Annotated in this window: 47 protein-coding genes and 1 pseudogene (1 of these 48 running past the window's edge); 27 read left to right on the forward strand and 21 right to left on the reverse strand. The window is 72.4% G+C overall.

The window, feature by feature from the left end:
* A protein-coding gene (locus D0D28_RS13705) for a glycoside hydrolase family 172 protein (RefSeq protein ID WP_116110826.1) crosses the window boundary here: on the forward strand, window positions 1-1,202 show its final stretch. Its footprint begins 1,297 nt before the window's first position; the window shows 1,202 of its 2,499 coding nt (coding positions 1,298-2,499); its start codon lies off the left edge, out of view; the stop codon is at window positions 1,200-1,202.
* 84 nt (window positions 1,203-1,286) lie between these two features.
* Here the strand turns inward: D0D28_RS13705 and D0D28_RS13710 are convergent, their stop codons facing one another.
* Genes D0D28_RS13710 through D0D28_RS13720 form a run of 3 tightly spaced genes read right to left on the reverse strand, consistent with a single transcriptional unit; the run spans window position 1,287 to window position 4,581 of the window.
* A complete protein-coding gene (locus D0D28_RS13710) occupies window positions 1,287-1,886 on the reverse strand; it encodes a maleylpyruvate isomerase N-terminal domain-containing protein (RefSeq protein ID WP_116110827.1) in 600 nt (199 codons plus the stop codon).
* Window positions 1,887-3,416: a sodium:solute symporter gene (locus D0D28_RS13715; RefSeq protein ID WP_094007817.1), complete on the reverse strand. Its 1,530-nt coding sequence runs from the start codon at window positions 3,414-3,416 to the stop codon at window positions 1,887-1,889.
* Entirely contained in the window at window positions 3,403-4,581 is a 1,179-nt protein-coding gene (locus tag D0D28_RS13720) for an anhydro-N-acetylmuramic acid kinase (protein WP_116110828.1), read from the reverse strand. The genes D0D28_RS13715 and D0D28_RS13720 overlap by 14 nt, the downstream gene beginning before the upstream one ends.
* A gap of 106 nt (window positions 4,582-4,687) precedes the next feature.
* Here D0D28_RS13720 and ftsY point away from each other — a divergent pair, with 106 nt between their 5' ends.
* From ftsY to D0D28_RS37350, 7 genes are all read left to right on the forward strand, one after another.
* Window positions 4,688-6,061, forward strand: coding sequence for a signal recognition particle-docking protein FtsY (ftsY, locus tag D0D28_RS13725; protein WP_116110829.1), 1,374 nt, complete (start codon window positions 4,688-4,690; stop codon window positions 6,059-6,061).
* 122 nt (window positions 6,062-6,183) lie between these two features.
* The gene (locus D0D28_RS13730; protein WP_116110830.1) at window positions 6,184-6,579 is read left to right on the forward strand and encodes a type VII secretion target; all 396 of its coding nucleotides are present in this window, start codon (window positions 6,184-6,186) and stop codon (window positions 6,577-6,579) included.
* Window positions 6,579-7,889: a putative T7SS-secreted protein gene (locus tag D0D28_RS13735; RefSeq protein ID WP_116110831.1), complete on the forward strand. Its 1,311-nt coding sequence runs from the start codon at window positions 6,579-6,581 to the stop codon at window positions 7,887-7,889. The genes D0D28_RS13730 and D0D28_RS13735 overlap by 1 nt, the downstream gene beginning before the upstream one ends.
* 18 nt (window positions 7,890-7,907) lie before the next feature.
* Window positions 7,908-8,399: a hypothetical protein gene (locus tag D0D28_RS13740; protein ID WP_116110832.1), complete on the forward strand. Its 492-nt coding sequence runs from the start codon at window positions 7,908-7,910 to the stop codon at window positions 8,397-8,399.
* A 20-nt stretch (window positions 8,400-8,419) separates the two neighbouring features.
* The gene (locus D0D28_RS37345; RefSeq protein ID WP_430732387.1) at window positions 8,420-8,992 is read left to right on the forward strand and encodes a YbaB/EbfC family nucleoid-associated protein; all 573 of its coding nucleotides are present in this window, start codon (window positions 8,420-8,422) and stop codon (window positions 8,990-8,992) included.
* Window positions 8,989-9,777, forward strand: a complete 789-nt coding sequence (locus tag D0D28_RS13750; RefSeq protein WP_094007824.1) for a hypothetical protein — start codon at window positions 8,989-8,991, stop codon at window positions 9,775-9,777. The genes D0D28_RS37345 and D0D28_RS13750 overlap by 4 nt, the downstream gene beginning before the upstream one ends.
* 54 nt (window positions 9,778-9,831) lie before the next feature.
* On the forward strand, window positions 9,832-9,954 hold the full coding sequence (locus D0D28_RS37350) for a hypothetical protein (RefSeq protein WP_116110834.1): 123 nt from the start codon (window positions 9,832-9,834) through the stop codon (window positions 9,952-9,954).
* On the opposite strand, the gene D0D28_RS13760 is transcribed toward D0D28_RS37350, so the two are convergent.
* Window positions 9,955-10,722 (reverse strand): IclR family transcriptional regulator, encoded by a 768-nt coding sequence (locus D0D28_RS13760; protein WP_094007825.1) that lies wholly within the window; start codon window positions 10,720-10,722, stop codon window positions 9,955-9,957.
* Window positions 10,723-10,812: 90 nt separating this feature from the next.
* Here D0D28_RS13760 and aceB point away from each other — a divergent pair, with 90 nt between their 5' ends.
* Together aceB and D0D28_RS13770 are read left to right on the forward strand one after the other, a co-directional pair.
* Entirely contained in the window at window positions 10,813-12,387 is a 1,575-nt protein-coding gene (aceB, locus tag D0D28_RS13765; RefSeq protein WP_116110853.1) for a malate synthase A, read from the forward strand.
* A 2-nt stretch (window positions 12,388-12,389) separates the two neighbouring features.
* On the forward strand, window positions 12,390-13,595 hold the full coding sequence (locus D0D28_RS13770; RefSeq protein WP_116110835.1) for a DUF6986 family protein: 1,206 nt from the start codon (window positions 12,390-12,392) through the stop codon (window positions 13,593-13,595).
* Between the two features lie 203 nt (window positions 13,596-13,798).
* Here D0D28_RS13770 and D0D28_RS13775 read toward each other — a convergent pair whose 3' ends face one another.
* Together D0D28_RS13775 and D0D28_RS13780 are read right to left on the reverse strand one after the other, a co-directional pair.
* The gene (locus tag D0D28_RS13775) at window positions 13,799-14,599 is read right to left on the reverse strand and encodes an alpha/beta fold hydrolase (protein WP_094007827.1); all 801 of its coding nucleotides are present in this window, start codon (window positions 14,597-14,599) and stop codon (window positions 13,799-13,801) included.
* A gap of 26 nt (window positions 14,600-14,625) precedes the next feature.
* Complete coding sequence (locus D0D28_RS13780; protein WP_116110836.1) at window positions 14,626-16,080, reverse strand: PucR family transcriptional regulator; 1,455 nt, start codon at window positions 16,078-16,080, stop codon at window positions 14,626-14,628.
* A gap of 100 nt (window positions 16,081-16,180) precedes the next feature.
* Between D0D28_RS13780 and D0D28_RS13785 the strand changes: the two genes are divergently transcribed.
* From D0D28_RS13785 to pucD, 4 genes are read left to right on the forward strand one after another with little or no spacing between them, the layout of a single operon-like run.
* The gene (locus D0D28_RS13785; RefSeq protein WP_116110837.1) at window positions 16,181-17,050 is read left to right on the forward strand and encodes an FAD binding domain-containing protein; all 870 of its coding nucleotides are present in this window, start codon (window positions 16,181-16,183) and stop codon (window positions 17,048-17,050) included.
* A complete protein-coding gene (locus D0D28_RS13790) occupies window positions 17,041-17,496 on the forward strand; it encodes a (2Fe-2S)-binding protein (protein WP_094007830.1) in 456 nt (151 codons plus the stop codon). Before D0D28_RS13785 ends, D0D28_RS13790 begins: the two co-directional genes overlap by 10 nt.
* Window positions 17,493-18,827, forward strand: a complete 1,335-nt coding sequence (locus tag D0D28_RS13795; protein ID WP_094007831.1) for an 8-oxoguanine deaminase — start codon at window positions 17,493-17,495, stop codon at window positions 18,825-18,827. The genes D0D28_RS13790 and D0D28_RS13795 overlap by 4 nt, the downstream gene beginning before the upstream one ends.
* Window positions 18,824-21,088, forward strand: coding sequence for a xanthine dehydrogenase subunit D (gene pucD, locus D0D28_RS13800; RefSeq protein WP_116110838.1), 2,265 nt, complete (start codon window positions 18,824-18,826; stop codon window positions 21,086-21,088). Before D0D28_RS13795 ends, pucD begins: the two co-directional genes overlap by 4 nt.
* 19 nt (window positions 21,089-21,107) lie before the next feature.
* Here pucD and D0D28_RS13805 read toward each other — a convergent pair whose 3' ends face one another.
* Together D0D28_RS13805 and D0D28_RS13810 are read right to left on the reverse strand one after the other, a co-directional pair.
* Complete coding sequence (locus tag D0D28_RS13805; RefSeq protein ID WP_116110839.1) at window positions 21,108-21,527, reverse strand: nitroreductase family deazaflavin-dependent oxidoreductase; 420 nt, start codon at window positions 21,525-21,527, stop codon at window positions 21,108-21,110.
* 10 nt (window positions 21,528-21,537) lie between these two features.
* A complete protein-coding gene (locus D0D28_RS13810) occupies window positions 21,538-22,122 on the reverse strand; it encodes a TetR/AcrR family transcriptional regulator (RefSeq protein WP_094007834.1) in 585 nt (194 codons plus the stop codon).
* 58 nt (window positions 22,123-22,180) lie between these two features.
* On the opposite strand from D0D28_RS13810, the gene D0D28_RS13815 reads away from it, so the two are divergent.
* Window positions 22,181-23,029 (forward strand): alpha/beta fold hydrolase, encoded by an 849-nt coding sequence (locus D0D28_RS13815; RefSeq protein WP_094007868.1) that lies wholly within the window; start codon window positions 22,181-22,183, stop codon window positions 23,027-23,029.
* Here the strand turns inward: D0D28_RS13815 and D0D28_RS13820 are convergent.
* From D0D28_RS13820 to D0D28_RS13840, 5 genes are all read right to left on the reverse strand, one after another.
* Window positions 22,977-24,311: a nucleobase:cation symporter-2 family protein gene (locus tag D0D28_RS13820; RefSeq protein ID WP_116110840.1), complete on the reverse strand. Its 1,335-nt coding sequence runs from the start codon at window positions 24,309-24,311 to the stop codon at window positions 22,977-22,979. The two genes, D0D28_RS13815 and D0D28_RS13820, sit on opposite strands and share 53 nt — an antisense overlap.
* 25 nt (window positions 24,312-24,336) lie before the next feature.
* Window positions 24,337-25,212 (reverse strand): factor-independent urate hydroxylase, encoded by an 876-nt coding sequence (pucL, locus tag D0D28_RS13825; RefSeq protein ID WP_094007836.1) that lies wholly within the window; start codon window positions 25,210-25,212, stop codon window positions 24,337-24,339.
* A gap of 2 nt (window positions 25,213-25,214) precedes the next feature.
* Window positions 25,215-25,532, reverse strand: coding sequence for a hydroxyisourate hydrolase (uraH, locus tag D0D28_RS13830; RefSeq protein ID WP_094007837.1), 318 nt, complete (start codon window positions 25,530-25,532; stop codon window positions 25,215-25,217).
* Entirely contained in the window at window positions 25,529-25,999 is a 471-nt protein-coding gene (gene uraD, locus D0D28_RS13835; RefSeq protein ID WP_094007838.1) for a 2-oxo-4-hydroxy-4-carboxy-5-ureidoimidazoline decarboxylase, read from the reverse strand. The genes uraH and uraD overlap by 4 nt, the downstream gene beginning before the upstream one ends.
* 83 nt (window positions 26,000-26,082) lie before the next feature.
* On the reverse strand, window positions 26,083-26,553 hold the full coding sequence (locus tag D0D28_RS13840; protein WP_116110841.1) for a helix-turn-helix domain-containing protein: 471 nt from the start codon (window positions 26,551-26,553) through the stop codon (window positions 26,083-26,085).
* Window positions 26,554-26,608: 55 nt separating this feature from the next.
* On the opposite strand from D0D28_RS13840, the gene allB reads away from it, so the two are divergent.
* The gene (gene allB / locus D0D28_RS13845) at window positions 26,609-27,934 is read left to right on the forward strand and encodes an allantoinase AllB (protein ID WP_116110842.1); all 1,326 of its coding nucleotides are present in this window, start codon (window positions 26,609-26,611) and stop codon (window positions 27,932-27,934) included.
* Window positions 27,928-28,932 (forward strand): allantoicase, encoded by a 1,005-nt coding sequence (gene alc / locus D0D28_RS13850; RefSeq protein ID WP_116110843.1) that lies wholly within the window; start codon window positions 27,928-27,930, stop codon window positions 28,930-28,932. Before allB ends, alc begins: the two co-directional genes overlap by 7 nt.
* A 90-nt stretch (window positions 28,933-29,022) precedes the next feature.
* On the opposite strand, the gene D0D28_RS13855 is transcribed toward alc, so the two are convergent.
* From D0D28_RS13855 to D0D28_RS35620, 5 genes are all read right to left on the reverse strand, one after another.
* The gene (locus D0D28_RS13855) at window positions 29,023-29,796 is read right to left on the reverse strand and encodes an SDR family NAD(P)-dependent oxidoreductase (protein ID WP_094007842.1); all 774 of its coding nucleotides are present in this window, start codon (window positions 29,794-29,796) and stop codon (window positions 29,023-29,025) included.
* 10 nt (window positions 29,797-29,806) lie between these two features.
* A complete protein-coding gene (locus D0D28_RS13860; RefSeq protein WP_205413256.1) occupies window positions 29,807-30,580 on the reverse strand; it encodes an MBL fold metallo-hydrolase in 774 nt (257 codons plus the stop codon).
* A 106-nt stretch (window positions 30,581-30,686) separates the two neighbouring features.
* On the reverse strand, window positions 30,687-31,217 hold the full coding sequence (locus D0D28_RS13865; RefSeq protein ID WP_162830634.1) for a CoA-binding protein: 531 nt from the start codon (window positions 31,215-31,217) through the stop codon (window positions 30,687-30,689).
* Window positions 31,214-32,506 (reverse strand): O-acetylhomoserine aminocarboxypropyltransferase/cysteine synthase family protein, encoded by a 1,293-nt coding sequence (locus tag D0D28_RS13870; protein WP_094007843.1) that lies wholly within the window; start codon window positions 32,504-32,506, stop codon window positions 31,214-31,216. The genes D0D28_RS13865 and D0D28_RS13870 overlap by 4 nt, the downstream gene beginning before the upstream one ends.
* Before the next feature lie 67 nt (window positions 32,507-32,573).
* Window positions 32,574-32,795 (reverse strand): hypothetical protein, encoded by a 222-nt coding sequence (locus D0D28_RS35620; protein ID WP_162831056.1) that lies wholly within the window; start codon window positions 32,793-32,795, stop codon window positions 32,574-32,576.
* A 118-nt stretch (window positions 32,796-32,913) separates the two neighbouring features.
* On the opposite strand from D0D28_RS35620, the gene D0D28_RS13875 reads away from it, so the two are divergent.
* Window positions 32,914-33,393 carry an MFS transporter gene (locus D0D28_RS13875; protein ID WP_162831057.1) on the forward strand — a complete coding sequence of 160 codons (480 nt, stop codon included), beginning with the start codon at window positions 32,914-32,916 and terminating at the stop codon, window positions 33,391-33,393.
* Here D0D28_RS13875 and D0D28_RS13880 read toward each other — a convergent pair.
* Both D0D28_RS13880 and D0D28_RS13885 read right to left on the reverse strand, forming a co-directional pair.
* Entirely contained in the window at window positions 33,332-33,967 is a 636-nt protein-coding gene (locus tag D0D28_RS13880) for a (2Fe-2S)-binding protein (protein WP_094007845.1), read from the reverse strand. The genes D0D28_RS13875 and D0D28_RS13880 overlap by 62 nt on opposite strands.
* Window positions 33,964-34,809 (reverse strand): putative RNA methyltransferase, encoded by an 846-nt coding sequence (locus D0D28_RS13885; RefSeq protein ID WP_116110845.1) that lies wholly within the window; start codon window positions 34,807-34,809, stop codon window positions 33,964-33,966. Before D0D28_RS13885 ends, D0D28_RS13880 begins: the two co-directional genes overlap by 4 nt.
* A 219-nt stretch (window positions 34,810-35,028) precedes the next feature.
* Here D0D28_RS13885 and D0D28_RS13890 point away from each other — a divergent pair, with 219 nt between their 5' ends.
* The 9 genes from D0D28_RS13890 to D0D28_RS13930 all read left to right on the forward strand — a co-directional run bounded on the left by D0D28_RS13890 (window position 35,029) and on the right by D0D28_RS13930 (window position 44,521).
* Window positions 35,029-36,417 carry an ammonium transporter gene (locus D0D28_RS13890; protein ID WP_167481532.1) on the forward strand — a complete coding sequence of 463 codons (1,389 nt, stop codon included), beginning with the start codon at window positions 35,029-35,031 and terminating at the stop codon, window positions 36,415-36,417.
* Window positions 36,414-36,752: a P-II family nitrogen regulator gene (locus tag D0D28_RS13895; RefSeq protein ID WP_017987570.1), complete on the forward strand. Its 339-nt coding sequence runs from the start codon at window positions 36,414-36,416 to the stop codon at window positions 36,750-36,752. Before D0D28_RS13890 ends, D0D28_RS13895 begins: the two co-directional genes overlap by 4 nt.
* A gap of 11 nt (window positions 36,753-36,763) precedes the next feature.
* Window positions 36,764-39,076 (forward strand): [protein-PII] uridylyltransferase, encoded by a 2,313-nt coding sequence (locus D0D28_RS13900; protein WP_116110846.1) that lies wholly within the window; start codon window positions 36,764-36,766, stop codon window positions 39,074-39,076.
* A 46-nt stretch (window positions 39,077-39,122) separates the two neighbouring features.
* Entirely contained in the window at window positions 39,123-39,482 is a 360-nt protein-coding gene (locus tag D0D28_RS13905; RefSeq protein WP_094007848.1) for a hypothetical protein, read from the forward strand.
* A 38-nt stretch (window positions 39,483-39,520) separates the two neighbouring features.
* Window positions 39,521-40,402: a Ku protein gene (locus D0D28_RS13910; protein WP_116110847.1), complete on the forward strand. Its 882-nt coding sequence runs from the start codon at window positions 39,521-39,523 to the stop codon at window positions 40,400-40,402.
* 288 nt (window positions 40,403-40,690) lie between these two features.
* Entirely contained in the window at window positions 40,691-40,990 is a 300-nt protein-coding gene (locus D0D28_RS13915; protein ID WP_205413257.1) for a YciI family protein, read from the forward strand.
* Window positions 40,987-41,850, forward strand: coding sequence for a hypothetical protein (locus D0D28_RS13920; RefSeq protein ID WP_116110849.1), 864 nt, complete (start codon window positions 40,987-40,989; stop codon window positions 41,848-41,850). The genes D0D28_RS13915 and D0D28_RS13920 overlap by 4 nt, the downstream gene beginning before the upstream one ends.
* A gap of 79 nt (window positions 41,851-41,929) precedes the next feature.
* Entirely contained in the window at window positions 41,930-43,456 is a 1,527-nt protein-coding gene (ffh, locus tag D0D28_RS13925) for a signal recognition particle protein (RefSeq protein ID WP_094007852.1), read from the forward strand.
* Window positions 43,457-44,521, forward strand: a complete 1,065-nt coding sequence (locus D0D28_RS13930) for an amidohydrolase family protein (RefSeq protein ID WP_094007853.1) — start codon at window positions 43,457-43,459, stop codon at window positions 44,519-44,521. It abuts the gene before it with no gap.
* Here the strand turns inward: D0D28_RS13930 and D0D28_RS36165 are convergent.
* A pseudogene (locus D0D28_RS36165) lies at window positions 44,511-44,929 on the reverse strand (hypothetical protein); the annotation flags it as partial. The gene D0D28_RS13930 and the pseudogene D0D28_RS36165 sit on opposite strands and share 11 nt — an antisense overlap.

Here is a 44,929-nt window from a genome sequence, read left to right on the forward strand (position 1 = left end):
CCACGGTCGACGCCCCGGTCGGCGAGTTCTTCGGTTCCGGCCTCGGCAAGTACGCGTCGCGGACGCTGCTGCACTCCATCGACACCACGGACAACGGCGCGTTCACCGCGTGGTGGCCGATGCCGTACGCCCGCAGCGCGGTGGCCGAACTGGTCAACACCTCGGGTGTGCCGGTCACCGGGGGCAGCCTGGAGGTGGTCTCCGCGCCGGATCCGGGCGTGGCGGCCGGGTTGCGGGACGGCACGATCGGCTACTTCCACGCCACCCAGCACCGCGGCGAGACGGTGTCCGGTCAGGACTGGAACTTCCTGACCGCGCGCGGACGCGGCGTGTTCTACGGGGTCACGTCCACCATGCGCGGCGGCATCCCGCCGGGGCAGAACCAGCTGAACTACCTCGAGGGTGACGAGCGGATGTACCCGAACGGCTCGGCCAGCCCGGCGATCCACGGCACCGGGTCCGAGGACTTCTACGAGTCCGGCTGGTACTTCCAGGACGGCCGCGACGGCTACGTCGAGGGCGTGCCGTACGCGATGCCGCAGGCCGGTTTGGTGAGCCGCGAGGACGCGGGCGACGGCTGCCGGTACGTGTGCCTCAACGCCTACCGGCTGATGATCGGCGACGGCGTCCCGTTCGGCAACGGCATCGAGTTCGACATCGAGCACGGCGACCGGTCGTCGATGCCGGCCGACTACAGCTCGACCGCCTACTGGTACGGGCTGGCCACGCCGTCGATGAGCCAGAGCGACGTGGTGGAGGTCGGCGACGACGCGAGCCGGTCCCAGCACGGGTATTCGGCGCCCGGCGAGACGCGCGAGTCGCTGACGTCGACGTTCGAGGGCAAGCGGGACCGCACCCCGGTCACCGGGACCACGACGTCGACCACCCAGCCGGTGACGTTCACGGCGCGGGTGGACCAGTCGAACGGCGGATTGCGGTTGCACCGCGTGTCCGACCAGGCGCAGGCGTTCCAGCACGCGCGGGTGTTCGTGAACGACCGGCTGGTCGGCGAGTGGTACCAGCCGCTGGGCAACACGCATTCGCGGTGGCTGGAGGACAGCTTCGACATCCCGGCGTCGGCGACGGCGGGCCAGAGCGCGGTGCGGGTGCGGCTGGAGCCGGTCGCGGGCGCCCCGGCCTGGTCGGCGTCGCGCTACACGGTCTTCTCGCAGGGCGCGCCACCCCAGCCGGCGCAGGACTAGCGCGGGTCCGGCGGGCGCGGCGCAGGGTTTCGTCGAACCAGGCGAATCCGCGCAGCGAGCAGCGTGGGGACAGGCCGCACGCCGCTAGGCGATCGGTGCGCTGCCGTCCCATTCGGACAGTGGTGCGCAGTGCCACCGCCACTTCGACAGCCTCGGGTGGCCCGGCAACGACGTCCGCCCGTTGGCCCACAGCAACGTGGGCCACGGGTCGGTGTCCATCGGCGTCCACGGGAACAGCCGGTACAGCGCGGCGGCCGCCAGGCGGGCCGGCGCCTCGAACTCCACGCCCAGCCCGCGCGCCGCGTCGTGGGTGTGCACCAGCAGCTCGTCGCAGGCCATCGCGGCGAACCCGGCCGGGTCGGCGATGCCCCACGGGTGGAAACCGCGCGCTTCCGGGCCGCTCGTCGCCACCACCGCGGCCAGCACCTTCGCCGTCGTGCCGAGCGTGACCAGCAGCTCGGCCGGCGGCGATCCGGCCCGCACGTGGGACTCCATCGTCGACAGCTCGACCGGCCCGGCGGTCAGGTCGTAGGCGTACCAGTGCAGGCAGTCGCTGATGTGCGCGACCACCCCGGCGACCGTCAGGTCCATCTCCGGCACCGGGACGGACCAGTCGCGTTCCAGCTGCCCGGACAGGAATTCCGTGCAGGTCTCCGCGGTGGTCAGCAGGACGTTGGCGTCCATCTAAACCGGCTCCGGTTCCTTCGGGGCCGTGGTGTCCGCAGTGCGGTGCCGCAGGGACAGCGCGCCGCCCACGACGAGCGTGATCAGTACGCCGAGCAGCGTATACCACGGGAACGCCAGCACGACCGGCTTCGCGCCGGGCGCGGGCGGGATCTTCACCGCGAGCACCACGACCGCCATCACCGCGACGGTCACGACGAACGCGATGATCGCGTCCAGCTGCCGCGCCCGCTTGACCCACATGCCGAGGAAGAACGCGCCCAGCATCGCGCCGTAGGTGTATCCCGTGATGGACAGGCCCTGCTCGATCACCGGGTTGTTGCGGTTGCTGAACAGCGAACCGAACACCGCGAACACCACCGCCCACACCAGCGTCCAGATCCGGCCGTGCCGCAGCAGCTTGGAATCCTCCGGCGCGCGCTTGGTGAACCGCTGGTAGAGGTCGGCGACCGTGGAGTTGGACAACGCGTTCAGCGCCGAGGCCAGCGCGCCCATCGTGGAGGCCAGGATCGCGGCGATCAGCAGCCCGGCCACGCCCACCGGCAGCTCGCTGGTGATGAAGTTCGTGAACACGTCGTCACCCTTCACCCCCAGCTCGGGCAGCGTGCGGAACCCGTTGTGCGCCCACAGCATCGCGCCGACGAACAGGAACAACGCGAACTGGATGGTCACCGCGACGCCGCTGCCGATCAGCGCCTTCCGCCCGTCGGTGACGCTGCGGCAGGCCAGGAACCGCTGCACGATGAGCTGGTCACTGCCGTGCGAGGCCATCGTGAAGATCGCGCCGCCGACCACGGCCGTGACGAACGCGTACTGGCTGGTCAGCAGGTGCAGGACGTCGAAGTTGAAGTCGAACAGCCGGAAGATCCCGGCGTCCGCGGCGCGCGAGGTCCACCCGTCCGGCAGCTTCCCGGCCAGCACGATCATCGCGATGATCGCGCCGCCGATGTAGACCGACAGCTGGATCACGTCCACCCACACGACCGCCTTGATGCCGCCGACCAGCGCGTAGATGACGGTCAGCGCGGTCAGCACCACGACGATCTGCCAGTACGAGGTGTGCAGCCCGAAGTGCTTGAGGATCACCTGGATCGGGATCGCGCCGGCGAACAGCCGCACGCCCTCGGCCAGCAGCCGCGTCACGATGAACGCCACCGACGACACGCCCTGCATGGCCGAGCCGAACCGCTGCCCGAGGAAGGCGTACGCGGTGGTCTGCTGGCCCTTGAAGTAGCGCGGCAGCAGCACGAACGACACCAGCGTGCGGCCGATGATGTAGCCGAACGGCAGCTGCAGGTAGGTCAGCCCGTTGTAATTGCCCGACGCCGCCCAGATCAGGCCCGGCGTGCTGATCACGGTGAGCGTCGAGGTCTCGGTGGCGACGATCGAGAAGCACACCGCCCACCACGGCAGGCTGCGTTCGCCGATGAAGTAGTCCGCCGCCGAGCGCTGGCGCCGCCCCACGAGCACGCCGATCGCGGGCATCGCGGCCAGGTAGACCACGATGATCGCCAGGTCAACTGGGTGCATCAGGCACTCCTATCGGTTGGTCCGGGGCGGCCGCTACCCGCAGACGGGTGACGGTCACCGGATGTGGAGCGGGCATCGACAGCGGGTGCGCGCCCGGGGTGATGCTGCCGAGCAGCCGTGGTCCGCGCGCGCCGGTCGCGTCCGGCAGGTTCGCCGGGACGCCGTGCCAGGTGAGCCAGCCGAGCAGCGCGGTCAGGTACGCCTCCTTGGCCTCGCGCGGCAAGCCGAACTCGTCGCTCGTCGCCAGCCGGGTCCCGGGCAGGTTCCGGGCGAGCGCGCGCATCAGCGACGGGTTGTCGGCGCCGCCGCCGGAGACGATCACGGTGGTCGCGCCGGCGCAGGCGCGGGCGATCGTGACCGCGGTCAGCTCGGTGAGGGTGGCGAGCAGGTCCTCGTCCCGGACGTCGAGGCCGTCGGTCGCCGCACGCAGGTAGCCGGCGTGGAACAGTTCCTTGCCGGTCGACTTCGGCGGCGGGGCGGCGTAGTAGGGCTCGGCGAGCAGGCGGTCGAGCAGTTCCTGGTGGATGCGGCCGCGGGCGGCGATGGCGCCGTCGAGGTCGCTGTTCTGGGCACCGCGGGTGACCTGGTGCGCCGCGAGGTCGAGCAGGGCGTTGCCCGGGCCGGTGTCGAAGGCCGCCACGCCATCCGGCCGGACGACGGTGACGTTGGCGATGCCGCCGATGTTCAGCGCGACGGCCGGGGCCAGGTCCCGCAGCCACAGCGCGTCCAGGGTGCTGGCCAGGGGAGCGCCGTGCCCGCCCGCGGCGATGTCGCGGACCCGCAGATCGGCGACCACCGGCAACCCGGTCCGCTCGGCGATCCAGGCCGGCTGGCCCAGCTGCAGGGTGCCGCGGGCGCGGCCGTTCTCGACCCAGTGGAAGACGGTCTGGCCGAGGGAGGCGACCAGGTCCGCGGTGCCGGCCAGGGTGCTCGCGGCTTCGGCGAACGCCTGGCCGACCCGGGTGTCCAGGCGCGTGACCTGGTCGACGGTGGTCGCCGACGGCGGCAGCGCGGCGAGCAGCTCCCGCCGCAGGTCATCGGGGTAGGGGAGCGAGGAGTGCCCGAGCGGGACGAGCACGACCTCGTCGCCGGACGCGGCCAACTCGGCCAGTGCCACGTCGATCCCGTCGACCGACGTGCCGGAGATGAGCCCGACGACGCGCATGACCGAGTGGTCTAGTCCTTTTCTGACCGGAGCGCAAGGCATCCGGTGAGTTTTTGTCCGCGAGGGGTGTCCTGCCCGGTCAACCGGCAGATGCGAGGATGGCTCCGTGGCGGAAAACCTCTGGTTCTGGATCATCCTGGTGGTCGTCGTCCTACTGGCGATCCTCCTCATCACCGGCCTGGTCTTCGCCCGTCGCCGGCGGATCAGCCTGACCGAGGCGGAGCCGGAGCGGGAGACCAAGCCCCCGAGAGGCGGGAACTACCAGGCGGGTGGCGGCATCGCCCTGGCGCCTGGTGGGCAGAAGACGGAGACGGTCGAACCGCCTGAGCACCCGGCGGGCGAGCGCACCGAGGTGGACGGCCAGCCCGGCGTCGGCGACGACGCCTCCGTGCCCCGCGACTCGCCGCGGCGCGGCATCGTCGACGTGGGCCTGCCGGAGGCCGAGGCGCCCGCGCCGGAGACCGAGGTCCCGGCGGCGCCCGCTCCCGCTCCGGAGGTGCCTGCCGCGCGGGAGCCGGAGAAGGCGGCGGTCGCGGTCGAGGAGCCGGAGCCGGTCTCCGGGCGGATCGAGCGGCTGCGCGGGCGGCTGTCGAAGTCCCGGTCGATGTTCGGGCAGAGCCTGCTCGGCCTGCTCGGCGCCGGTGACCTGGACGAGGACTCGTGGCAGGACGTCGAGGACACGCTGCTGATGGCGGACCTGGGCGCGGCCACGACGACGGAGATCGTGGAGGCCCTGCGCACCGAGCTGACCGCGCGGGCGGTGCGGACGTCGGCGGAGGCGCGCACGGTGCTCAAGACCGTGCTGACCGACGCGCTGCACCCGGACTGGGATCGCTCGGTGCGGGCGCTCGCGCACACCGTGGACGGGGCCAAGCAGCCGGCGGTCGTGCTGGTCGCGGGCGTGAACGGCACCGGGAAGACCACGACGACCGGCAAGCTCGCGCGGGTGCTGGTGGCGCAGGGCAGCGAGGTCCTGCTGGGCGCCGCGGACACCTTCCGCGCCGCGGCGGCCGACCAGTTGCAGACGTGGTCGGAGCGCGTGGGAGCCGAGGTCGTGCGCGGCAAGGAGGGCGCCGACCCGGCGTCCGTGGCGTTCGACGCGGTCAAGCGGGGCGTGGACGCCGGAGTCGACGCGGTGCTCATCGACACGGCGGGCCGGCTGCACACCAAGACCGGCCTGATGGACGAGCTCGGCAAGGTCAAGCGGGTGGTGGAAAAGCAGGCCAAGGTGGACGAGGTGCTGCTGGTCCTGGACGCCACGACCGGCCAGAACGGGCTCATGCAGGCCCGGGTGTTCCGCGAGGTCGTGAACGTCACCGGGATCGTGCTGACCAAGCTCGACGGCACCGCCAAGGGTGGCATCGTGTTCCAGGTCCAGCGGGAGCTCGGGGTGCCCGTGAAGCTCGTCGGACTGGGCGAAGGCCCGGACGACCTGGCGCCCTTCGAGCCGGCCGCCTTCGTGGACGCCCTGCTCGGATGACCTTGCTCCCCCAGGCGGGGGAGAAGGTCGAAAACACTGTACAAGCCCGGTCGAACTTCGCCAGTCTGTGAGGGCGCGCCGCAGGGGAGGCGGCGCGCCTTTTCCTGGACTGGGGGTGGGTGATGACGGGCTTCGGCGCCGCGCCGGACGAGCTGCGGCAGACCGCGGGCACCATCGGTGACGTCGTCTCGGGTGTGGCGGGGGTGGCCTTCCGCGCGCCGGCCGGTGACTACGGGCACGCCGGGGTGCAAGCGGGCTGGACCGAGTTCCTCCGCGAGATGGAAGCTCAGGTCGAGAAGCTGCGCGCCAAGGCGGAGGAGCACGGGGAGAGCCTGCGTGTCGCGGCCGGTGTGTACCGGGAGTCCGATGGTGATGCCGGCCGGTCGCTGACCGGCATCGGCGAACTGATCGGCGAGACCGGTGATCCGCTCGGCGGCGTGGTCGGTGGCGGCTTCGCCGGTGCTCGCGGGACGGGCAGCATCTCGAGCCGGCTCGACCCTGATGAGCGGACCTCCTGATGGCTGCCGAACTCGGGCAGACGACCAACCCCAGGGAACTCGTCCCGGGCGAACCGGAGCTGATCGCCAACGACCTCCGTGACCTGGTCGCCGGCATCGAGCAGATCGCCACCACCGGTGAGGGGCTCAACGGGATCGCCCCCGCGCAGTGGACCGGCGCGGCGGCCGACGCCTTCCGTGAGGCGTTCGGTGCCGAGCCGCCCAAGTGGATCGAGACCGCCGCTCTCCTCGGTCGGGGCGGGCAGTCGCTCGCGGACTTCGGCGATGCACTGACCTGGGCGCAGGCCGAGGCGCAGCGCGCCATCGAGATGTACACCCAGGCGCAGGCGGCCTCCCGCGCGGCGGCGGCGCAGTACCACGCCCAGGCCGTGCAGGCCCAGGCCGTCGGTCAGATCCTCGCCCCGTTCCAGGACCCGGGGGAAGCGCTGGCCCGGGAAGCCCAGTCGGTGCTCGACCAGGCGCGCGCCCATGTCGCGGAGATCGGTGATTCCGTCGCGGAGGCCTTCGGGTTCGAGCCTGACGGCGAAGGTGGTTACCGCAAGGAGTTCGGCGACAGGGAGCGTGACCCCGGACGGCGGAAGGGGTTCGAGTGGGGCTCCCAGTCCGAGGGGATGCTCGGCGACCGCATCGACGACACCCTCGAAGCCCTCGGATTCGACCTCTCGGACGAGACGTTCAGCGCGGCCGCCAGCGCCGACCTGCTGGGCGGCAGCCTGGACGGTTCGTTCGGTAGCGGTGCGTTGTCGGGGGCGGGGAAGCTCGACGGCTCGCTCCTCGGAGCCAGTGCCGGTGTCTCCGGAAGCGTCAACGCGCTCGGCCTGACGGCCGCGGCGAACGCCGAGGCGTGGCTGGCCAAGGGGTCGGCCGAGGGGCAGGTCAAGCTTGGCGAGCACGCCGGTGCGACGGGACATGCGGAAGGCTCCGTGGGCGTGCGGGCGGAGGCCGAGGGAAGCGCCGGGGTGACCGGTGTCCGGGGCAGCATCGGCGGTTTCGCCGGTGCGCGGGTCGATGCGGCGGCGAGTGCGGAGGTCGCGGGTCTCAGCGCGGGCGTCCACGGCGGGCTCTCGGCCGGGTTCGGAGCGCACGCGAGTGGTCAGTTCGGGATGGGCGACGACGGCAAGTTCCACCTCGGTGCCTCGCTCGGCCTGACCGTCGGCGTCGGCGGGGACGTGGGCTTCGACATCGCGATCGATCCGCAGGAGGTCGTGGACACTGTGACGGACGTGGCGGACGACGTCGCCGACATCGCGACCGACGTCGGGCACGGGTTGGCGAACGCCGCGGACGCGGTCGCGGACTTCCTGTTCTAGGACGGAGACGGAGACATCGTGGCAACCACCATTCCGGTGCCGATCCAGTTCTCGCTGCCCGAGGGCTGGCAGTCGGTGCCGCCGGGCGAGGTCAAGGCCGACGAGGCCGGGTTCGTGGCTCTGCGGCCGCCCGCGCTCAAGGGTTTCACGCCGAACATCACGATGAGCGGCGAGCTGCACCCGCGCGACGTGTCGCTGACCGAGCTCGCCGACGCGGCGCTCGACCGTCTGCGACGCGGAGCGCCCGACGCCCAGCTCGGCCGGCGCAAGGAGGCGGGATCGGCCGGTGGCCCCGGCCTGACCCAGGCCGTCCGCCTGTCCCTGTTGCTGAACGGCAAGCCCGAGCAGGTGGTGCAGTTGCAGGTGTTCCTCGGGATCCGCGACACCAGCGATCCGAGCCGGTACGCCGTCCTGCAGATCGTGCTCAGCTCGCTCGCCGAGCAGTTCGACCAGGTCGTCGGCGACTTCCAGAAGTTCCTGTCGACGATCCGTCCGGAGGGGACGCGATGAGCGAATTCGCCCGGCAGCTGTTGCGCCGCATCGAAGCGATCGACACCGCGGCGGCCGGCAACCGCCGCCGCGCGGAGGCTTACGAGCAGATGGCCGCGGAGTTGACGGACGTCACGGCGGAGGTCGTCTCGCCTGACGGTGCCGTCCGCGTCGTCGCGGGTGCGGGTGGCGAGGTCAAGGCGGTCACGTTCGGCGAACGCGTCCGTGACCTGCCACCCGCCGCGCTGTCCGCGGCCGTGATGCACACCCTCGCGGCGGCGAGGGCGGCCGCGGCGAGGCGGCAGGCCGAAGTCGTCCACCGGGGACTCGGTGACACCGAACTCCTGGACAAGGTGCTCGACGCGGACGAGAAGACGTTCGGCGACCAGCGGCCGCTGCACCCCGGGCCGCCTCCCGTGTTCGTCCCGCCGCCCGAGGAGGAACCGTTCGAGAGCGCCGCCGCGCTGTTCGACGAGCGCCCGGCTCCGGCTGTTCCGCCGCCGCCTCCTGCGCCCGCGCCACCACGTCCGCCCGCCGCACACCGGCGCCCGCCCGCGCCGGACGACGAGCCGTTCGAGGAGACCGACCTGTTCGCGGATGGTTCCGGCCGGTGAGCGCGGGAGTGGTCGTCGCGATCGCGGTCGGCGGATCGGTGCTGTTCATGGCTGCGTTCGGGTGGCTGATGATGCGGTTGCGCCGCAGGGAAGCCGGTGCCGCGGCGGTCGCCATCGGGAAGCTGCGGGCGGAGTTGCCACGGCGGGGGTGGACGTACGTCGAGCGCGACGATTCGCTGGCCGAGGCGTACAACCGGCAGGTCGAGCAGTTCTGGAGCCCGGAGCAGAGCCAGTTCTGGCGACCGAACCAGCCCGAATCGCGGTCCGGTTTCCAGCCCACCGCGCCGGACCCGCTGGAGCAGCACTTCATCCGGCCGCCGCGGGCGAGGAGCGCTCACGACGTCATCACCGGTACCCACCGCGGCCGACCGTTCGTCGCGGCGACGCTCGAGGTCTTCTACCGGCATCACGTCCTCACGGAACTCTGCATCTGGGTGCGGACACCCGCGCCGCGTCCGCCGGTGTACGTGCGGCAGACCGTGGGAGTCGTCAGCAGGATCAACGCGGCCGTGGGGCAGGGCGACTTCCGCACCGGCAACCCGGCTTTCGACGACCGGTTCGATGCCAACGGCCCGGACGAGCGGTTCCTCGCCTACGCGATCACCCCGGCGCTGGCCGAGTTCCTGCTCACCGACCAGCGCAAGTTCCGCGGCTTCACGCTGTTCGCCGACCGCCTCGACGCCTTCGACCGGATTCGCGACCACCGGGACCCGGCTGAGCTGGTCCCCGCGCTCGACCTCCGCTGCGACATCCTCGACCGCATCCCCGCCGCTGCCTGGGCCTAGGAGTTCCGATGCCCGGCCTCGTGGCCGTCTAAGCCCGGCGCGAGCGCCCGCTGCGTGCTCACCGACAAGGGCAAGCGCTACGGCGTCACTGCCACGGCCACCGGTGTCGCGAACGGTGGTGCCGATCACCACATCCAGATGGACGACCGGCCCCTCGCAAGCGGCTGGTTCAGCTGATCAGGCGCTTTCCGCCAGATGGGTCGACAGCGTGGCCGCCGTCGCCTGGACCAGGGGGGCTATTCGCGCCACCGCCTCCCTCGTCAGCCGTCCCGAGGGGCCGGACACCGAGACCGCCGCGGGGGCCGGTGTGCCGGTCAGCGGGACCGCCACGCAGCGCACCCCCAGCTCCTGCTCGCTCTCGTCCACCGCGTAGCCCTGCGCCGCCACCTGGGTCAGGTGCGCCAGCAGCTCGTCCGGGTCGGTGAACGTGTGCTCGGTGTACGCGGGCATCCCCGTGCGGTCCAGCAGCGCCCGCACGTCCTCCGGCGGCAGCTGCGACAGGATCGCCTTCCCGACGCCCGTCCCGTGCGGCAGGACCCGGCGGCCGACCTCGGTGAACATCCGCATCGAGTGCTTCGACGGCACCTGCGACACGTACACCACCTCGTCGCGCTCCAGGACCGCCAGGTTCGCCGTCTCGCCGGTCGCCTCGACCAGCTCCGCCAGCAGGGGGCGCGCCCACGTGCCGAACTGCATGCTCGCGTGCTCGCCCAGGCGGATCAACCGCGCCCCCAGCGCGTACTTCCGGTTCGTGTTCTGCCGCACGTAACCGAGCTGCACCAGCGTGCGGATCAGGCGGTGGATCGTCGGCATCGGCAGGCCCGACGTGGCCGCCAGCTCGGACAGGCTGGCCTCGCCACCGGTGTCGGCCAGCCGCTCGAGCAGCTCGAACGCGCGGCGCAGCGACTGGACCCCGCCGTCTCGTCCCGCCTTCTCCTCGGCCACCGCGACTCCCTCACATTGAGCTTCCGCTATGTAGAAACTATAGTCCGGGATGTAAAAACCGAACCGCAAGTCTTCTTGGGAGTGTTCCGCATGGCTGACGTCGAGGTGCTCGGTGGCTCCGTCGAGCGAGGCGACGAGATCCTGACCCGGGAAGCGCTGGACTTCCTGGCCGGGCTGCACGAGAACTTCGCGGCTCGCCGTGACGAGCTGCTCGCCGCCCGTGCCAAGCGGCGCGAGGAGGCCAAGCGCACCGGGCGCCTGGACTTCCTCCCCGAGACCAAGGAGATCCGCGAGGGCGACTGGCGCGTCGCCGAGGCGCCGCCGGCCCTGCGCGACCGCCGCGTGGAGATCACCGGCCCGACCGACCGCAAGATGACGATCAACGCCCTCAACTCGGGCGCCAAGGTGTGGCTGGCCGACTTCGAGGACGCCAACACCCCGCACTGGCACAACGTCGTCGGCGGCCAGGTCAACCTGTACGACGCGATCCGCGGCACCATCGAGCTGGACTCGAACGGCAAGCACTACGAGCTGCGCAAGGACATCGACCTGGCGACGATCGTGGTGCGCCCCCGCGGCTGGCACCTCGACGAGCACAACCTGACCTTCGGCGGCCGCAAGGGCGTCGGCGCGCTGGTCGACTTCGGCCTGTACTTCTTCCACAACGCGAAGGAGCTGCTGGAGCGCGGCAAGGGCCCGTACTTCTACCTGCCGAAAATGGAGAGCCACCTCGAGGCCCGCCTGTGGAACGACGTGTTCACCCACGCCGAGAAGACGCTGGGCATCGAGCACGGCACCGTCCGCGCGACCGTCCTGATCGAGACCATCCCGGCCGCGTTCGAGATGGAGGAGATCCTCTACGAGCTGCGCGAGCACGCCTCCGGCCTCAACGCCGGCCGCTGGGACTACCTGTTCAGCGTCATCAAGTACTTCCGCGACGCGGGCGAGAAGTTCGTGCTGCCGGACCGCAACAGCGTCACCATGACCGCGCCGTTCATGCGTGCCTACACCGAGCTGCTGGTCCGCACCTGCCACAAGCGCGGCGCGTTCGCGATCGGCGGCATGGCCGCGTTCATCCCGAGCAAGGACCCCGAGGTCAACGAGAACGCCTCGAAGAAGGTCCACGCCGACAAGGCGCGCGAGGCCAACGACGGCTTCGACGGCTCCTGGGTCGCGCACCCGGGCATGGTCGAGCTGTGCAAGGAGGAGTTCGACAAGGTCCTCGGCGACAAGCCGAACCAGCTCGACCGGCTGCGTGAGGACGTGTCGGTGACCGCCGACCAGCTGCTCGACGTGGCCAGCACCGAGGGCGGCGCCACCGAGGCCGGCCTGCGTGGCGCGGTCGACGTCGGTGTCCGCTACATCGCTTCCTGGCTGGGCGGCAACGGCGCGGCCGGCATCCACAACCTGATGGAGGACGCCGCGACCGCGGAGATCTCGCGGTCGCAGATCTGGCAGTGGGTGCAGAACGGCACCCAGCTCGACAACGGCCAGAAGGTCACCCGCGAGCTGGTGAAGTCGGTGCTCGACGACGTGCGCAAGGAGCTCGACGGCCAGATCGCCGCCGACCTGCTCACCCCGGCGGTCGAGATCTTCGAGGAGGTCGCGCTCGCCGACGAGTTCGTCGACTTCCTGACCCTGCCCGCCTACGAGCGGATCAAGTAACCGTGGCCGGACGGCTCACCGGGGACGTGTACGCGGGCATCGACGCGCGCTTGTCCGAAGTGGACGCGCGGGTCGTGGCGCGGTACCCCGGTGAGCCGTCCGGGCGTCAGCCGGTGCACACGGTCTACGTGCCGGCGCACCGGTACACCGCCGACCTGGCCGCCCGCTGGGGCGAGCAGGCGCGGGCGGTGTTCGACTCCGACGGCGGCGCGCTCGGCCTGGACCCGGCCGTGGCCGAGCGGGTGCGGCGCAAGCTGGTCACCGAGCCGATCGAAGACCTGCGGATCGACTTCGAGGACGGCTACGGCCGCCCCGGCGACGACACCGAGGACGAAGCGGCTCTCACGGCCGGCCGCGTGCTCGCGGAGAACCCGGCGACGCCGTTCTGCGGCATCCGGTTCAAGAGCTTCGAGCGCGCGACCCGTCGTCGCGGCATCCGGACGCTGGACGTGTTCCTGTCCGGGCTGCTGGAGCACGGCAAGCTGCCGGCCGGGTTCGTGGTGACGCTGCCGAAGGTGACGGCGGTCGAGCAGGTCGGGGCCGCCGCCGAGGTGCTCGGTCACCTGGAGACGGCCTACGGGCTCCCGGACGGCGCGCTGCGGTTCGAAGTGCAGATCGAGACCGCGCAGTCCATCGTGGACAGTGAGGGGCGGGTCGCGGTGGCCCGGATCGTGCAGGCCGCCGAGGGCCGGTGCAGCGGGCTGCACTACGGCACCTACGACTACAGCGCCGGGCTGGGCATCGCCGCGGAGCACCAGAGCATGGATCACCCCGTGGCCGACTTCGCGAAGGCGTTCATGCAGGTCAGCGCCGCGGGGACCGGGGTTCGGCTCTCCGACGGATCCACGAACAGGCTCCCGGTGGGGGAGGCGTTGCTGCCCGCGTGGCGCGAGCACCTGCGCCTCGTGCGGCGGTCTCTGGAGCGCGGCTTCTACCAAGGCTGGGACCTGCACCCGCACCAGCTGCCGACCCGCTTCGCCGCGACGTACGCCTTCTTCCGCGAGGGCCTGCCCGCGGCGGCGGCCCGGCTGCGGGACTACGCGTCGCAGGTGGACAGCGGCGTCCTCGACGAGCCGGCCACCGCCCGGGCGCTGGCTGGTTTCCTGTTGCGCGGCCTGGATTGCGGCGCCACCGACACCGCCGAAGTCGAAAACCTGACCGGCCTGACCCGCGACCACCTGGAGAGCTACGCGACCCCCCGCGGCTGACCGCAGAACTCGCGCGCCGGAGCGTGGGACTCGCGCGCCGGAACGTGGAACTCGCGCGCCGGAACGTGGGACTCGCGCGCCGGAACGTGGAACTCGCGCGCCGGAACGTGGGACTCGCGCGGCGGAGCGTGGGACTCGCGCGGTGGGTGCGAGTCCCACGCTCCTGGCGGTGAGTTCTGCGTTCGTGCGGGTGAGTTCTGCGTTCAGGTCAGGAAGTCCAGCAGGGTCGCGGTCAGTGCGGCCGGTGCGTCCTCCTGCACCAGGTGTCCGGCGCCGGGGAACAGCTTCAGCCGCGCGCCGGGGATCCGGGATGCCAGGTCCTTGCCCTGCTCGGCGGGGATCCACTCGTCCGCCTCGCCCCAGCCGACCAGCACCGGCAGGTCCAGGGAGCCCAGCAGCGGCTCGATCTCGTCGGTGAACCGCTGGTCCGCCTGCGCGATCTGGCGGTAGTACGCGGCCTGCCCCTCCGCGCCGAGCCACGGCGCGACCAGGTCGTCCAGCACCCCGCCGCGCAGGCCCGGGGCGGAAGCGGTCGCCGTCTGGGTGCGCACGATCGCCTCGTGCAGGTGCGACGGCAGCCGCTCGAACACCGCCGGGTTGTCGCGCACCAGGCGGAAGAACGACGTCCCCCACGGCGCGATCGCCACGGCGTCCACCAGCGCCAGCCGCTGGTACCGCGCGCCGTGCAGCAGGTGCGCCCGCAGCGCGACCACCCCGCCGAAGTCGTGCGCCACCACCGACGGCGACTCCAGCCCCCAGTGCTCCAGCAACGCCGCGAACACCGAAGCCTGCGTCCCCAGCGACACGTCCTGACCGGCCCGTTTCTCGGACTGCCCGTACCCCAGCATGTCCCACACGAACACCTCGTGCCGCTCGCTCAGCGCGGCCGCGATGTCCCGCCACACGTACGACGAAAACGGCGTCCCGTGCAGCAACACGACCGGCGGGCCCGAACCCGAGGAAGCCCAGCGCACGGTCCCGCCCGATGTCTCGAATCGCTCCATGCCCGGGACGTTACCATCTAGCCGGACTAGACGGTAACCAGAAGCGCGAGGTACACGTCCACCTGGGCGACGAAGTCGTTGAGGTCCACGCCGAGCAGCTCCGAGGCCCGCGCGATCCGGTACCGCAGCGTGTTGACGTGGACGTGCAGCGCCCGCGCCGCCGCTGTCGGCGAGCTGGAGCACTCCAGGTAGACCAGCACGGTGTGCACGAGGTCCGTGCCCTGTGCCGCGTCGTAGGCGAGCAGCGGCCCGAGCACCCGCGCCCGCACCGAGCGGCGCAGCTCGTCCGGCGCGCCGGCGGCCAGCAGCTGGTGCACCGCGATGTCCTCGCCCGCGACCAGCTCGATCCGCCCGCCGCGCCGGGCCGCCAGCTCGACCGCGTGGCGGGCCTCCTGCGTCGCGCCGTGCAGGCCCTCGACCGACGCCGGCCCGCCGGACCCCAGGCGGAACCGCGACAACGACATCAGCCGGTCCAGCCGCGCCAGCGCCTCACCGGCCGCGCGCATCCAGTTCCCCGGCCCGGCCACCAGCGCGTAGGCGTCCTCGCCGACGACGCCGACCACCGGTCGCGCGCCGGCGAGGAGTTCGGCCAGCACCTCCGCCGCCAGGTCCGGGTCGTCGTCCGGCGCCCGCGCGAGCAGCACCCGGATCTCGGCGTCCGAGGGCAGGCCGGACGCGGCGAAGGCGCCCGTGACCGGGCTCCCGTCGGCGAGCGCCTGGAGCAGCGGTTCGGCGGCGCGGCCCGCCATGCGCCGCACCTGGTCCGCCCGTGCCCGCGCCAGCCGCACCAGCTCGGCCAGCTCTCCGGCCAGCTCACCCGGCTCGGGGTGCCCGACCGCCAGCAGCCACGGCACCGCGAAGCTCCCGCCGACCGGGAGCAGCGCGTACCCGTCGTGGACCGTCACGTCCCGGCCGGGCACGACGTGCGCGACCAGGTCCGCCGGTGGCGGTTCGGCCGTGCCCGCGACCACCCGGCCCGTCCCGGACAGCACCCAGCACGGCGCGCCCAGTTCGACCGCGCCCTGCCGCAGCAGCGCGGGCAGCGAGATGTCCTCGGTCGCCGCGGCCAGCAAGCGTTTGCGGGCACCGCCCGGCTCCCGGCCCAGCCGCGCGGCCAGCTCCAGCACCACGCGCTCGGTGATCACCGCGAACGACAGGTCGGCGGGCACCTCCAGCAGCGGGATCCGGTGCTGCGCGCACGCCTGCACCACGTCCGGCGGAATCCCGCCGGTGTCCGCGCCGGACGCGGCGAGCGCGGCGACCCCGGCCCGGGCGAGCGCGGCGACGAACGGCCGTGCGTCCCCCGGCTGCCGCCACCACAGCAGCCCGCTCAGGACGACCTCGCCCGCCGAGACGTACCGGCTCGGATCGGGCAGCTCGGTCACGTAGATCCGGCTGACTTCGCGCCCGAGCAGCCCGGCGCCGGTGCGCAGCCGCAGCCGCAGTTCCGGGATCTCCAGCAGTGTTTTCACCGTCGTCATCAGGGTTGTAGGAAAGCACAAACGCGGGCCCGCACGCTGCTGTCGGTTCGTACTGCGCTGCCGTTGCCGGTGCCCCCGTCACAGGCGTCTACTGCTATCCATGGACTTCCTGCGACCGGCGAACCTGGCCGAGGCGCTCGCCGCGAAGGCGGAGCGCCCGGACGCCGTGCCACTGGCGGGCGGCACGGACGTCATGGTCGAGCTGAACTTCGACCACCGCCGTCCGGACGCGCTGCTCGACCTGACCCGGGTCGCGGAACTCGCCGAGTGGACCGTCGAGGACGGCGTGGTCCGGCTGGGCGCGGGTGTGTCCTACACGCGCCTGATCGCTGAGCTGGGTGAAAAACTGCCCGCGCTGGCGATGGCGTCCCGCACGGTCGGCTCACCGCAGATCCGCAACCGCGGCACGGTCGGCGGCAACCTCGGCGCCGCCTCACCCGCCGGGGACACGCACCCGGTGCTGCTGGCGACGGGCGCGCGGGTCGAGGTCGCCTCCACCCGCGGCACCCGGTTCATCGAGGCCGACGACTTCTACGTCGGCGTGAAGAAGCACAGCCTGGCGGCCGATGAGCTGATCGTGGCGGTGCACCTGCCGGTCGCGACCGCGCCGCAGCAGTTCTCGAAGGTCGGCACCCGCAACGCGATGGTCATCGCGGTGTGCTCGTTCGCCGTCGCGCTCGATCCGGAGCACCGGCGCGCGGGCGCGGCGATCGGCTCCGCGGCGCCCACCCCGCGCCGCGCCACCGAGGCTGAGGAGTTCCTGGCCGGCGAACTGCCGTGGGACTCGCCCGCGCCGCTGCGCGACTCGGCCAAGCGGCGCTTCGGCGAGCTGGTCGCTTCGGCCGCCGCGCCGATCGACGACGTGCGTGGCACCGCGGAGTACCGCAGGCACGCGCTGGCGGTGCTGGCCCGCCGCACCCTCGGCTGGGCCTGGCAGGACTACGTGGGAAGTGAGCGGACATGCGCGTGAACGTGACGGTCAACGGCGAGGCCCGGCAGGCCGACGACGTGTGGGAGGGCGAGAGCCTGCTCTACCTGCTGCGCGAACGGCTCGGCCTGCCCGGTTCGAAGAACGCGTGTGAGCAGGGCGAATGCGGGTCCTGCACGGTCTACCTGGACGGCACCCCGGTGTGCGCGTGCCTGGTCGCCGCCGGTCAGGCCGAGGGCCGCGAGGTGCGCACGGTCGAGGGGCTGGCCGAGGGCGACCGGCTCGACCCGGTCCAGCAGTCCTTTGTGGACGCGGGTGCGGTGCAGTGCGGGTTCTGCACGCCCGGTCTGGTGGTCGCCGCGCACGATCTGCTCAACCGGGTGCCGAACCCGAGCGACGAGGAGATCCGCGAGGCGCTGGCCGGCAACCTGTGCCGCTGCACGGGTTACGAGAAGATCCTCGATGCGGTGCGGGCGGCGGCGAAATGACCCTGATCCTGGAGAACGCGGCCATCGCGACGGTCGATGCGGACGGCACCGAGCACCGCAGCGGGCACGTCGTGATCGACGGCGACACCATCACCGCCGTCGGCGCAGGGCGCGCCGGGGTCGCGGGGGATCGGGTCGATCTGACCGGCTGCCTGATCACGCCCGGCCTGGTCAACACCCACCACCACCTGTACCAGTGGGCCACCCGCGGGCTCGCGGCCGACGCCACGCTGTTCGAGTGGCTGGTCCACCTGTACCCGATCTGGAAGCGGCTGGATGCCGGCATCACCCACGCCGCCGCGACCGCCGGCATGGCGCGCCTCGCGCTGACCGGGTGCACCACGGTCGCCGACCACCACTACGTCTTCCCGCACGACAGCGGCGACCAGATCGAGGCACTCGTCGCCGCGACGAACCGGATCGGCGTGCGCGCGCACCTCGTGCGCGGGTCGATGGACCGCGGCGAGTCCGACGGCGGCCTGCCCCCGGACAACCTGGTGGAGACCACCGAAGCCGCGCTCATCGGCACCGAGGCGGCCATCCACGCCCACCACGACCCGGCACCCGGCGCGCGCATCCGGATCGCGGCCGGGCCGTGCTCGCCGTTCACCGTGAGCGAGCAGCTGATGCGTCAGGCCGCGGATCTCGCCCGCCGCACGGGAGTCCGGCTGCACACCCACCTCGCCGAGACGCTGGACGAGGAAGAGCAGTGCGTGGCCGAGAACGGCTGCACCCCCGCCGAGTACGCCGACAAGCTGGGCTGGCTCGGCGACGACGTGTGGCTCGCCCACACCGTCCACCTGGAGGACGCCGCGATCCGCCGCCTCGGCGCGACCCGCACCGGCTCGGCGCACTGCCCCACCTCCAACGGCCGCCTGGGCACCGGGATCGCCCCGGTGCGCGGTCTGCTGGACGCGGGCGCGCCGGTCGGTCTCGGAGTCGACGGTGCGGCGTCGAACGAGTCCGGCGGGCTCGGCGAGGAACTGCACCAGGCATTGCTGCAGGCACGGCAACGCGGCGGCCCCACCGCGCTGACCGTCCGCGAGGCGCTGTGGATGGGCACGATGGGCGGCGCGCGCTGCCTCGGGCGGGACGGCGAGCTGGGCTCGATCGAACCCGGCAAGCTCGCCGACCTGGCCGTGTGGGACCTGACCGGCCTGCGCTACGCCGGCATCGAGGACCCGGTGGCCGCCCTCGTCCTCGGCACGACCCCACCGGTGAAGCGGCTGCTCGTCGGCGGCCGGACGGTGGTCGAAGACGGCGAGCTGCGCACGGACGACGAAACCGCGATCGCGGGCGAGCTGGCCGCCGCGAGCAGGAGGTTGCGATGACCACGTCGGTCGAGCGGGCCACCACGACGGACGGTATCGGCAGCAGCCCGCGCCGCCCGGACGGGATCGTGAAGGTGCGCGGCGAGTTCGCCTACTCGTCGGACCTGTGGCACGAGGACATGGTGTGGGGCGTGACCCTGCGCAGCCCGCACCCGTCCGCGCGCATCACCGGCATCGACATCACCGAGGCGCTCAAGGTGCCCGGCGTCGAGGCGGTGCTGACGCACGAGGACGTGCCGGGCGTGAACCGGTACGGCCTGGAGCACCCGGACCAGCCGGTGCTGGCCGTCGACGTGGTGCGTTATGAGGGCGAACCGGTCGCGCTCGTGGCGGCCGACCACCCGGAGACCGCGCGCCGCGCGATGAAGCGCATTCGCGTGGACTACGAGGTGCTGGACCCGGTCACCGACGCCGAGCGGGACGTGCGCGGCGACGGGCCGAAGGTGCACCCGAACGGCAACGTCGTCCGGCACGTCCCGATCCGGCGCGGCGAGAAGTCCCCGACCGCCGACGTGGTGGTGTCGGGTGTCTACGAGGTGGGCATGCAGGACCAGGCGTTCCTGGGGCCGGAGTCCGGCCTCGCGGTCCCGGCCGAGGACGGCGGCGTCGACCTGTACGTCGCGACGCAGTGGCTGCACGTCGACCAGCGGCAGATCGTCGCCGCGCTCGGGCTGCCCGAGGACAAGGTGCGGCTCACGCTCGGCGGGGTCGGCGGCGCGTTCGGCGGGCGCGAGGACCTGTCCATCCAGATCCACGCGTGCCTGCTCGCGCTGCACACCGGCAAGCCGGTGAAGATGGTCTACAACCGCGAGGAATCGTTCTACGGCCACGTGCACCGGCATCCGGCGAAGATGTACTACGAGCACGGCGCCGACCGGGACGGGAAGCTGGTCTACGTCAAGGCGAAGCTCTTCCTCGACGGCGGCGCGTACGCCTCGTCCACCAGCGCGGTGGTCGCCAACGCCGCGACCCTCGGTGTGGGGCCGTACAACGTGGACAACGTCGAGGTCGACTGCTGGGGCGCGTACACCAACAACCCGCCGTGCGGCGCGATGCGCGGCTTCGGCGCGGTGCAGGCCGCGTTCGCCTACGAGTCGCAAATGGACAAACTGGCCCGGGCGTGTGGGCTGGACCCGGTCGAGGTGCGGGTCCGCAACGCGATGAGCGAGGGGTCGCGCATGCCGACCGGGCAGATCGTGGACTCCGCCGCCCCGGTTGCGGAGCTGGTGCGGCGGGTGGCCGCCAAACCACTGCCGCCCGAACCGTCCGGTGAGCGGGACCTGCGGACGCTGCCCGGCGGGGTCTCGAACACCACCCACGGGGAGGGCGTGGTCCGTGGAGTCGGGTACGCCGTCGGGATCAAGAACATCTGCTTCTCCGAGGGCTTCGACGACTACTCGACCGCGCGCGTGCAGCTGCGGGTCGTCGGTGGCGAAGCGGCCGCGACCGTGCAGACCGCGGCGTGCGAAGTCGGGCAGGGCCTGGTGACGGTGCTGCAGCAGATCGTGCGGACCGAGCTGGGCGTGGAGCAGGTGACGATCCTGCCGATGGACACCTCGATCGGCAACGCGGGATCGACCTCGGCGTCGCGCCAGACGTACATGACCGGGGGAGCGGTGCGGGCCGCGTGCCTGGCGGTGCGCACGGCGCTGACCAAGCGGATCGGCGCGCCGGACGCGGAGCTGGTGGGCGGCAAGGTGGTGTCCACCCGGGACGGTGTGGTCGCGGACCTGGCCGACGTGCTCGGCGACGACGTCTACGACGAGACCGTGGAGTGGCGGCACCGGCCGACCGACGTCCTCGATCCGGAGACCGGCGCCGGCAACGCGCACGTGCAGTACGGGTTCGCCGCGCACCGGGCGGTGGTGGACGTGGACACCGAACTGGGCCTGGTCAAGGTGGTCGCGCTGGACTGCGCCCAGGACGTCGGGCGGGCGCTCAACCCGCAGGCCGTGCTGGGCCAGATCCAGGGCGGCTCGGCGCAGGGCCTCGGGCTGGCGGTGATGGAGGAGATCCAGACGCACGAGGGGAAGATCCGCAACCCGTCGTTCACCGACTACCTGATTCCGACGGTGCTCGACATGCCGCCGATGGACATCGACGTGCTGGAACTGGCCGACCCGAACGCGCCCTACGGCCTGCGCGGCGTCGGCGAGCCGCCCACGATCTCCTCCACTCCGGCGATCGTGGCGGCCATCCGCGCCGCGACGGGCAAGGACCTGCCGCGGATCCCGGTGCGGCCGGAGCACATCGCCGGCTGACCGGGACCCGCGGCCGGGATCAGGCGCGTTCCAGCACGACCACGGGGATCTCCCGCGTGGTCTTCTTCTGGTACTCGTCGTAGTCCGGCCAGGCCTCGGTCATCTTCGCCCACATCGCGGGCTTCTCCTCGGGGGTGGCGACCCGGGCGACGGCCCGGAAGCGCTCGCCCTTGACCTGGACCTCGACGTTCGGGTCGGCCTGGAGGTTGACGAACCAGGCGGGCGGCGTGTCGGTGCCGCCATTGGACGCCACCAGCAGGTAGGCGCCCTCGTGCTCGCGGAAGATCAGGGCGTGCTTGCGCTCCTGACCGGACTTGCGGCCCTTGGTGAACAGGATCAGGATCGTCGTCCCGTTGCGCCAGTAGTAGCCGTCCTCGCCGTCGGTCTCGAGGTAGCGGTCGACGTGCGGTTGCCCGTGCAGATCGATGGAAGTGCTCATGAACCCGACACTACCCACGGCCGGGACGGGTGAGCATTTCCCGGGCCATCGCCACCGCGGCCTCACCGGCGATCGCCAGTGGTTCGACGTTCCGCAGCGAACGGCTGAGCACGAACGCGCCTTCCAGGCCGGTGATCACCGCGACGGTCAGCCGGCGGGCGTCGTCCGCGGACAGGCCGAACCGGGTGAACACCCCCGTTCCGGTGTCGATCCACGCGGTGAACACGTCCGCCGTCGCGCGGCGCAGGGTCTCGTTAGTGCTGGCGACCTCCAGCGCCACGGTGGCGATCGGGCACGCGTCGGCGTAGCCGGTCTCCCGCAGGGTCACCGCCGCGGCGGCGAAGGCTTGCTCCAGCCCGGTGATCAGGTCCGGCGCCGGGGCGATCAGCAGGTCGAACAGCTTCGCGTACTCCATCCCCGACGTCCGGATGACCTCTTCGGCCAGCTGTTCCTTGCCGCCCGGGAAGAAGTGGTAGATCGAGCCGAACGGCGCGCTCGCCTCGCCGACGATCTGCTTCAGGCCGGTCCCGGTGTAGCCGTTGCGCCGGAACAGCTCGGCGCTCGCGGCCAGGATCCGTTCTCTGGTGTTGCCCACGTCACTGATCCTAGCTACTCTCCCGCTAGAGCGATCTATCAAATCCGAGGGGGCGATGATGCCCGAGGTGGAGCTGTCCGCGGGGACGATCGAGTACGACGACACCGGCGGTGGGGGGCCGGTGATCGTCTTCCTGCACGGCCTGACCATCGACAACACCGTGTGGCGCAAGGTCGTGCCGGGCCTGGGGGAGTACCGGTGCGTGCTGCCGAACTGGCCGCTGGGCGCGCACAAGAAACCGATGAAACCGGACGCCGACCTGTCGCTGCGTGGTCACGTGCGGCTGCTGGCCGAGTTCCTGGAGAAGCTCGACCTGCGGGACGTGACCCTGGTCCTCAACGACTGGGGCGGCGCGCAGTTCCTGATCTCCGAGGGGCTCGCCGACCGCCTCGCCCGCCTGGTCCTGGTGGCGTGTGAGGCGTTCGACAACTACCCGCCCGGCTTTTCCGGGCGCATGCTCGTCCGCGTCGCGCGGATCCCCGGCGGTCTCAAGGCGATGCTGCACCTGCTGAAGTTCCGGTTCGTCCAGCGCGCGCCGGGCTCGTGGGGGTGGATGAGCAAGACACCGGTGCCACCCGAGGTCGTGGACGGCTGGTTCCGCCCGGCTCGCGAGAACCCGGCGATCATGCGGGACATGCTGAAGTACGGCCTGCACACGCCGCCGAAGGAGACGCTGCTGGCGTGGTCGGACCGGCTGGGGGAGTTCACCGGGCCCGTGCTCGTGGTGTGGGCGGCGGAGGACAAGCTCATGCCCCGCGAGCACGGGCCGCGGCTGGCGCGGCTGTTCCCGGACGCGCGGCTGGTCGAGGTGCCCGGCAGCTACACGCTCGTGCCGGAGGACCAGCCGGAACTGCTCACGAACCTGCTGCGGGAGTTCGTTCCCGTCGCGTCCCGAAGATCAGGTTGAGCACCACGGCCACCACGCAGCCCGCGCTGATGCCGGAGTCGAGCACGGTCTGCACGGCCGACGGGAAGTGCGCGTAGAACTCCGGCGCGGCGATCGGGATGATCCCGATGCCCAGCGCGGCCGCCACGATCGTCACGTTCGCCGGGCGGTCGAACGCGGCCGTGGCCAGGGTCCGGACGCCGCTGACCGCGACGCTGCCGAACAGCACCAGCCCGGCGCCGCCGAGCACCGGCTGCGGCACCAGCGCGACCACTCCGCCCGCGACCGGGAACAGGCCCAGCAGCACCAGGATCGCGCCGCACGCGGCCACGACGAACCGGCTGAACATCCGGGTCAGCGCGACCAGCCCGACGTTCTGCGCGAACGCCGTGCACGCGAACCCGCCGAACACGGTGGACACCGCGGTCGCGACCCCGTCCGCGCGCAGGCCGTCGGCGAGCGTGCGCTGCCCGGTCGGGCGGCCGACCACCTCGCCCAGCGCGAGCATGTCCGCGGTGCTCTCGGCCATGATCACGATCATCACGATCGCCATCGAGACGATCGCCGCGATGTCGAACGCCGGGGTGCCGAAGTGGAACGGGCTCGCCACGCCGAAGGCCGGCGCCTCGCGGAAGGTCGACGTGTCGACCTCGCCCAGCGGCCACGCGATCAGCGTGCCGACGACCAGGCCGAGCAGCAGCGCGATCCGGCTCCAGAACCCGGGCAGGAACCGGTTGAACGCCAGCACCGCCAGCAGCGTGATCGCGGCGAGCAGGATGCCGTGCGGTTCGGCGGAATCCTGCTGGCTGGAGATCCAGTCGACCGCCACCGGCAGCAGCGACACCCCGATGAGCGTGATGACCGTGCCGGTCACCAGCGGCGGGAAGAACCGCGTCAGCCGCGAGAAGAACGGCGCGGCGAGCACCAGCAGCGCGGCGCCGACCAGCGTGGCGCCGTAGACGATGCCCAGTGCGTTCTGCGGCCCGTGCTGCTGCACGATCGCCAGCACCGGGGCCACGTTGGCGAACGTGACGCCGTTGACCAGCGGCAACCGGGCGCCGAACCGCCACACGCCGAGGGTCTGCAGCAGGGTCGCCAGACCCGCGGTGAACAGGCTCGCGCTGATCAGCAGGCTCAGCTGACCGCCGGACAGGCCGACGGCGCTGCCGATGATCAGCGGCGGGGCGACGACGCCGGCGTACATCGCGGCGACGTGCTGCACGCCGCCGACGACCAGTTGCAGAGCCGGGGGTTTGCGGTCGACCGGGTGGATCTCCGTTGCCGGTGCGGCGGTCGTGGTCACGCGGGTTCTCCCAACTCGCCCGGCGCTACCGCCAGGCGGGGCCCGGGTCCTCCGCGTCGTCGCGCAGGACGGTTCCTTCGATCAGACCGTACGGACGGTCCGCGGCGTGGAAGACCTCGTTGTCGTTGGTGAGCCCGAACGGGCTGAGGTCCACCACGAAGTGGTGCTTGTTCGGCATCGACAGCCGGATCTCGGCCACCTCACCGCGTTCTTCCAGAACCGCTTCGCCCATCGCGTACAGGGTCTGCTGCAGCGAGAGGCTGTGTTTCGTGGCAAAGGTCTCCAGCAGGATCCGCCGGATCTCGGCGAAGCTCGTGCGCCAGTCGAGGTCGCTGCCCTGGTAGCGCCACTGGGCGGTGACGGCGGTGGCCAGGATGCGATCGTCGGTCTCGGCCAGCGTCGTGTACCTGTCGCGCGGGAAGCCGTGGAACTCCGAGCCGGTCGACTTGAGCACGACCAGGTCGCGCAGGCCGGACACGACCCACGCGCGGTCGTTCTCGATCGTCACCACGGTGGTGCGTTTTTCCTCGCCCGAGCGGGAGAAGGCGTGGTCGTGCGGGCGGCCACCGACCGGGATGCGGTCCCAGCCGTGCTCGTCGATCGTGATGCGCGCGCCGGTGATCTGGCCGAACTCGCCGACGAAGTGCCGTCCCAGCCGCAGCCCGAAGTCCTCGATCTCGCCGACCCGGCTCTCCTTGGCGAAGGCGTAGATCGTGTTCTTCTGCGTGTCGGTGGCGACCACGTCGGAGTTGTCGCCGGTCAGGTGGGTTTTCGCGAGGTCACCGCGCAGCGCGGTGGACACGGTGAGGTCCTTGAGGTGGTGCACGTCCCCGGCGCGGGTCACCGTGACCAGGCGGACCTCGGCCTTGCCGTACTGGTTCGGGCCCAGCGTGATCCCCATGGTCAGCTCCCGCGGTAGGTGGAGTAGGAGAACGGGCTCAGCAGCACCGGCACGTGGTGGTGCTGCGTGCCGTCGGAGATCCGGAAGGACACCGTGACCTCGGGGAAGAACGCGTCCGGGCCGAGGTGGGCGCCGGTGTCGAAGACCAGCCGGTAGACGCCGGGGTCCAGTTCGTCCGGGCCGAGGTCGCGGATGCGGCCGTCGTCGTCGGTGCGGCCCCGGGCGATGGGGGTGCCGTCGCCCGTTTCCAGCCGGACCGGGACGCCCGCGGCCGGGCGGCCGGCGGCGGTGTCGAGGACGTGGGTGGTCACCAGGCTCATGCGGTCACCGCCTTGTCCAGCCGCAGCACGGCGATCTCGACCAGCTCCCGCCCGGCGACCGCCAGTTCGGTGTCCGGGTCGTGGTGCATCCGCTCCCGCAGGTTCGCCAGCAGTTCCTCGCCGCTGCGCCCGCTCGCGCGGACCAGGAACACGTGCCCGAACCGCTCCTCGTACTCGGCGTTGGCGGCGCGGAACTGCGCGGCCGCGTCATCGTCCACACCGGACTGTTCGGCGCGCGACCAGCCGCCCGCGGATCGGTCGCCGATCCGCGGATGCGCCGCGATGGCCCGCCTGGTCTCGTCCGCGGTCAGGGTGCGGCGGGCCGCGGCGGTCAGCGCGGCGAGATCGGGGTAGGGCCGTCCGGCCAGCACCGCGTCGACCCAGCGCGGGACGTCCAGGCACGCGGTGAGCAGGTCCCTGGCTTCGTCGGCGGGTGCGGTGTTGAACTCGGCGAGCGTGACAGTCAAGTGTTCCTCCGGATCACGGTGCTGCCGATTCTGGGAAAAAGACGTTACGGTCGTGTTCGACGAGCGTCAACAATTTGTTGAAGTCAGGGCTGGCGATTGAGATAGTTGTAGACCGTGAACCGGGTGACGCCGAGTGCTTCGGCGACGGTGGGCGCGGCCTTGCGCAGGGCGAACGCGCCGCGTTCCTCCAGCAGGCGCACGGCACGCTGCTTGCCGGGCCGGTCCAGGTCGGCCAGCCGGGTGCCGAGCTCCCGCTCGACCTCGGTGATCAGCCGCTCCACCGTGGTGGGCGGGGCGCCGGCCGGTTCCCGGGCGGCGGCCGGCGTGGACAGCTGCAGGGTCAGGCGGGTCGCGCCGCCGGCCAGCGCGGCCCTGGCGATGGCCGGGAGCGCGTCGAGCAGGGCGTCCGCGTCGCCGCGGGCGGTGGTGCCGAGCGGGCCGAAGTCCACGGACAGCCCGGCCCGCTCGGCGGCGGTCCGGGCCCGGACGGCGTGCTCGGGCGGCTCGCCTTCGCCGCGGAACGGTTCGGTGGTGAACTCGGCTTCCAGTTCCACGTCGGCACGGTAACGGCCCGGGCGGGGAAACTGGAAGCGGACGAAAGGAGTGCGGGTGGAACTGGTCTTCCGGGCGCGGCGCGCGATCACGGCCGCGGGTACCGGGCCGTGCTCGGTGGGTGTCTCGGGTGGGCGGATCGTGGCCGTCGAACCGGGTGCGGCGTTGTCCGGCGACCGGGTGGTCGAGCTGGGCGACGACGTCGTCCTGATGCCGGGGCTCGTCGACACGCACGTGCACGTCAACGACCCCGGCCGCAGCGAGTGGGAGGGCTTCGAGACGGCCACCCGGGCGGCCGCGGCGGGCGGCGTGACCACGATCGTGGACATGCCGCTGAACAGCCTGCCGCCGACGGTCGACCCGGACGCGCTGGAGGTGAAGCGGAAGGCCGCGGCCGGACGCGTGCACGTGGACGTCGGCTTCTGGGGCGGCGCGATCCCCGGCAACGGCGGTCACCTGGCGGCGCTGCACGAGGCCGGGGTGTTCGGGTTCAAGTGCTTCCTGCTGCACTCCGGCGTCGACGAGTTCCCGCCGCTGGACGACGCCGAACTGGAGGCGGACCTGCGGATCCTCGCCGGACTGGGCGCGTTGATGATCGTGCACGCCGAGGACGCCCCGACGATCGACGCCGCACCCCGGCCGCACGGCCCGCGGTACTCGGGATTTCTCGCGTCGCGGCCGCGGGAGGCGGAGAACCGGGCGATCGCGCGGGTCATCGAGCTGGCGCGGCGCACGGGGGCGCGGGCGCACATCCTGCACCTGTCCTCGTCGGACGCGCTGCCGATGATCTCGGCGGCCCGGGCCGAGGGGGTCGCGCTGACGGTCGAGACGTGCCCGCACTACCTGAGTTTCGCGGCGGAGGAGATCCGCGACGGCGCGACGCAGTTCAAGTGCTGCCCGCCGATCCGCGAGGCGGGCAACCGCGAGCTGCTGTGGCAGGGGCTGGCCGACGGCGTGATCGACTGCGTGGTGAGCGACCATTCGCCGTGCACGCCGGAGCTGAAGCGGTTCGACAGCGGCGACTTCGGTGCGGCGTGGGGCGGGATTTCCGGGTTGCAGGTCGGGCTGCCCGCGGTGTGGAGCGGCGCCGCGCAGCGTGGGCATGGGCTGGCGGACGTGGTGCGCTGGATGGCGACGCGTCCGGCCGAGCTGGCCGGGATGACGCGCAAGGGCTGGATCGCGGCCGGGTACGACGCCGACTTCTGCGTGTTCGCGCCGGACGAGGAGTTCGTGGTGGACGTCGCGAAGCTGCGTCACCGGAACCCGGTGAGCGCCTACGACGGCAGCCCGTTGCGGGGTGTGGTGCGGCAGACGTGGTTGCGGGGCCAGGAAGTCACCGGGGACGATCCCCGGGGCGAGTTGCTGAATCGAGGGCAGTGTTGACCGAGCGTCCGGAGTGGACTCATGAGCCGGATCTGGCGTCGCGCCGGGCCGGTGGCAGCGTGGTGTGGGCCAACGACGAGGCCTTCGCCGAGCGGGAGAACCTGATCAAGCCGGGGCCCGCGGAGTTCCGGCCGTGGAACTTCGGGCACAAGGGGCAGATCTACGACGGGTGGGAGACGCGGCGGCGCCGGGAGCCGGGCGTCGACCAGGCGATCGTGCGTCTCGGGTTGCCGGGTGTGGTGGCCGGGGTGGTGGTCGACACGGCGTTCTTCACCGGGAACTACCCGCCGTTCGCGTCGGTGGAGGCGGTGGCGGTCGACGGGTATCCGAGCCCGGCCGAGTTGCTGGAGCTGGAGTGGACGCCGCTGGTGCCGAAATCGGAGGTGCGGGGTGACTCGGAGAACTTCTTCGCCGTGTCCTCGGGGCGGCGCTGGACGCACGTGCGGCTGACGATCCACCCGGACGGGGGAGTCGCGCGGTTCCGGGTGCACGGCGCGCCGGTGGCCGACCCGCGGCTGGTCGACCCGGCGGCGCTGGACCTGGCCGCGCTGGAGAACGGCGCGCGGGTGACGGGGTGCTCGAACATGTTCTACTCGTCGCCGTCGAACCTGATCTCGCCCGGTTTCGCCGCGGTGATGGGGGAGGGCTGGGAAACGGCCCGCCGCCGCGACGACGGCAACGACTGGGTGTCGGTGGCGCTGGCGGGCGCGGGCGTGCCGCGGCTGGCTGAGCTGGACACCACGCACTTCAAGGGCAACGCGCCCGGGTGGGCGTCGCTGAGCGGCCGCCTGGACGGCCCGTGGTTCGAGGTGTTGCCGCGCACGCGCCTCCAACCGGACACGAGGCACCGTTTCCTGGTGCCGGAGCCGCGCGAACTGAGCGAGGTGCGCCTGGACATCCACCCGGACGGCGGCATGGCCCGGCTGCGCCTGTGGGGCGCACTGACGGAGCGGGGACGCGAGACGTTCGAGCGACGGTTCCGGGATACGGCGGGCTGAGGATCGCCGGTCGGTTGTCCGGGTGCCCCGCCCACGGCCGGCGCGGCGCCGCGGGCTGGGTTGCCGGCTACCAGCCCGCGTGGGCAAGCCTCAAAGCGCGTGCCCGCCCGCCACCTGGAGCACCTGACCCGTGATCCAGCGCGCCTGCCGCGACGCCAGGAAAACCACCGCGTCGGCGATGTCCTCCGGCTCACCCACCCGGCCGAGCGGCACCAGGCCGCGCACCTCCTCCTCGAGCGCGGCGCTCATCCAGCCCGTCTGCACCGGCCCCGGCGCGACCGCGTTCACCCGGATCCCCTGCGCGCCCAGGTCCAGCGCGCTCGCCCGCGTCAGGGCCTCCAGCGCCGCCTTCGACGTGCCGTATCCGATCTGCCCCGGGAAGGCCCGGGCGCTGTCCGTCGAGATGTTCACCACGCACGGCGGTTCCGCGCCCCGCAGGCGGGCCACCTCCGCGATCAGCAGCGCGGGCGCCACCGCGTTGACCCGGTAGTGCCGCTCCAGCGACGACGCCGACAACGCGTCGATCGTGTCCGGCGTCTCGCAGTGCGCCGCGTTGTTGACCAGCACCTGCACCGGACCGAGCCGCTCCGCCACCTCGGCCACCAGGCGCCGTGGACCGTCCGGGTCGGCCAAGTCCGCCGCGACCGCGATCCCGCCCAGCTCCCGGGCCAGCGAAACCGCCACCTCGGCCGCGGGCGTCACGTGCGCCCACTCGCCACCCTCCGGCGGCGGCGCGTCCTCCGCCAGGTGGTGCACCGCGACGCGCGCCCCCTCGGCGGCGAACGCCCGGCTGATCGCCGCGCCGATGCCACCCGCGCCACCGGTCACCAGCACCGTCCGGCCACGCAATCCGGTTTCGATCACGCCCCCGACGTTAGCGGATCACGGTGCTTTCACCCGGTTCCAGGACGTGCAGCCGGTCGCTCAGGCCCGCCCCGGCGAACGCCTTCCGCACCTCGTCGGGGCCCTCGCTGAAGTGGGCCCACCCGCGGGTGTGCACGGGCACGATGTTGCGCGCCCGCAGCGCGTGGGCGGCCTCGGCGGCGTCCTCGCTGGTCAGGGTCAGCGGAGCGCCCTCGAACAGCGACGTGCGTGCCGCGCCGGCGAAGAGCACCGCCAGGTCCAGCCGCCGCAGCCGGCGGGAGATGTCGCGCACCACGTCGAGCGAGGCGTTGTCCCCGCTCACGTACACCGTCGGCAGGTCCTTCCCGGTCAGCACGAACCCGATGACCTCCCCGGTCAGCTCCTCACTGCCCGCCGGCCCGTGCTGGGCCGGCACGGCGGTCACCGCGACCGGCCCGATGTGCAGCTGGTGCCACGGCGCCAGCCCCTGCGCCGTGCCGCCCAGCCGCCGCGCGCCGCTGGGCGTGGTCAGCGTGAGCAGGGCCTCCCCGACGTACCGCCGGCCGTCCGGGTCCAGGTTGTCGGCGTGCTGGTCGTGCGACAGCAGCACCGCGTCGACCGGCCCGACCTCCGCCGCGGACAGGCCGGGGTCCTCGGTCTTGGTCAGCGGCCGCCCCGGCGTCGTCTCGTGCACGCCGGCCGGGCTGAACGTCGGGTCGGTCAGGAACCGTTTGCCACCCAGCTCCAGCAGCACCGTCGGACCGCCGACGTAGGTCACCTTCACACCGTCTGCCATGACCAGCACAACCCACCTCCACCCGGGGAACTTCCCGCCACGCCACCGAGTCTGACACGATCGGCCAGCCTCAGTGGAGGGTGAGCCGCGGCGAATCGCTTTTCCCGCCGCGGGATCAGGGCTTCAGGCGCCGCCGCGACGAGATCACCCCGGTGTTGAAACCGGCCAGGTGCAAGCCGCCCGCGAACCGCGCGTGCTCGATCTTCACGCACCGGTTCATCACCACTTCGAGGCCCGCTTCGCTCGCCCGCTGCGCCACCGGCTCGTGCCACAGGCCCAGCTGCAGCCACAGCGTCCGCGCACCCGCCTCGATCACTTCTTCCGCCACTTCCGGCAGGTCGGAGTGCTTGCGGAACACGCTGACCAGGTCCAGCTCACCCGGCACGTCGGCCAGCGACGGGTACACCGGCCGCCCCAGCAGCGACGACAGCCGCGGGTTGACGAAGTTCACCTCGTAGGGGCTGGCGGACAGCAGGTAGGTCGCGACGAAGTAGCTCGGCCGCGCCGGGTTGTCCGACGCGCCGACGATCGTCACCGACTTCGTCCGCGACAGCAGCGCGAGCCGTTCCCGCGCGGTCGGCGGGGTCCAGGACAGCGGCGACTCCGACCGGACGGCCCCGGACGGCACGGTCGTCTCCAGGCTCATGCGGCCTTCACCGCCGCGGTCAGCGCCTGGTCGATGTCCCACAGGATGTCCTCGGCGTCCTCCAGCCCGACCGACAGCCGGATCAGGTCCGGGCCCACGCCGCCGGCCTTCAGCTGCTCGTCGGAGAGCTGCTGGTGGGTCGTGGAGGCGGGGTGGATGACCAGCGTGCGGGCGTCGCCGACGTTGGCCAGGTGCGACAGCAGCTCGACCGACTCGACGAACTTCTCCCCCGCCGCGCGCCCGCCCTTGATCCCGAACGAGAACACCGCGCCGGGCCCGAGCGGCAGGTACTTCCGCGCCAGCTCGTGGTGCCGGTGCCCGGGCAGGCCGGCGTAGCTGACCCACGCCACCCGGTCGTCGGCGTCCAGGAACTCCGCGACGGCGCGGGCGTTCGCCAGGTGCGCGTCCATCCGCTGCGGCAGCGTCTCCACGCCCTGGAGCAGCAGGAACGCCGAGTGCGGCGACAGCACCGCGCCGATGTCGCGCAGCTGCTCGGCGCGCAGCCGCGTGCAGAACGCGTACTCGCCGAAGTTCTCCCAGTACTTGAGACCGCCGTAGCTGGGCACGACCTCGGTCATCCGCGGGAACTTCCCGTTGCCCCAGTCGAACCGGCCCGATTCGACGACGATCCCGCCGAGCGTGGTGCCGTGCCCGCCGAGGAACTTCGTCGCCGAGTGCAGCACGATGTCCGCGCCGTGCTCGATCGGGCGGCACAGGTACGGCGTCGCCAGCGTCGCGTCGACCACGAGCGGGATGTCGTGACTGTGCGCGAGGCCGGCGAGCGCGGCGAGGTCCGCGATACCGCCACTCGGGTTGCCGATGACCTCGGTGAAGATCAGCCGGGTGCGGTCGGTGATCGCGGCCGCGTAGTCGTCCAGGTCGTCCCCGGCCACGAAGCTGGTCTCCACGCCGAACCGGGCCAGCGTCCCGGACAGCTGCGTGACCGTGCCGCCGTAGAGCCCGCTCGCCGAGACGATGTGGTCGCCCGCCTCGGCCAGCGCGGAGAACGTGAGGAACTCCGCCGCCTGCCCGCTGCTGGTCGCGACGCCGCCGATGCCGCCTTCGAGGCTCGCGAGGCGCTCCTCGAACGCCGCGACGGTCGGGTTGCCGATCCGGCTGTAGATGTTGCCGTACTTCTGCAACGCGAACAGGTTGGCCGCGTCGGCCGCGTCCTCGAAGACGAAACTCGTGGTCTGGTAGATCGGCACCGCCCGCGCCCCGGTCACCGGATCGGGAGTCCCGCCGGCGTGCAGGGCGCGGGTGCGGAAGCCCCAGCTGCGCTCACTCACCCGGCCGACGCTACCTCCCCGTCCGCGGGTGGGGCGAGCGTTCCCGCGCGGCGGACGGCCGGTGATCTCAGTCCGCCTTGCCGAACAGTCGCGCGAGTTGTTCCCAGCTGCGGGTCCAGGCTGGTCGCACGTAGCTCTTGATCAGCTCGCCGAACTCCTCGTCCGGGGGAAACCGCGCGGTCTCGAGCGCCGCTACCGGCGCCCGCTGGGCGGCACTCGCCCTGCTGCCGGCAGCCGTCTTCATGGACATGGTCGACAACCAGATCGTCGTGATCGCGCTGCCGGCCATCCAGCGCGACCGCCTACACGCTGGCCTTCGCGGTCACCCTGATCACCGGCGGCAGGCTGGGCGACCGGTTCGGGCACCGGCCGGTCTTCGTCGCCGGCGCCGCGTCGCTGCTCGCCGGGTGCGCACCCGGAACCGGGGTGCTGCTGGCTCCCGCGTCGCGCAGGGTGTGTTCGCCGGGCTGATGGTGCCGCAGGTGCTGTCGTTCATCCGGGTCGGGTTCCCCGCGGACGAGCAGGGCCGGGCGAGGGGGTTCTACGGCATGACGTTCCCGATCGGCGGCCTGGCCGGACCGCTCCTCGGCGGTCTCCTCACCCAGGCCGGCCTCTTCGGCTGGGGCTGGCGGACGGTGTTCCTCGTCAACGTCCCGATCGCAGTGGTGGTGCCCCTGGCCGCCGCGCTGTACCCGCTGGTGCAGGGCCGCGAGCTGGGCTGGCCACTGTGGACAGCCGGGGCGATGGTGGCGGGAATCGCCCTGCTCGGGGTCTTCGCCCTCCAGCCGCTGCCGGTGTGCCTGCTGCTCCCGGCCGGCACCCGCCTCAGCCGAACGTCATCCGCAACCGCTGGGCCCGCTCGGCCGGGGTCTGGCGCGGGCAGCTGACGCACTTGGGCGCCCCGCCGGTCCGGTAGATCAGGCAGCACGACGCCCGCCGGACCACCGGGGTGCCGCCGACCTCCACGAACCGCGGCCGGGGCAGGTGGTCGCCCACCGCCGCGACCACCGCACCCGCCAGCGACACCCCTCGCGCCACGTCTCCGGCCGCCTTCCCGGCCCACAGCAGGACGTTCGCGATCGAGTCCGTCGCGATCGCGCACAACGCGCGGGTTCCGGCGCCGCTCACCTCGGCCACGGCGGCGATCCCCGCGTCCAGCGAACCGGCCAGCGCCTTGCCGATCTCGTCCACATCGGAGCCCAGCGGCCGGGACGAGCGGGCGTCCAGCACCCGGCCGTCGGGCACCACGTCCAGCGTCACCGCCTCCAGCGCGGGGTCCATCGCGCGCCCGGTCGCGACCAGCGGGTCCAGCGCGGGGGTCACCAGCACCGCCGACACCGAGTACCACCAGATCGTGCCCAGCACGACCGGTCCCGCGTCGCCGTACAGCCCGGCGGCCAGGTGCAGCTGCCCGGACAGCCAGTCCCGGTCGGTGATCGCGGTCGCGGGCACGGCCGTCATGGGGTCCTCCGGTACTCCGACAGCGAGAACGCGAGCGTCACCTCGGCCGGTTCGGTCACGTCATCGAGCGCGGCCAGGCGGTCCGGGTGGTGCCCGGTCGGCCCCATCCGCACGGCGTCGCGGACGTCGTCCGGTTTCAGCGTCACCCGGTCCCGCAGCGCCCGCCGGGAAACCAGGTCGAATTGCTCCGACAACGCCGCGTCGAGACGCTCTTCCTTCCGCGCGTCGACCTCCAGGACCGGCGCCACCGCCGCCAGTTCGCCGAGGTGCCCCCGTTCGGGCGACACGACGAGCAGCGTGCCACCCGGACGCAGCACCCGCCGGAACTCCGCGGCGTTGCGTGGCGCGAACACGTTCAGCACCACCGCGGCCGCCTCCGCCGCGACCGGCCACGGCTCCCACAGGTTCCACACCGCCGCCCCCAGCCGGTCGTGCGCCTTCGCGGCCCGGCGCAGCGCCACCGCGGAAACGTCGAGCGCGAGCCCCGCCGCCTCCGGCAGCCGGTCGAGCACCCCGGCGAGGTAGTAGCCCGTCCCGGCCCCGGCGTCCACGACCAGCCCGTCCCCGCCGGTGCCCGCCGCGACCTCGGCCACCAGGTCCCGGAGCCCGCCGTAGTGCCCGGCCCCCAGGAACGCCACCCGCGCCGCGACCATCTCCGCGGTGTCCGCCGTGCCCGCCGGGATACCGGCGTGCAGGAGGTTCACGTACCCCTGCTTCGCCAGGTCGAACGAGTGCCGCGCCGGGCAGCGCAGCGATCGCCCGTCGAGGGTGAACGGGGACGCGCACAGCGGGCACCGCAACGCCGCGACGACGGCGCTGGGCAGCGTGCCGGGCCTGGTCATGCCCTCATCTCACCACACCGCCGGGCTCACCCACGGTCACCGGTGACGGCCGGTATTCGACGCCGACGTTTCGTGACCGGACATATCCGCCCTGGTCGCGCGAAACGTGCTCGTAACAAGAGCGGCGCCACAGTTCACCCGGGGGAAACGCGCGAAGTGCCGTCGTGAAACACGGGAATCGAAAACTGCCCGTCAATATCTCGGGTACGGGAGGACGATGTGCTGAACGCAGGAGACACCGCGTGGGTGTTGGCCAGCGCCGCGCTGGTCATGCTCATGACACCAGGGTTGGCGTTCTTCTACGGCGGCATGGTCCGCGTGAAGAGCGTCCTGAACATGCTCATGATGAACTTCATCTGCCTGGCGATCGTCGCCGTGCTGTGGACCCTCTACGGGTTCACCATGGCCTTCGGTGACGACGCGTTCGGCGGTCTGCTGGGCGGCTTCGACTTCGCGGGTATGTCGGACACCTGGGGGCAGCTGGTGGGGTACGCCACCGCCGCCACCGACACCGCGCCGGAGATCCCGTGGCCGGGCGGCAACGCGATCCCGATGCTCGTGTTCGCCATGTTCCAGCTGATGTTCGCGATCATCACGCCCGCGCTGATCTCCGGTGCGATCGCCGACCGTGCGAAGTTCTGGGGCTGGGCCCTGTTCGTCGTCCTGTGGTCGACGATCGTCTACTTCCCGGTGGCGCACTGGGTGTTCGCCTTCGACGGCTTCATGGGCGCCGACGCGACCGGCGGCTGGATCGCCAACCAGCTCAAGGCGCTCGACTTCGCCGGTGGCACCGCGGTCCACATCAACGCCGGTGCGGCGGGCCTGGCCCTGGCGCTGGTCCTGGGCAAGCGCCGCGGCTGGCCGCGGGACACCGGCCGCCCGCACAACGTGCCGTTCGTCCTGCTCGGCGCCGGCCTGCTGTGGTTCGGCTGGTACGGCTTCAACGCCGGGTCCGCGCTGAGCGCCGGTGACCTCGCCGGTGTCGCCTTCACCAACACCACCGTCGCCACCGGCGCCGCCGTGCTCGGCTGGCTGATCGTGGAGCAGCTGCGCTTCGGCAAGCCGACCACGCTGGGCGCGGCCTCCGGCGCGATCGCCGGTCTGGTCGCCATCACCCCGGCCGCGGGCTTCGTGTCACCGCTCGGCTCGATCGCGATCGGTGTCATCGCCGGCGCCGTGTGCGCGCTGGCGGTGAGCCTGAAGTACAAGCTCGGCTTCGACGACTCGCTCGACGTGGTCGGCGTCCACCTGGTCGGTGGCCTGGTCGGCACGCTGCTGATCGGCTTCTTCGGCACCACCAGCGTCAACTCCCTCGGCGTGGACGGCATCTTCTACGGCGGTGACTGGAGCCAGCTCGGCAAGCAGGCCGCGGCGGCCTTCGTGGTCCTGGGCTACTCGTTCGTCGTCACCCTCATCCTCGGCGGGATCATCAAGGTCGCCGGCGGTTTCCGGGTCAGCAAGGAGGACGAGGTCGGCGGCATCGACGAGGCGCAGCACGCGGAGAGCGCGTACGACTTCGTGGGTGGCAGCATCGGCGGCCACAGTGGATCGACCCCCGCTTCGCTGCCGTCGAAGGACGGGGCGGCCCTGGAAGGAAGCAAGGCATGAAGCTGATCACCGCGATCGTCAAGCCGTTCACGCTGGACGACATCCGCGCCGCGCTGGAGCAGCTGGGCACGCTCGGCATGACCGTCAGCGAGGTGCAGGGCTACGGCCGCCAGAAGGGCCACACCGAGGTCTACCGCGGCGCCGAGTACGCCGTGGACTTCGTGGCCAAGCTGCGGGTCGAGGTCCTCACCGACGACGCGAACGTCGAGAAGGTCATCGAAGCCATCGTGAACGCCGCGCACACCGGCAAGATCGGTGACGGCAAGGTCTGGGTGACCCCGGTGGAGACCGTGGTCCGCGTCCGTACCGGCGAGCGCGGTACGGACGCGCTCTAGGGAAGCACCGGATGGTCGTCGGGGGGGAACTCGCCAAGGCGGCGAACCGGTTGCTGGAGGGCCGGCACGGCAGGCTCGGTGCCTCGGCACTGCGCGCCGCGCTGGTGGACCTGTACGAGTTCTGGCTCAGCAAGGCCGCCGCGGCGGCCGGCGTGGACACCGCCGAACCCGGTGTCGCGCTGGTCGCCGTCGGCGGCCTCGGCCGCCGTGAGCTCGTGCCGTTCTCGGACCTGGACCTGGTCCTGGTCCACAACCAGCACCCGGGGATCGCCGAAATCGCCGATGCGCTGTGGTACCCGCTGTGGGACGCGCGCATCGGCCTCGACCACTCGGTCCGCACCCCCGGGGAGGCCCTCCAGGTCGCCTCGGAGGACCTGCGGACCGCGATGGGACTGCTCGACGCCCGGCACATCGCCGGGGACGCCGAGCTGACCGGCAGGCTCGCCACGGCGGCGCGCGACCAGTGGCGCCGCACCGCGCGAAAGCGCTTGCCGGAACTCGCCGAATCGACCCGCAAGCGCTGGCAGCGCAGCGGGGAGATCGCCCAGTCGGCCGAGCCCGACCTGAAGTACGGCCGCGGCGGGCTGCGGGACCTCGGGGTGCTGGAGGCCCTGGCCGCCGCCCAGCTCACCGGCCGGCCCGGCGAGGAACTGCGCCAGGCCCGGGAACTGCTGCTGGACGTGCGCACCGAGATGCGCCGCGAACTGCGCCGCGACCGGGACGTGCTGTCCGGTGTGGACGCCGAGCTGGTGGCAGCCGAACTCGGGTTCGGCGACCGGTTCACGTTGGCGCGCAAGCTGTCCGGCGCCGGGCGCGCGGTCGGCTACGCGGTCGACGTCGCGGTCGGCGCCACCGCCGAGGTGCCGCGCGGGCGGTTTTCCCGGCGGCCCAGCCGGACCCCGCTGGACGACGGCGTGGTGTTGCACGGCAACGAGGTCGCGCTGGCGCGGGACGCCGTCCCGGCCAAGGATCCGGCGCTGCTGCTGCGGGTCGCGGCCGCGTCTGCCCGCACGCGCACCCCCATCTCGCACGGCACCCTGCGCACGCTCGCCGATTCGGCGCCGGAACTGCGCACGCCGTGGCCGGCCGACGCGCGGGACTCGCTCACCGAACTCCTCGGCGCGGGCGAGGGCCTGATCGACGCGGTCGAAGCCCTGGACCGGACCGGGCTGTGGGCGCGGCTGTTCCCGGAGTGGGGCGCGGTGCGGGATCTGCCGCCACGCGAACCGGTGCACTCGTGGACCGTCGACCGGCACCTCGTGCACACCGCGGTCGAGGCCGCCAAGCTCACCACCACGGTGTCCCGGCCGGACCTGCTGCTGCTGGCCGCGCTGCTGCACGACATCGGCAAGGGCCGCGAGGCCGACCACTCCGAGCTGGGCGCCGCGATCTCGCTGCAGGTCGCTCAGCGCATCGGGCTGCCCGCCGCCGACGCCGCGCTCGTCTCGGCCGCGGTGCGGCCCGACCTGCTGCTGGCGCACACCGCGACCCGCCGCGACATCGAGGAACCGGCCACGATCGCGCGGGTCGCCAAGACCGTCGGCAACGACGTGGTCCTGCTGGAGCTGCTGCACGCGCTGACCCAGGCCGATTCGCTGGCCACCGGGCCCGGCATGTGGACCGACTGGAAGGCCGGGCTGGTCGCCGGCCTGGTCAACCGGTGCCGCCAGGCCGTGCAGGGCAACGGGTTCAGCCCGCCGGAGCCGCTCGACGCGCGCCGCCGCGAGCTGGTCTCGGCGGCGGTGGCGTCCGGCCGCAGCGAGGTGCTGATCACGCACGACGGCAGGATGGCGACCGTCGTGGTCGCCGCGCCCGCGCACACGGACCTGCTGGCCCCGGCGGCCGGGGTGCTCGCGCTGCACTCGCTGGAGGTGCACACCGCGGTCCTGCGCGGCCACGACGGCGGGCGCGCCGGCATCTTCACCGCGTCCCCGAAGTTCGGGTCGCTGCCGGACCCGTCGCTGCTGCGCGAGCAGTTCGCGCGAGCCGTCGCGGGCGGGCTCGCGCTGGAGGCGAAGATCGCGGCGAAGGAACGCGACTACCAGCCGACCCGGGTGGCCGCCAAGCCCAAGGTGCTGTGGTTCGACGACGAGACCAGCGGCTCGAACACGGTCGTGCTGGAGCTGCGGGCCACCGACCGGATCGGCCTGCTGTACCGGGTCGCCGGGGCGCTGCGGTCGTGCGGCGCGGAGGTGAAGTGGGCCAAGGTCGCCACGCTCGGCGCCGCGGCCGTGGACTCCTTCGCCGTCTCCCCGCGCGGCGGGAAGCTGGACCCGGCGTGGCGGCAGCGGGTCGAGCAGGCGGTGCTCACCGCGGCGAGCTGATCCGCTCCGGGGTGTCGCCACGGTTTCCTTGATCGGGGGTGGCAGGATGTCGCTCGTGCCAGAGTCGACGATCCTGCCGCTCACGGTCGCCGCCGCGCACCTGGAGGCCTGCGCCGCGGAGCTGGACCGGGCCCCGGAAACCGATCTCGGGGAGATCGTCGCCGTCCTCAAGCACCTCGTCGCCGGGCAGCGCCACCTGTCCGGCGCGCTCACCGGGCTCGCCGAGCGGCTCGGCGAAGCGCGGTTCGGTGCGCTGGCCGCGATGCCGTCGGCGGAAATGGCCGCCCTCGTGGAGATCCTCCAAGCGGCGGGCGCCGCGTTCGGCTATTCGGCCGACGCGCTCGGCGAAAGCGCGCCGCTGGCCGCGTTCATCGCCGCGAACGCCGGTGAGAACACCCGTTTGTAGCTGTTGAACGTCGTTTCCGCGTCACTAACGTCGGTGGGATGCGGACAGTCTGGAAGGGCACGATCGGGGTCGGCAGCTTCGCCATCCCGGTGAAGGCGTACAGCGCCACCGAGGAGCCCGGCAGTGGCCTGCACCAGCTCCACCTGACCGACGGCGGGCGGCTGCGGTTCAAGCGGGTCTGCGAGGTCGACGGCGCGGAGGTCCCGGCGGAGGAGGTCGGCCGCGGCTACGCGCTGCCGGGCGGGGACGTGGTGGTCCTGTCCGAGGCGGAGCTGGCGTCGCTCGCGCCGGAAAGCGCTCACTCGATCCAGGTGTGCGGGTTCGTCCCGCCGTCGCAGATCGACCCGGTGTACTTCATGAAGAGCTACTACCTGGAGCCCGAGGTGCCCGCCACCAAGCCGTACGTGCTGCTGGCCGAGGCACTGCTCACCGCGGGCCGCGTCGCGCTGGTGAAGGTGGCGATCCGGCAGCGGGAGACCCTGGGCGCGCTGCGGGTGCGCGACCAGCTGATCGTGCTCGACACCATGCACTGGCCGAGCGAGGTCCGCCGCCCCGACTTCCCCTTCCTGCACGAGGACATCGACCTGCGCATGCCCGAGCTGCGGGCCGCGGCGAACCTGATCGAGAACCTCTCCGGCGACTTCGAACCGTCCGCCTACACCGACGGCTACGCGGCCGCGCTGCAGGACCTGGTCGACGCGAAGGTCGAGGGCCGCCAGGTGGTCCGCCCGACGGCCGCGATCCAGGACGAGGGCGTCACCGAGCTGCTGCAGGCCCTGCAGAGCAGCGCGCAGGACCGCGCCGACGCCGACCAGGGCGTGGCGAAGGCCAAGGCCGCCGCGAAGAAGGCCGCCGACGCGAAGACCCGCGCGCGCAAGGCCACGTCGAAGGCGAAGTCCGCGCCCAAATCACCGCGCTGAACAATTCGTCGAAACCCGCGTCACGCCCCCGGGCGAAGCGGGTCACACCCCTGCGCGCACCCGCATCCTGAGTAGATCTACCTAGGGCTACTTGGGGGTCTTCACGCTGCCCCGGCCCGCGCGGAACCGGCAGTCTTACCGACATCACGCCACGGATGTCCGGAGGAACTCGCTGGTACTGGGGGTACGGCGAGCACCGGGGGACCGGCGCCCGCGGCGTGCGTGTGCGGGTGGCCCGGCGAGGGGGCGGGCCACCCGCACTTTCCCTTGCGCGGTTGGATGTCGCCCATGCTGCATCTGCTGATCCTGCGCTACCTGAGGGGCGAGGCGGACGTGGCGCCGCACATCGCCGGCCACGTCGAGTACCTCGAGCGGCACCACGCCGCCGGCACGTTCATCGCCTCCGGCCAGACGGTGCCGGCCGGCGAGGGCGGCGCGATCCTCGCCCGCGGCGTCGACCGGGCCGCGGCACTGGCCATCACCGCCGAGGACCCGTTCGTGCGGGCCGGGGTCGCCGAGTACTCCATCACCACGATCGACGTCGGCCGCGCCCACCCGGCGCTGGCGGGACTGGTGAGCGCGGCGTGAACACCGACGTGACGCAGAACCTCGTCGCCTTCCGGGTGCACGGCCTGGACGAACCGGTCGTCGCGAGCGCCCCCACCGTGGCCGACGACGCGCTGCGGCAGGCGTGGGCGCAGGTGCGCGCCGAACGGCAGGTCCAGCCCGCGGACGTCACCGCCGTCTACAGCGAGTGGGAGCTCGACGCCGAAGACCTCGGGTTCGTCGCCCTGATGTTCCCCGGCGCCCAGCACACCTACAGCTTCGACCGGCCCGGCCCGGACGGCTGGGCCGCCGCGTTCGCCGAGGCCGAGCGCGTGCTGGCGGAGCAGGCCGCGCCCGCGCCGGAGCTGCTGCCGGTGCTGTGGAGCGCGTCGTCGCCGCGCGCCGAGGTGCTCGGCTCGATCCCGCACCACCCGCTGGTGCCCGGCCGCCTGTCGGTTGCGCTGGCCCACGTCGGCCCCACCCCGCGCGGCACGCTCGGCATGCACCACGTCACCACGCACGGCTACCAGGAGCTGGGCTCACCGCCGTTCGCGGAGCTGCTGGCCGAGGCGGGGGCGAACCTCAAGCGCGGCCTGCGTGTCACCGGTCACCGCGGCGAGCGCGGCGACCTGCTGCACCTGACCCGGGAGGACTGGCTCGCCGGATCGGCGCTGGCGCTGGACGACTTCGGCGCGCAGATGGCCCGCAACCTGGGCGAGGAGCGGCTGGTGGTCGGCCTGCCCTGCCCCGACGAGCTGTTCGTGGCCGGTGCGGATTCGGGCTGGGCCGAGGCGATCCACGAGCAGGTGCTGGGCTCGGAGTACGACACGACCGAGCTGGTGCCGTGCGTGGTGCTGCTGGAGCCCGGCGGGATGCGGCTGCTGGCCGAACGACAGGCCTGACAGGCCACCCGTCCGCAGCGGCTACCCTGGTGGGACGCCGCAGGCGGCACAACCACGACCAGCTGGAGCGTGCACACCCGTGTTCGACACCCTCTCCGACCGGCTCACTTCGGTCCTGCAGAACCTGCGGGGCAAGGGGAAGCTGACCGACGCCGACATCGACGCCACCGCGCGCGAGATCCGCATCGCGCTGCTGGAGGCCGACGTCGCGCTGCCCGTCGTCCGGGAGTTCATCGCGCACGTCAAGGAACGCGCGAAGGGCGCCGAGGTCTCCGAGGCCCTCAACCCGGCGCAGCAGGTCATCAAGATCGTCAACGAGGAGCTCATCGGCATCCTCGGTGGCGAGACCCGCCGTCTGAGCCTGGCCAAGAACCCGCCGACCGTGATCATGCTCGCCGGTCTCCAGGGTTCCGGTAAGACGACGCTGGCCGGCAAGCTCGCGCTGTTCCTCAAGAAGCAGGGGCACGCGCCGCTGCTGGTCGCGTGTGACCTGCAGCGCCCCAACGCGGTCACGCAGCTGCAGGTCGTCGGTGAGCGCGCCGGGGTCCAGACCTTCGCGCCGGAGCCGGGCAACGGCGTCGGCGACCCGGTCGACGTGGCCCGCCGCGGTATCGACGAGGCCAAGCACGCGCAGCACGACATCGTGATCGTCGACACCGCCGGGCGGCTGGGTGTCGACGAGGAGCTGATGAAGCAGGCCGCGGACATCCGCGACGCGGTCCAGCCCGACGAGATCCTGTTCGTCGTCGACGCGATGATCGGTCAGGACGCGGTCACCACGGCCGAGGCGTTCCGCGACGGCGTCGGCTTCACCGGTGTGGTGCTGACCAAGCTCGACGGTGACGCCCGCGGTGGTGCGGCGCTGTCCGTCCGGCAGGTCACCGGCCAGCCGATCCTGTTCGCCTCCAACGGTGAGAAGCTCGAGGACTTCGACACCTTCCACCCGGACCGGATGGCCAGCCGGATCCTCGGCATGGGCGACCTGCTCACCCTGATCGAGCAGGCCGAGCAGGCCTTCGACCAGGAGCAGGCCGAGAAGGCCGCGGCGAAGCTGGGCACCGGCCAGCTCACGCTGGAGGACTTCCTGGAGCAAATGCTCGCGGTCCGCAAGATGGGCCCGATCGGCAACCTGCTCGGCATGCTGCCCGGCGCCGGGCAGATGAAGGACCAGCTCGCGCAGGTCGACGACAAGCACCTGGACCGCCTGCAGGCGATCATCCGCGGCATGACCCCGGCCGAGCGGGCCGACCCGAAGATGATCAACGGGTCGCGCCGCCAGCGCATCGCGCAGGGGTCGGGCGTGACCGTGCGCGAGGTCAACGACCTGGTCAACCGGTTCTTCGAAGCCCGCAAGATGATGCAGCAGATGGCCGGCCGCTTCGGGTTCGGCGGCGGCAGCGCGACCAAGCGCAAGAAGGGCAAGAAGGGGAAGAAGGGCAAGGGCCCGACGCAGCCCAAGGTGCGCGGCGGGTTCCCCGGCGGCATGCCGATGCTCCCGCCCGGCGGCGCCGGCGGCGGGATGCCCGACCTGTCCCAGCTGGGCGGCGGCCTGAACGACGTGCCCGGTTTCGACCCGTCCAAGTTCAAGCTGCCGAAGAACAAGTAGATGCACCTGCGCGCAGTGGTGCTGCCCGACGGTGAGCAGCGCGACGTCTGGATCAGCGACGGCAAGGTCACGTACACGCCCGTCGAGGGCGCGCGGACCCTGGTGACGGACGGTTTCCTGGTGCCCGGGCTGGTCGACGCCCACTGCCACCCGGCGATCGGGCCGGACGGGCCGACCGACCTCGACGGCGCGGTGGTCAACGCGCTGGCCGACCGGGACGCGGGCACGCTGCTGATCCGCGACTGCGGCCAGCCGATCGACACCCGGCCGCTGCAGGAGCGCGCCGACCTGCCGCGGATCATCCGGTCCGGACGGCACCTCGCGCTGCCCAAGCGGTACATCCCGGGCCTGGGCATCGACCTGTCGCACCCCGACGAGCTGCCCGCCGCGGTCGCCGAGCAGGCGGCCGACGGCGACGGCTGGGTCAAGCTGGTCGGCGACTGGATCGACCGTTCGGTGGGCGATCTCGCGCCGCTGTGGCCGGACCACGTGCTGGCGGAGGCGATCAAGGTCGCCCACGAGGCCGGGGCCAGGGTGACCGCGCACGTCTTCGGCGAGGCCGCCCTGCCCGGGTTGATCAACGCCGGCATCGACTGCCTGGAGCACGGCACGGGTTTGGACCCGTCGCTGCTGGCCGAGATGGCCCGCCGCGGCACGGCCCTGGTGCCGACGCTGATCAACATCGAGAACTTCCCGGGCATCGCCGATTCGGCGGGCAAGTACCCGGTGTACGCCGACCACATGCGGGCCCTGTACGCGCGGGTCGGCGAGCTGGTCGGCAACGCGCTGGACGCCGGCGTGGCGGTCTACGCCGGCAGCGACGCGGGCGGCATGATCGCGCACGGCCGGCTGGTGGACGAGCTGGAGGCGCTGCACCGCGCCGGGATGACGGCGGAGCAGGCGCTGGCCGCGGGTTCGTGGGCCGCGCGGGAGTGGCTCGGCCACCCGGCCTTGAGCGAGGGCGCACCCGCCGACTTCCTGGTCCTGGACACCGACCCGCGCGAGAACCTGTCGGCCCTACGCAACCCACGCCACATAATCCTCCGCGGCGCGATCATCCACTGACGCCCAACCGCCACGGGTAGCGGCCGCGCAGCGCCGCCGAAACCGCCCCCCGCAGCGACTCGCTGGCGGCCCCGCTGGAGCCGCGCACCCAGCCCACCCCCACCCGACGCAGCCTTCTCCAGCCCCGGTGCCGCACCGCGCTGTGGCAACCAGCTCTGCGCCGCCCAGCACGGCGATACCCGGCGTCGCACCGCGCCGCGGCACCCAGCCCACCGCCGCCCGGCACGGCGATCTCCGGCCCGGCGCCGCACCCCGCCGTGGCCCCAGCTCTGCGCCGCCCGGCACGGCGATACCCGGCGTCGCACCGCGCCGCGGCACCCAGCCCACCGCCGCCCGGCACGGCGATCTCCGGCCCGGCGCCGCACCCCGCCGTGGCCCCAGCTCTGCGCCGCCCGGCACGGCGATACC

Source organism: Amycolatopsis ruanii (assembly GCF_003385175.1).
GTDB lineage: Bacteria > Actinomycetota > Actinomycetes > Mycobacteriales > Pseudonocardiaceae > Amycolatopsis_E > Amycolatopsis_E thermalba.

Bases quoted from the DNA above. Each gene is read 5' to 3' on its own strand.
- D0D28_RS13710 (WP_116110827.1), bottom strand. From the start codon at position 1,886: ATGGACGCCAACGTCCTGCTGACCACCGCGGAGACCTGCACGGAATTC.
- D0D28_RS13715 (WP_094007817.1), bottom strand. From the start codon at position 3,416: ATGCACCCAGTTGACCTGGCGATCATCGTGGTCTACCTGGCCGCGATG.
- D0D28_RS13720 (WP_116110828.1), bottom strand. From the start codon at position 4,581: ATGCGCGTCGTCGGGCTCATCTCCGGCACGTCGGTCGACGGGATCGAC.
- D0D28_RS13730 (WP_116110830.1), top strand. From the start codon at position 6,184: ATGACGGGCTTCGGCGCCGCGCCGGACGAGCTGCGGCAGACCGCGGGC.
- D0D28_RS13735 (WP_116110831.1), top strand. From the start codon at position 6,579: ATGGCTGCCGAACTCGGGCAGACGACCAACCCCAGGGAACTCGTCCCG.
- aceB (WP_116110853.1), top strand. From the start codon at position 10,813: ATGGCTGACGTCGAGGTGCTCGGTGGCTCCGTCGAGCGAGGCGACGAG.
- D0D28_RS13775 (WP_094007827.1), bottom strand. From the start codon at position 14,599: ATGGAGCGATTCGAGACATCGGGCGGGACCGTGCGCTGGGCTTCCTCG.
- D0D28_RS13780 (WP_116110836.1), bottom strand. From the start codon at position 16,080: ATGACGACGGTGAAAACACTGCTGGAGATCCCGGAACTGCGGCTGCGG.
- D0D28_RS13785 (WP_116110837.1), top strand. From the start codon at position 16,181: ATGGACTTCCTGCGACCGGCGAACCTGGCCGAGGCGCTCGCCGCGAAG.
- D0D28_RS13790 (WP_094007830.1), top strand. From the start codon at position 17,041: ATGCGCGTGAACGTGACGGTCAACGGCGAGGCCCGGCAGGCCGACGAC.
- D0D28_RS13795 (WP_094007831.1), top strand. From the start codon at position 17,493: ATGACCCTGATCCTGGAGAACGCGGCCATCGCGACGGTCGATGCGGAC.
- pucD (WP_116110838.1), top strand. From the start codon at position 18,824: ATGACCACGTCGGTCGAGCGGGCCACCACGACGGACGGTATCGGCAGC.
- D0D28_RS13805 (WP_116110839.1), bottom strand. From the start codon at position 21,527: ATGAGCACTTCCATCGATCTGCACGGGCAACCGCACGTCGACCGCTAC.
- D0D28_RS13815 (WP_094007868.1), top strand. From the start codon at position 22,181: ATGCCCGAGGTGGAGCTGTCCGCGGGGACGATCGAGTACGACGACACC.
- pucL (WP_094007836.1), bottom strand. From the start codon at position 25,212: ATGGGGATCACGCTGGGCCCGAACCAGTACGGCAAGGCCGAGGTCCGC.
- uraH (WP_094007837.1), bottom strand. From the start codon at position 25,532: ATGAGCCTGGTGACCACCCACGTCCTCGACACCGCCGCCGGCCGCCCG.
- D0D28_RS13865 (WP_162830634.1), bottom strand. From the start codon at position 31,217: ATGAGCCTGGAGACGACCGTGCCGTCCGGGGCCGTCCGGTCGGAGTCG.
- D0D28_RS35620 (WP_162831056.1), bottom strand. From the start codon at position 32,795: ATGGCCGGCAGCGCGATCACGACGATCTGGTTGTCGACCATGTCCATG.
- D0D28_RS13880 (WP_094007845.1), bottom strand. From the start codon at position 33,967: ATGACGGCCGTGCCCGCGACCGCGATCACCGACCGGGACTGGCTGTCC.
- D0D28_RS13885 (WP_116110845.1), bottom strand. From the start codon at position 34,809: ATGACCAGGCCCGGCACGCTGCCCAGCGCCGTCGTCGCGGCGTTGCGG.
- D0D28_RS13895 (WP_017987570.1), top strand. From the start codon at position 36,414: ATGAAGCTGATCACCGCGATCGTCAAGCCGTTCACGCTGGACGACATC.
- D0D28_RS13900 (WP_116110846.1), top strand. From the start codon at position 36,764: ATGGTCGTCGGGGGGGAACTCGCCAAGGCGGCGAACCGGTTGCTGGAG.
- D0D28_RS13905 (WP_094007848.1), top strand. From the start codon at position 39,123: ATGTCGCTCGTGCCAGAGTCGACGATCCTGCCGCTCACGGTCGCCGCC.
- D0D28_RS13910 (WP_116110847.1), top strand. From the start codon at position 39,521: ATGCGGACAGTCTGGAAGGGCACGATCGGGGTCGGCAGCTTCGCCATC.
- D0D28_RS13915 (WP_205413257.1), top strand. From the start codon at position 40,691: ATGCTGCATCTGCTGATCCTGCGCTACCTGAGGGGCGAGGCGGACGTG.
- D0D28_RS13930 (WP_094007853.1), top strand. From the start codon at position 43,457: ATGCACCTGCGCGCAGTGGTGCTGCCCGACGGTGAGCAGCGCGACGTC.